At 68.6% G+C, this 57,671-nt stretch carries 44 protein-coding genes and 13 pseudogenes (2 of these 57 running past the window's edge); 36 read left to right on the top strand and 21 right to left on the bottom strand.

The annotated features are described in order from the left end of the window. A pseudogene (locus L6444_RS05190) lies at window positions 1–720 on the bottom strand (NAD(P)-dependent oxidoreductase) (it extends 264 nt beyond the left edge of the window). 45 nt (window positions 721–765) lie between these two features. On the opposite strand from L6444_RS05190, the gene L6444_RS05195 reads away from it, so the two are divergent. Both L6444_RS05195 and L6444_RS05200 read left to right on the top strand, forming a co-directional pair. Further along, window positions 766–2,106 (top strand): xylulokinase, encoded by a 1,341-nt coding sequence (locus L6444_RS05195; protein WP_236983824.1) that lies wholly within the window; start codon window positions 766–768, stop codon window positions 2,104–2,106. Between the two features lie 52 nt (window positions 2,107–2,158). Then, the gene (locus L6444_RS05200; protein WP_236981203.1) at window positions 2,159–2,824 is read left to right on the top strand and encodes a GNAT family N-acetyltransferase; all 666 of its coding nucleotides are present in this window, start codon (window positions 2,159–2,161) and stop codon (window positions 2,822–2,824) included. 20 nt (window positions 2,825–2,844) lie between these two features. On the opposite strand, the gene L6444_RS05205 is transcribed toward L6444_RS05200, so the two are convergent. Together L6444_RS05205 and L6444_RS05210 are read right to left on the bottom strand one after the other, a co-directional pair. Beyond that, complete coding sequence (locus L6444_RS05205) at window positions 2,845–3,753, bottom strand: class I SAM-dependent methyltransferase (protein WP_236981204.1); 909 nt, start codon at window positions 3,751–3,753, stop codon at window positions 2,845–2,847. A 2-nt stretch (window positions 3,754–3,755) separates the two neighbouring features. Next, on the bottom strand, window positions 3,756–4,700 hold the full coding sequence (locus L6444_RS05210) for an SAM-dependent methyltransferase (RefSeq protein ID WP_370653079.1): 945 nt from the start codon (window positions 4,698–4,700) through the stop codon (window positions 3,756–3,758). Window positions 4,701–4,974: 274 nt separating this feature from the next. On the opposite strand from L6444_RS05210, the gene secY reads away from it, so the two are divergent. The 6 genes from secY to L6444_RS05240 are packed head-to-tail and all read left to right on the top strand — an operon-like array spanning window position 4,975 to window position 9,567. Next, window positions 4,975–6,297: a preprotein translocase subunit SecY gene (gene secY / locus L6444_RS05215; RefSeq protein ID WP_236981205.1), complete on the top strand. Its 1,323-nt coding sequence runs from the start codon at window positions 4,975–4,977 to the stop codon at window positions 6,295–6,297. Then, window positions 6,294–6,839 carry an adenylate kinase gene (locus tag L6444_RS05220; RefSeq protein WP_236981206.1) on the top strand — a complete coding sequence of 182 codons (546 nt, stop codon included), beginning with the start codon at window positions 6,294–6,296 and terminating at the stop codon, window positions 6,837–6,839. The genes secY and L6444_RS05220 overlap by 4 nt, the downstream gene beginning before the upstream one ends. A gap of 4 nt (window positions 6,840–6,843) precedes the next feature. Beyond that, window positions 6,844–7,641, top strand: coding sequence for a type I methionyl aminopeptidase (gene map / locus L6444_RS05225; protein WP_236981207.1), 798 nt, complete (start codon window positions 6,844–6,846; stop codon window positions 7,639–7,641). A gap of 44 nt (window positions 7,642–7,685) precedes the next feature. Continuing rightward, window positions 7,686–8,231, top strand: a complete 546-nt coding sequence (locus L6444_RS05230; RefSeq protein WP_255731138.1) for a sigma-70 family RNA polymerase sigma factor — start codon at window positions 7,686–7,688, stop codon at window positions 8,229–8,231. Between the two features lie 48 nt (window positions 8,232–8,279). Continuing rightward, window positions 8,280–9,026: an anti-sigma factor family protein gene (locus tag L6444_RS05235; protein ID WP_370653080.1), complete on the top strand. Its 747-nt coding sequence runs from the start codon at window positions 8,280–8,282 to the stop codon at window positions 9,024–9,026. Window positions 9,027–9,066: 40 nt separating this feature from the next. Continuing rightward, entirely contained in the window at window positions 9,067–9,567 is a 501-nt protein-coding gene (locus L6444_RS05240) for a MarR family winged helix-turn-helix transcriptional regulator (protein ID WP_236981208.1), read from the top strand. A gap of 12 nt (window positions 9,568–9,579) precedes the next feature. Here L6444_RS05240 and mmsB read toward each other — a convergent pair whose 3' ends face one another. The 3 genes from mmsB to L6444_RS05255 are packed head-to-tail and all read right to left on the bottom strand — an operon-like array spanning window position 9,580 to window position 13,187. Continuing rightward, complete coding sequence (mmsB, locus tag L6444_RS05245; RefSeq protein ID WP_236981209.1) at window positions 9,580–10,464, bottom strand: 3-hydroxyisobutyrate dehydrogenase; 885 nt, start codon at window positions 10,462–10,464, stop codon at window positions 9,580–9,582. Window positions 10,465–10,497: 33 nt separating this feature from the next. Further along, window positions 10,498–11,658, bottom strand: coding sequence for an acyl-CoA dehydrogenase family protein (locus tag L6444_RS05250; RefSeq protein ID WP_236981210.1), 1,161 nt, complete (start codon window positions 11,656–11,658; stop codon window positions 10,498–10,500). 8 nt (window positions 11,659–11,666) lie between these two features. Beyond that, the gene (locus L6444_RS05255; RefSeq protein ID WP_236981211.1) at window positions 11,667–13,187 is read right to left on the bottom strand and encodes a CoA-acylating methylmalonate-semialdehyde dehydrogenase; all 1,521 of its coding nucleotides are present in this window, start codon (window positions 13,185–13,187) and stop codon (window positions 11,667–11,669) included. A gap of 123 nt (window positions 13,188–13,310) precedes the next feature. Between L6444_RS05255 and L6444_RS05260 the strand changes: the two are divergent. Continuing rightward, a pseudogene (locus L6444_RS05260) lies at window positions 13,311–14,590 on the top strand (HNH endonuclease). Between the two features lies 1 nt (window position 14,591). Here L6444_RS05260 and L6444_RS05265 read toward each other — a convergent pair. The 5 genes from L6444_RS05265 to L6444_RS05285 form a co-directional block, all read right to left on the bottom strand. Beyond that, window positions 14,592–15,089: a lipoprotein LpqH gene (locus tag L6444_RS05265; protein ID WP_236981212.1), complete on the bottom strand. Its 498-nt coding sequence runs from the start codon at window positions 15,087–15,089 to the stop codon at window positions 14,592–14,594. A gap of 90 nt (window positions 15,090–15,179) precedes the next feature. Next, window positions 15,180–15,791 (bottom strand): dTDP-4-dehydrorhamnose 3,5-epimerase, encoded by a 612-nt coding sequence (gene rfbC, locus L6444_RS05270; protein ID WP_236981213.1) that lies wholly within the window; start codon window positions 15,789–15,791, stop codon window positions 15,180–15,182. A gap of 1 nt (window position 15,792) precedes the next feature. Further along, entirely contained in the window at window positions 15,793–16,788 is a 996-nt protein-coding gene (gene rfbB / locus L6444_RS05275) for a dTDP-glucose 4,6-dehydratase (protein ID WP_236981214.1), read from the bottom strand. Between the two features lie 10 nt (window positions 16,789–16,798). Beyond that, window positions 16,799–17,659: an LLM class F420-dependent oxidoreductase gene (locus L6444_RS05280; protein WP_236981215.1), complete on the bottom strand. Its 861-nt coding sequence runs from the start codon at window positions 17,657–17,659 to the stop codon at window positions 16,799–16,801. Window positions 17,660–17,690: 31 nt separating this feature from the next. Then, window positions 17,691–18,527, bottom strand: coding sequence for an LLM class F420-dependent oxidoreductase (locus L6444_RS05285; RefSeq protein WP_236981216.1), 837 nt, complete (start codon window positions 18,525–18,527; stop codon window positions 17,691–17,693). Window positions 18,528–18,780: 253 nt separating this feature from the next. Between L6444_RS05285 and infA the strand changes: the two genes are divergently transcribed. The 8 genes and pseudogenes from infA to truA all read left to right on the top strand — a co-directional run bounded on the left by infA (window position 18,781) and on the right by truA (window position 23,396). Continuing rightward, window positions 18,781–19,002: a translation initiation factor IF-1 gene (gene infA, locus L6444_RS05290; protein WP_003418601.1), complete on the top strand. Its 222-nt coding sequence runs from the start codon at window positions 18,781–18,783 to the stop codon at window positions 19,000–19,002. Window positions 19,003–19,041: 39 nt separating this feature from the next. Next, window positions 19,042–19,155, top strand: coding sequence for a 50S ribosomal protein L36 (rpmJ, locus tag L6444_RS05295; RefSeq protein ID WP_003886927.1), 114 nt, complete (start codon window positions 19,042–19,044; stop codon window positions 19,153–19,155). Window positions 19,156–19,319: 164 nt separating this feature from the next. After that, on the top strand, window positions 19,320–19,694 hold the full coding sequence (gene rpsM, locus L6444_RS05300; protein ID WP_036352829.1) for a 30S ribosomal protein S13: 375 nt from the start codon (window positions 19,320–19,322) through the stop codon (window positions 19,692–19,694). A 5-nt stretch (window positions 19,695–19,699) separates the two neighbouring features. Continuing rightward, window positions 19,700–20,119 carry a 30S ribosomal protein S11 gene (gene rpsK / locus L6444_RS05305; RefSeq protein ID WP_065143524.1) on the top strand — a complete coding sequence of 140 codons (420 nt, stop codon included), beginning with the start codon at window positions 19,700–19,702 and terminating at the stop codon, window positions 20,117–20,119. Between the two features lie 18 nt (window positions 20,120–20,137). Beyond that, window positions 20,138–20,744: pseudogene (gene rpsD / locus L6444_RS05310) on the top strand (30S ribosomal protein S4). An 83-nt stretch (window positions 20,745–20,827) separates the two neighbouring features. After that, window positions 20,828–21,871 carry a DNA-directed RNA polymerase subunit alpha gene (locus L6444_RS05315; RefSeq protein WP_236981217.1) on the top strand — a complete coding sequence of 348 codons (1,044 nt, stop codon included), beginning with the start codon at window positions 20,828–20,830 and terminating at the stop codon, window positions 21,869–21,871. Window positions 21,872–21,929: 58 nt separating this feature from the next. Continuing rightward, window positions 21,930–22,470: pseudogene (rplQ, locus tag L6444_RS05320) on the top strand (50S ribosomal protein L17); the annotation flags it as partial. A gap of 23 nt (window positions 22,471–22,493) precedes the next feature. Then, on the top strand, window positions 22,494–23,396 hold the full coding sequence (gene truA, locus L6444_RS05325; RefSeq protein ID WP_459561271.1) for a tRNA pseudouridine synthase A: 903 nt from the start codon (window positions 22,494–22,496) through the stop codon (window positions 23,394–23,396). Here the strand turns inward: truA and L6444_RS05330 are convergent. Both L6444_RS05330 and L6444_RS05335 read right to left on the bottom strand, forming a co-directional pair. Then, window positions 23,393–23,922 (bottom strand): annotated as a pseudogene (locus tag L6444_RS05330) (cutinase family protein). The gene truA and the pseudogene L6444_RS05330 overlap by 4 nt on opposite strands. Window positions 23,923–24,041: 119 nt before the next feature. Continuing rightward, window positions 24,042–24,890: a cutinase family protein gene (locus L6444_RS05335; protein WP_370653145.1), complete on the bottom strand. Its 849-nt coding sequence runs from the start codon at window positions 24,888–24,890 to the stop codon at window positions 24,042–24,044. A 136-nt stretch (window positions 24,891–25,026) separates the two neighbouring features. Here L6444_RS05335 and eccB point away from each other — a divergent pair. Beyond that, a pseudogene (eccB, locus tag L6444_RS05340) lies at window positions 25,027–26,425 on the top strand (type VII secretion protein EccB). Here the strand turns inward: eccB and mycP are convergent. Next, a complete protein-coding gene (gene mycP / locus L6444_RS05345; protein WP_236983836.1) occupies window positions 26,387–27,709 on the bottom strand; it encodes a type VII secretion-associated serine protease mycosin in 1,323 nt (440 codons plus the stop codon). The pseudogene eccB and the gene mycP sit on opposite strands and share 39 nt — an antisense overlap. A gap of 32 nt (window positions 27,710–27,741) precedes the next feature. Further along, a complete protein-coding gene (gene eccD, locus L6444_RS05350; RefSeq protein ID WP_236981218.1) occupies window positions 27,742–29,046 on the bottom strand; it encodes a type VII secretion integral membrane protein EccD in 1,305 nt (434 codons plus the stop codon). Window positions 29,047–29,140: 94 nt separating this feature from the next. Between eccD and eccCb the strand changes: the two are divergent. The 9 genes and pseudogenes from eccCb to L6444_RS05395 all read left to right on the top strand — a co-directional run bounded on the left by eccCb (window position 29,141) and on the right by L6444_RS05395 (window position 38,772). Continuing rightward, window positions 29,141–32,635 (top strand): annotated as a pseudogene (gene eccCb, locus L6444_RS05355) (type VII secretion protein EccCb). Then, window positions 32,632–33,815: pseudogene (locus tag L6444_RS05360) on the top strand (type VII secretion-associated protein). Before eccCb ends, L6444_RS05360 begins: the two co-directional pseudogenes overlap by 4 nt. 72 nt (window positions 33,816–33,887) lie before the next feature. Next, window positions 33,888–34,214 carry a WXG100 family type VII secretion target gene (locus tag L6444_RS05365; RefSeq protein ID WP_236981219.1) on the top strand — a complete coding sequence of 109 codons (327 nt, stop codon included), beginning with the start codon at window positions 33,888–33,890 and terminating at the stop codon, window positions 34,212–34,214. Further along, complete coding sequence (locus L6444_RS05370) at window positions 34,211–34,501, top strand: WXG100 family type VII secretion target (protein WP_236981220.1); 291 nt, start codon at window positions 34,211–34,213, stop codon at window positions 34,499–34,501. Before L6444_RS05365 ends, L6444_RS05370 begins: the two co-directional genes overlap by 4 nt. Before the next feature lie 160 nt (window positions 34,502–34,661). Continuing rightward, window positions 34,662–35,105, top strand: coding sequence for a 50S ribosomal protein L13 (gene rplM / locus L6444_RS05375; RefSeq protein ID WP_236981221.1), 444 nt, complete (start codon window positions 34,662–34,664; stop codon window positions 35,103–35,105). Further along, entirely contained in the window at window positions 35,102–35,569 is a 468-nt protein-coding gene (gene rpsI, locus L6444_RS05380; protein WP_236981222.1) for a 30S ribosomal protein S9, read from the top strand. The genes rplM and rpsI overlap by 4 nt, the downstream gene beginning before the upstream one ends. 117 nt (window positions 35,570–35,686) lie before the next feature. Beyond that, window positions 35,687–37,024: a phosphoglucosamine mutase gene (gene glmM / locus L6444_RS05385; protein WP_236981223.1), complete on the top strand. Its 1,338-nt coding sequence runs from the start codon at window positions 35,687–35,689 to the stop codon at window positions 37,022–37,024. Between the two features lie 57 nt (window positions 37,025–37,081). Further along, window positions 37,082–37,396 (top strand): hypothetical protein, encoded by a 315-nt coding sequence (locus tag L6444_RS05390; RefSeq protein ID WP_236981224.1) that lies wholly within the window; start codon window positions 37,082–37,084, stop codon window positions 37,394–37,396. Window positions 37,397–37,398: 2 nt separating this feature from the next. After that, entirely contained in the window at window positions 37,399–38,772 is a 1,374-nt protein-coding gene (locus L6444_RS05395; protein ID WP_236981225.1) for a hypothetical protein, read from the top strand. An 11-nt stretch (window positions 38,773–38,783) separates the two neighbouring features. Here the strand turns inward: L6444_RS05395 and L6444_RS05400 are convergent, their stop codons facing one another. Genes L6444_RS05400 through L6444_RS05410 form a run of 3 tightly spaced genes read right to left on the bottom strand, consistent with a single transcriptional unit; the run spans window position 38,784 to window position 41,121 of the window. Beyond that, the gene (locus L6444_RS05400) at window positions 38,784–39,827 is read right to left on the bottom strand and encodes an LLM class F420-dependent oxidoreductase (protein ID WP_236981226.1); all 1,044 of its coding nucleotides are present in this window, start codon (window positions 39,825–39,827) and stop codon (window positions 38,784–38,786) included. Between the two features lie 28 nt (window positions 39,828–39,855). Next, on the bottom strand, window positions 39,856–40,695 hold the full coding sequence (locus L6444_RS05405) for a dienelactone hydrolase family protein (RefSeq protein WP_236981227.1): 840 nt from the start codon (window positions 40,693–40,695) through the stop codon (window positions 39,856–39,858). A 9-nt stretch (window positions 40,696–40,704) separates the two neighbouring features. Further along, window positions 40,705–41,121 (bottom strand): DUF2510 domain-containing protein, encoded by a 417-nt coding sequence (locus L6444_RS05410; RefSeq protein WP_370653081.1) that lies wholly within the window; start codon window positions 41,119–41,121, stop codon window positions 40,705–40,707. 19 nt (window positions 41,122–41,140) lie between these two features. Between L6444_RS05410 and glmS the strand changes: the two genes are divergently transcribed. The 8 genes and pseudogenes from glmS (at window position 41,141) to tsaE (ending at window position 50,300) form a co-directional block, all read left to right on the top strand. Then, window positions 41,141–43,009 carry a glutamine--fructose-6-phosphate transaminase (isomerizing) gene (gene glmS / locus L6444_RS05415; RefSeq protein ID WP_236981228.1) on the top strand — a complete coding sequence of 623 codons (1,869 nt, stop codon included), beginning with the start codon at window positions 41,141–41,143 and terminating at the stop codon, window positions 43,007–43,009. A 25-nt stretch (window positions 43,010–43,034) separates the two neighbouring features. Continuing rightward, window positions 43,035–43,907: a DUF4436 domain-containing protein gene (locus tag L6444_RS05420; protein ID WP_236981229.1), complete on the top strand. Its 873-nt coding sequence runs from the start codon at window positions 43,035–43,037 to the stop codon at window positions 43,905–43,907. 51 nt (window positions 43,908–43,958) lie between these two features. Next, on the top strand, window positions 43,959–44,627 hold the full coding sequence (locus tag L6444_RS05425) for a rhomboid-like protein (protein ID WP_370653146.1): 669 nt from the start codon (window positions 43,959–43,961) through the stop codon (window positions 44,625–44,627). Window positions 44,628–44,735: 108 nt separating this feature from the next. Next, window positions 44,736–46,150, top strand: a pseudogene (locus tag L6444_RS05430) (NAD(P)H-hydrate dehydratase). Window positions 46,151–46,167: 17 nt separating this feature from the next. After that, window positions 46,168–47,556 (top strand): annotated as a pseudogene (locus L6444_RS05435) (glutamate decarboxylase). A 28-nt stretch (window positions 47,557–47,584) separates the two neighbouring features. Beyond that, on the top strand, window positions 47,585–48,736 hold the full coding sequence (gene alr, locus L6444_RS05440) for an alanine racemase (RefSeq protein WP_370653082.1): 1,152 nt from the start codon (window positions 47,585–47,587) through the stop codon (window positions 48,734–48,736). A gap of 53 nt (window positions 48,737–48,789) precedes the next feature. Further along, window positions 48,790–49,840, top strand: a pseudogene (locus L6444_RS30435) (alpha/beta fold hydrolase). After that, window positions 49,833–50,300: a tRNA (adenosine(37)-N6)-threonylcarbamoyltransferase complex ATPase subunit type 1 TsaE gene (gene tsaE / locus L6444_RS05450; RefSeq protein WP_236981231.1), complete on the top strand. Its 468-nt coding sequence runs from the start codon at window positions 49,833–49,835 to the stop codon at window positions 50,298–50,300. The pseudogene L6444_RS30435 and the gene tsaE overlap by 8 nt, the downstream one beginning before the upstream one ends. Window positions 50,301–50,313: 13 nt before the next feature. On the opposite strand, the gene lipY is transcribed toward tsaE, so the two are convergent. From lipY to L6444_RS05465, 3 genes and pseudogenes are all read right to left on the bottom strand, one after another. Then, window positions 50,314–51,621 carry a triacylglycerol lipase LipY gene (lipY, locus tag L6444_RS05455; RefSeq protein ID WP_236981232.1) on the bottom strand — a complete coding sequence of 436 codons (1,308 nt, stop codon included), beginning with the start codon at window positions 51,619–51,621 and terminating at the stop codon, window positions 50,314–50,316. Window positions 51,622–51,635: 14 nt separating this feature from the next. Continuing rightward, window positions 51,636–54,171, bottom strand: a pseudogene (locus L6444_RS05460) (PE family protein). Window positions 54,172–54,317: 146 nt separating this feature from the next. Further along, window positions 54,318–56,927 (bottom strand): LuxR C-terminal-related transcriptional regulator, encoded by a 2,610-nt coding sequence (locus L6444_RS05465; RefSeq protein ID WP_370653085.1) that lies wholly within the window; start codon window positions 56,925–56,927, stop codon window positions 54,318–54,320. Window positions 56,928–57,181: 254 nt separating this feature from the next. Between L6444_RS05465 and L6444_RS30440 the strand changes: the two are divergent. Continuing rightward, a pseudogene (locus L6444_RS30440) lies at window positions 57,182–57,671 on the top strand (adenylate/guanylate cyclase domain-containing protein) (its annotated part continues 518 nt past the right edge of the window); the annotation flags it as partial.

A 57,671-nucleotide genomic window follows, 5' to 3' on the forward strand; every position in this document is an offset into this window, starting at 1 on the left:
GGCACGCGCAGTGTTGAGGAAGACGACGCCGTCGCGCATGGCGGCGAACTGCGCGGCGCCGATCATCCCGGTGGTGTCGTCGGTGACCGGCGCATGCAGCGAGACGACGTCGGATTCGGCCAGCAACTCCTCGAGGCTGTGGTGGGCCTCGTCGCTGTACGGGTCGTAGGCGACGACCCGCAACCCGAGTCCCCTCCAATCGCCACCGCGTGGCCCGGCCGACCGCACCGAGGCCCACCAGCCCGGCGGTGCGCCCGGCGATCTCCCAGCCCCGAAATCGTTGATAGGGGATAGTGCCGTCGCGAAACATGTTTGCCGCTGCGCACATCCGCGTCCGCGGTCAGCAGGTGGCGGGTGGCGGCCAACAGCAGCGCCACTGTCATCTCGGCGACCGCGTCGGCGTTGCGGGCCGGGGTGTTGAGCACCGGGATGCCGGCGGCGGTGGCGCCCGGGATATCGACGTTGTTGGGGTCGCCGCGCGTCGATGCGATCGCGCGCAGACCCACCTCGAAAACCGGACCTTGCACCGAATCACTTTCCACCACAACGATATCGGCGGATTCAGCGGCGATCCGCTCGGCCAGCTGCTCGGGGCTGTAGATCCGCAGCGGGGTCTGCTCGATCCAGGGGGTCGTACACCACGTCGACCAGCTGGCGGAGTTTGTCGAACCCGGGGCCGCGCAGCGGGGCGGTCACCAGGGCACGTGGTCGAGAGCTCACGTCTGCCTATGCTGGCGTACCGTGGCGCCCGTGTCACGCTTCGATGTGCAGGACGTCACGATCGGCATCGACATCGGCACGACTTCGGCCAAGGCGGTCGCGGTCGACGAGAACGGCCGCGTGCACGCCCGGGCGCGGATTCCGCATCAGCTGCGGGTGCCCTCGCCCGACAAACTGGAGCACGACGCCGACGCGGCGTGGCGACAGGGCCCGGTGGCGGCCCTCGAGCAGCTGAACCGGCCGGACGCCAAGGCAGTTGCCGTCTCGTCGATGGTGCCCTCGATGACCGCCGTCGACGCTGCGGGCCGGCCGATCACACCGGGCCTGCTCTACGGCGACAGCCGCGGACGGGTGCCGGGTGCCGCCGAACAACCCCTGCCGGCGCTGGGCGAAGCCGCGGAGTTTCTGCGCTGGACGGCCGCGCAGGCGCCCGACGCAGCCGGGTACTGGCCCGCGCCCGCGGTCGCCAACCACGCGCTGGCCGGCGAAGCGGTCATCGACTTCGCCACCGCGATCACCAGCCTGCCGCTCTTCGACGGCACCGGCTGGAATGCAGCGGCATGCGCCGACTGCGGCGCCCGCGTCCAGCAGATGCCCAGGGTGGAGACATTCGGCACCGCCGCCGGGCGGGTGCGTGGGGCCTCGCCGGACGCCGGCGTGCTGGCGGTGGGCGCCATCGACGCCCTGTGCGAACAGATGGTGGCCGGCGCCGACCACGACGGCGACGTGCTGGTGTTGTGCGGCACCACCCTGATCGTGTGGACCACCATCGCCGATGCCCGGCAGGTGCCGGGGTTGTGGACCATTCCCCACACCGCCGCCGGCAAGAGCCAGATCGGCGGCGCCAGCAATGCCGGTGGGTTGTTCCTCAACTGGGTGGATCGCGTTGTGGCGCAAGCGGATCCGGAGACAGCCGATCCGCGTCGGGTGCCGGTTTGGTTGCCCTACATCCGTGGCGAGCGCACCCCGTTTCACGACCCGGATCGCCGCGCGATGCTCGACGGCGTGGACCTCACCCACGATGCGGCGGCGCTGCGGCGCGCGGCCTACGAGGCGTCCGGGTTCGCCGTTCGCCAGATCTTGGAGCTCGGTGGTGCGCCGGTGCGCCGCATCCTCGCCACCGGCGGGGGTACCCGGCTGCGGCCCTGGATGCAGGCCATCGCCGAGGCGACCGGGCGGCCGGTCGAAGTGTCGGCGGTGGCCGAGGGGGCGGCACTGGGCGCAGCGTTCCTGGCCAGGATGGCGGTCGGTCGCGAGTCGGTGATCACTGATGCGTCCCGATGGGCCGGCGTCGAACAGGTGGTGGAGCCCCGCCCGGATTGGTTGGAGCCGACCAGGGATCGGTATCGCCGGTTCCTGGAACTCAGCGGATCGAAACTGGTCTGACGGTCGCCCATCGAGTGGCGCGCATCCCGGCGCGTCGTTCTAGTCTTATGCAATGACTGACCACGACCAGACCGCCGCCCGTCGAGAGATCGCAGATGCCCTGCTTGCCGCGTTGGAACGGCGGCACGAGGTCGCCGACGCCATCGTCGAGGCGAAGAACAAGGCCGCTGCGGTCGAGTCGATCGTGACACTGCTCGGCACCTCGCACCTGGCCGCGGAAGCCGTGATGAGCATGTCTTTCGAGCAGCTCACCCAGGATGCGCGGGCGAAGATTCTGGCCGAGCTCGAAGACCTGAACAAGCAGCTCAGTTTCGCGGCCAACGAACGCCCGGCCAGTTCTGGGGAGACCCTGGAATTGCGGGCGTTCTCCGCCACCGAGGACCGCGACATCTTCATCATGCGCACCGACGAGATCAAGGCCGCCGGTGACGGGTCCGGTCTGCCCGCGGGGGCCATCGACGACGAGATCAAGGCGGCCCTGAAGCGGCTGCGCGACGAAGAGGCCGCCTGGTTCGTGGCCGTCGACTCCGGCGAGAAGGTCGGCATGGTGTTCGGTGAGCTGCAGCAGGGTGAGGTCAACGTTCGCATCTGGATCCACCCCGAGCACCGCAAGAAGGGCTACGGCACCGCGGCGCTGCGCAAGTCGCGCTCGGAGATGGCCTGGGCTTTTCCGGCGGTACCCATGGTGGTTCGCGCGCCGGCCGCTAAGCCGGAGTAGCGCAACGCAATTGGTGACCGTCAGCGGGTGGCGGTGACGGTCACGATGTTGCGCAGCTGGGCCAGTTCGGATTCCTCGGGGAAACTACGTCCGTACTCGCCGAACAGCTCGCGTCGGGGACGGGTGTGTACCTGCCAGCCCAGCCCGCTCAGGTAGTCGACGACGTTGTTGCGCTTGCCGTCGTAGAACAATCCGGACAGATCGATGTCGCAACCGAAATCGGCCCACCGCTGACTGAACTGTTGGGCGCGTTCGGACATCGCCACCCCGGAGTCGGGGTGGTACTCGGTGGCCAGTCGGCTACCCGGCCCGCTGAGCGTGGTGATGTTGTCGAAAAGCAGGTCCTGCGCTTCGGGTGGCAGGTACATCAGCAGCCCCTCGGCGATCCACGCCGTCGCCCGCGACGGATCGAATCCGTTATGGCGCAGCGCGGCCGGCCAGTCGTCGCGCAGATCGACGCTGACCGACTTGCGGTGCGCGGAAGGGCTGGCGCCCAACGCGGCCATGGTGGCGTTCTTGAACTCGATGACCTTGGGCTGGTCGATCTCGTAGACCACGGTGCCCCGCGGCCAGGACAACCGGTACCCGCGGGCGTCCAGGCCGGAAGCCAGGATCACCGACTGCCGGATGCCGGCGCGGGCGGCGTCGAGCAGGAACTCGTCGAAGAAGCGGGTGCGGACCGCGATCGAATCGATCTCGAGCTGGAAATCGTGCTCGGCCCGCTCGCCCGGAAGGTTGCCGTCGACCAGGCGGGTGAAGAAATCCAGGCCGACCGCGCGCACCAGCGGCGCCGCGAACCGGTCATCGATGATCGGATTGTCCTGTCTGCTGGCCACGGCGCGGGCGGCAGCGACCATCGTCGCGGTAGCGCCCACGCTCGACGCCAGGTCCCAGCTGTCTCCGGTGGATCGTTGCGATTCGATGGACATGGCTACCGTCGCTCCGCGGTCAGGAAGACCACCTCGCCGAACGGGGCGTCGTCGGCCTCGGCCGGTTGCAGCCCGTGGGCGGCGAACAAGTCGGCGTTGCCCACCCTGGTGGTGTGCCAACCGTGCGCTGCCAGATACGTGCCGGCATCCGTACGGTCGTCGAAATACACCAGCGCGGCCATGTCGAAGTCGAGTCCGTGCCGGCTCCATCGTTCGTTCTGGCGCTTCATCCGGCGGCGGAGTTCGTCCTCGTTGAGCGCATTGATGTCGAGCAGGCCTTCGGTGGCGAATCGGCTGCCGGGCACGCTCAGCGCCGTGATCTGGTCCAGCAGCCGGTCCTGAGCCTCGGCCGGCAGATAACCCAACAAACCCTCGGCGATCCACGCGGTGCGCTGCGCCGGGTCGAAGCCGGCGTCGCGCAGCGCCGCCGGCCAGTCCTCGCGTAGGTCGACGGCCACCGTCCGGCGCTGCGCCGTCGGCTGCGCATCCAGGCCGGCCAATGTGGCGGTCTTGAACGCGATCACGGCCGGCTGGTCGACCTCGAAGACGGTGGTGCCCGCGGGCCAGCGCAGCCGGTAGGCCCGTGAGTCCAGGCCGGCGGCCAGGATCACCGCCTGCCGGATGCCGGCCGCGGTCGCGTCGCCGAAGAAGTCGTCGAAGAACCTGGTGCGCACCGCCATCGCGTTGGCGAAGTGCTCGGTGCCGCGGGCCGTCTCCTCGTCGAGTTCGCCCGCGTCCAGTTCACCGCTGGCCAGCCGGGCGAAGAAGTCGACGCCCACGGCCCGTACCAGTGGCTCCGCGAACTGGTCCGTGGCCACCGCACCGGCGCCGGCAGTGTCCCGGGCGGCGACGGCACGCGCCGCCGCGACCATGGTGGCCGTCAGGCCCACGCTGGATGCCAGGTCCCATGTGTCGCCCTCGAACCGAGCGCTGGGCATCTGGGTCATTCGTACGCTCCCGATAGTCAGATCTGATACTTAGCAAATATAACGAGCTATCCCGACTGTACGCCGCCGTCGCCGCCCGTCGCGGTGGTCCCAGAGAGGCCCTGGCAGGGCCGGCCCACATCAACTGTTAGTCTCGTACACGGTTTGACGCGCCCTGGCCTGCTGGTATCGGGCAGGTGTACGCGGAATAACCCCAGGAACGATCAGAAAAAGGACCCAACCGGCCAATCCCGGTCGACATGCCGTACCAGAGTTCGGCTGCGCAGGAGGAAGAGTGCTTTCGGCTTTCATCTCATCGCTGCGAACAGTCGACCTGAGACGGAAGATTCTCTTCACGCTGGGCATCGTCATCCTGTACCGCGTCGGCGCCACGCTGCCGTCGCCCGGGGTCAACTTCCACAACGTCCAGCAGTGCATCAAAGAGGCCAGCGGTGGACAGGCCGGACAGATCTACTCGCTGATCAACCTGTTCTCCGGCGGGGCGTTGCTGAAGCTGACGGTGTTCGCGGTGGGCGTGATGCCCTACATCACCGCGAGCATCATCGTGCAGCTGCTCACCGTGGTCATCCCGCGCTTCGAAGAGCTGCGCAAAGAAGGTCAGGCCGGCCAGGCCAAGATGACGCAGTACACGCGTTACCTCGCGATCGCGCTGGCCATACTGCAGGCCACCAGCATCGTGGCGCTGGCCGCCAATGGCGGGCTGCTGCAAGGTTGTTCGCTGGACATCCTGGCCAACCAGACCATCTTCTCCGAGATCGTGATCGTGCTGGTGATGACCGCCGGCGCGGCCCTGGTGATGTGGATGGGTGAGCTGATCACCGAACGCGGCATCGGCAACGGTATGTCGCTGCTGATCTTCGTCGGTATCGCCGCCCGGATTCCGGCCGAAGGCAACCAGATCCTGGAGAGCCGCGGCGGGATGATCTTCGCGGCGGTCTGCGGGGCCGCGCTGCTGATCATCGTCGGCGTGGTGTTCGTCGAGCAGGGCCAGCGGCGGATTCCGGTGCAGTACGCCAAGCGCATGGTGGGACGGCGGATGTACGGCGGAACCTCGACCTACCTGCCACTGAAGGTCAACCAGGCCGGCGTCATCCCGGTGATCTTCGCGTCCTCGCTGATCTACATCCCCAACCTGATCACCCAATTGGTGAACAGCGGCGGCGGCGGTGGCCGCGGCTGGTGGAGCAAATTCGTCAGCAAATATCTGTCCGATCCGAGCAACCCGGTTTACATCGGCATCTATTTCGGCCTGATCATCTTCTTCACGTACTTCTACGTTTCGATCACGTTCAATCCCGACGAACGCGCCGACGAAATGAAGAAGTTCGGCGGCTTCATTCCCGGTATCCGCCCCGGCCGACCGACCGCCGATTACCTGCGCTATGTGCTGAGCCGGATCACCCTGCCCGGCTCGATCTACCTCGGTGTGATCTCGGTGCTGCCCAACGTGTTCCTGCAGATGGGTAACAGCGGCGGGATCCAGAATCTACCCTTCGGGGGAACCGCGGTGCTGATCATGATCGGTGTCGGGTTGGATACGGTCAAGCAAATCGAGAGTCAGCTCATGCAGCGCAACTATGAAGGGTTCCTCAAGTGAGAGTCGTACTGCTTGGTCCGCCGGGGGCGGGCAAGGGAACACAAGCGGAGAAGCTGGCCGAAAAGCTCAACATCCCCCACATATCCACCGGGGAACTGTTCCGTTCGAACATCCAGCAGGGCACCAAGCTCGGGCTGGAGGCCAAGCGTTACCTGGATGCCGGCGACCTGGTGCCATCCGAGCTGACCAACGAACTCGTCGACGCCCGGCTGAACGATTCGGACGCGGCCAACGGGTTCATCCTCGACGGGTACCCGCGCTCGGTCGAACAGGCCAAGGCCCTGCACGACATGTTGCAGCGTCGTGGCACCGACATCGACGCGGTGGTGGAGTTCCGGGTGTCCGAAGACGAACTGCTGACCCGGCTGAAGGGCCGTGGTCGTGCCGACGACACCGAGGACGTCATCCTCAACCGGATGAAGGTCTACCAGGACGAGACCGCGCCGCTGTTGGACTACTACCGCGACGAACTGAAGACTGTCGACGCGGTGGGCACCCTCGACGAGGTGTTCGCCCGCGCGCTGCAGGCATTGGGCAAGTAACCCGATGGGTGCCCTGGCACGACTGCGGGGCCGCCGGGTCGTACCGCAACGCACCGCCGGTGAGCTCGACGCCATGGCCGCGGCGGGCGCCGTGGTCGCCGCGGCGTTGCGCGCGGTGCAGTCCGCCGCCTCAGCCGGAGTGTCCACCCTGGCGCTGGACGAGATCGCCGAATCGGTGATCCGCGAGGCCGGCGCCGTCCCGTCGTTCCTGGGCTACCACGGATACCCGGCTTCGATCTGCTCGTCGGTCAATGACCGTGTGGTGCACGGCATTCCGTCGGCCACCGAGGTCCTCGCGCCCGGTGACCTCGTCTCCATCGACTGCGGCGCCATCCTGGACGGCTGGCACGGCGACGCCGCCGTCACCTTCGGGATCGACAGCCTCATTCCGGCCGACGAAGCCCTGTCCCAGGCCACCAAGGAGTCGCTGGAAGCCGGCATCGCGGCGATGGTCATCGGGAACCGGCTGACCGACGTCTCGCACGCCATCGAAACCGGAACCCGTGCCGCCGCGGCCCGCTACGACCGCGCATTCGGCATCGTCGAGGGGTACGGCGGCCACGGCATCGGCCGGCAGATGCACATGGACCCGTTCCTGCCCAACGAAGGTGTCCCCGGCCGGGGGCCGTTACTGGCGGCCGGATCGGTGCTGGCCATCGAACCGATGTTGACGCTGGGCAGCGGAAAGACGAACGTCCTGGACGACAAATGGACGGTCATCACCATCGACGGGTCCCGCGCGGCGCATTGGGAACACACCGTGGCGGTCACCGAGGATGGTCCGCGTATCCTCACCCTCTGAACCAACTCGCCGCTCGGCTCGTGTCGTAGGCGGGAGGTGATCGAGTGGCTCGCGAGGCCGGGACTTGGGGCGGGTCCGAGACCGCCGAAGCCGCTCTGATGAAGGCGTTGTACGACGAGCATGCCGCGGCCTTGTGGCGTTACGCGCTGCGGTTGACCGGCGATGCCAGCCAGGCCGAGGACGTCGTCCAGGAGACGCTGCTGCGGGCCTGGCAGCACCCCGAGGTCGTCGGCGACGCGGCGCGGTCGGCTCGGGCGTGGTTGTTCACCGTAGCCCGCAACATGATCATCGACGACCGCCGCAGCGCCCGGTTCCGCAATGTCGTGGGATCGATCGACGAGGCCGGGGCGCCGGAGCGGGCCACCCCCGACGAGGTCAACGCGGCCCTCGACCGGCTGTTGATCGGCGACGCGATGGCCCAGCTCTCCATTGACCATCGGGCTGTGATCGAGCGGTCCTACTACCGCGGCTGGACCACCACGCAGATAGCTGACGACCTGAAAATCGCCGAGGGAACGGTGAAGTCGCGGCTGCACTACGCCGTGCGGGCGCTGCGGCTGCAACTGCAGGAACTGGGAGTCACCCGATGATCGCCGTCTGGGCGGTCGTCGGCTCCGAATACGTGAGGATGACGGGAGATGGATGACATGAATCGGCCGTCGTGGGGGCCGTCGGAACGGCACGGCCCGCCCACCGACACGCATCACTATGCGACATGGGATGCCGCTTATGTACTGGGGTCGCTGTCCGCGACGGACCGCCGCGAATTCGAAGACCACCTGGCCGGTTGTCCGGCATGTCGCGACGCCGTCGCCGAACTCAGCGGCATCCCGGCCCTGCTCGCCCAATTGAGCCATGCCGACGTGGATGCGATCAGCGAGTCGGGCTACGTACCGCAGATATCGCCGCGCCTACTGCCGTCGTTGCTGGAGACCGTGCGCGCGCGCCGGCGCCGCACCCGCATCACCACCTGGGCGGCCTCGGTTGCCGCGGCCGTGGTGCTGGGTGTCGGCGTATTGGTGGGTGTGAATGGCGCGGCCGACATTTTCGGGAATCACCCGCAGCCCGCCGCCACGTCGGCCCAACCCATGGCGCAGGTCGGAACCAAGCTGTTGACGTCGACGATTTTGTTCAGCAGCCAGAGCTGGGGGACGATGATCAGCCTGCAGTGCTACTGCTTGGCGCCGCCGGACGCTCACCACGACACCCTTGCCATGGTGATAGTCAATCGCGACGGCAGCCAGACCCGGCTGGCCACCTGGGTGGCCGAGCCCGGCCGCACCGCGAACCCGGCGGGCAGCACCTCGACGCAACTCGACCAGATCGCTTCCGTACGAGTGATTTCCGCCGACAGCGGACAGGTACTGCTGGAACGGACCCTCTGAGAGGGCCGCGTCGAGGGCCCCAGTGCGGTAAGAAAGAGGCGTGGCCGACTCCGCGAAGCGTGATCCCATCGCCGCGGCACGGGCCAATTGGGAGCGGGCCGGATGGGCTGACGTCTCGTCGGGCATGGTTGCCGTGACCTCGGTGATGCGGGCGCATCAGATCCTGCTGGCGCGGGTCGAAGCGGCCCTGCGGCCTTACGACCTGAGCTTCTCCCGGTTCGAACTGCTGCGTCTGCTGGCGTTCAGCCGCACCGGCGCGTTGCCGATCACCAAGGCGTCGGACCGGCTGCAGGTGCACGTCACCAGCGTCACGCATGCGATCCGGCGGTTGGAAGCCGACGGGCTGGTGCGCCGGGTGCCGCATCCCACCGACGGGCGGACCACGCTGGTCGAGATCACCGAACTCGGCCGGTCCACCGTCGAGGACGCCACCGTCACCCTCAACGAGCAGGTGTTCGCCGACATCGGGATGGGGGCCGACGAGTCGGAGGCGCTGGTGTCGTCGATCGAGACGTTGCGTCGCCACGCGGGCGACTTCTAGGACCCGCGTTTTTTAAGCCTCGCGCAGGGTTTCGATGATCGCGCTGAAGTCCTTATCGGGGTGCTCGACAGCGAAATCGGCGTAGAGACGGGCGGCGTGGCTACCCAGCGGCGCCGACGCTCCGGTCGATTTCACCGCGTCCATCGCCAAGCCCAGGTCTTTGTTCATCAGCGCGGTCGCAAAACCCGGCTTGAAATCGTTGTTCGCCGGCGATGTCGGAACCGGTCCTGGCACCGGGCAATTGGTATGTACCGCCCAACAGTTACCGGTCGCGCCGGTGATCACGTCGAACAGCGACTGCGCCGGTAGCCCAAGCTTCTCGGCCAGCACGAACGCTTCACCGATCGCGATCTGCTGCACCGCGAGCACCATGTTGTTGCACACCTTGGCGGCCTGTCCGGCGCCCGGGCCGCCACAGTGAACTATCTTGCCCGCCATGGGTTTCAACGCCCAGCGGGCACGCTCCACGGCTTCGGCGTCGCCGCCGACCATGAACGCCAGCGTGCCGGCCGCCGCACCCTTCACACCCCCGGAGACCGGCGCGTCGACCTGCGCCATGCCGTGAGACTCGGCCAGCGCGTGGACTTCTCGCGCGTCATCGACCGAGATGGTGGAGCTGTCGACGAACAGGGCACCGGGCCGTGCGGCGGGCAGAATCTCGGCGTAGCAACGTTTGACCACATCACCGCTGGGCAGCATGGTGATCACCACGTCGGCGTCGGCCACCGCCTGGGCCGGGCTGTCGAAGACCGCCGCGCCCTGGCCGGCAGCGGCGTCCGCAGCGGCGGGGGCGGGGTCGAACCCGCGCACCGCGTGGCCCGCTTTCACCAGGTTCGCCGACATCGGCCCGCCCATGTTTCCCAGACCGAGGAACGCAATCGTCAGGAACTCGGTCATGGTCGCCCTTCTAGCACTGGTTCATCCGGCGGCTTATCCCGCAGCTTTGAAACGGGCGGCCTCGGCGCGGCCGACTACTACCCGCATGATCTCGTTGGTCCCTTCCAGGATCCGATGCACCCGCAGATCGCGAACGATCTTTTCCAGACCATACTCCCGCAGGTAACCGTAACCGCCGTGCAGTTGCAGCGCCTTGTCGGCGACTTCGTAGCACGTGTCGGTGACATAGCGCTTGGCCATCGCGCACAGTTCCACCTTGTCGGCGGTGTCCTCGTCGAGCGCATTCGCCGCCCGCCACAACATCATTCGCGATGTCTCCAACCCGGTGGCCATGTCGGCCAGGGTGAACCGGATGGTGGGCTCGTCAATGAGGGCCTTGCCGAACGCGTGGCGCTCGCGCACGTACGCGCCCGCCTTGTCGAACGCGGACTGGCCGCCGCCCAGTGAGCATGCCGCGATGTTCAGCCGGCCACCGTTGAGGCCGTTCATCGCAATGCCGAAGCCGGTGCCCTCGCCGTCGGCGCCGCCCAGCATCGCGTCGGCAGGTACCCGGACGCCCTCGAGGATGACCTGCGCGGTGGGCTGCGCGTTCCAGCCCATCTTCTGTTCCATCGCACCGAAACTCAGCCCAGGCGTGTCCTTTTCGACGACGAACGCCGAAATGCCGCGGGGACCCTCGGATCCGGTTCGGGCCATCACCACGTACACGTCGGACGCGCCGGCGCCGGAGATGAACTGTTTGACGCCGTCGAGTACGTAATCTGAGCCCTGCTTGGCCGCGCGGGTGCTCAGCGCGCTCGCGTCGGAACCGGCGCCTGGCTCGGTCAGGCAATAACTCGCGATGACATCCATCGAGGCCAGTCGCGGCACCCAGCTCTTGCGTTGCTCCTCGGTGCCGTAGCGGTCGATCATCCACGAGCACATGTTGTGAATGGACAGGAACGCGGCGGTGACCGGATCCGCGATGGCCAACTGTTCGAAGATGCGCACGCCGTCGAGTCGCCGCAAGCCGCTGCCACCGACGTCGTCGCGACAGTAGATCGCCGCCATGCCGAGTTCGGCGGCCTCGCGCAGCACATCGGTCGGAAAATGCTTGCTGGCATCCCATTCCAGGGCGAACGGGGCGATGCGCTTTTCGGCGAACGCCGCCGCTGTCTCGGTGATTACCCGTTCTTCGTCGTCAAGAGTGAACATGGTGACCGCTAATCCATTGTCGGGATGGAGAATTCGGCACCATCCTTGATGCCCGATGGCCAGCGCGACGTGACGGTCTTCACCTTCGTGTAGAACTGAATGGACGCGGGGCCGTGCTGGTTCAGGTCGCCGAATCCCGAGCGCTTCCAGCCGCCGAAGGTGTGGTAGGCCACCGGTACCGGGATCGGCACGTTGACGCCGACCATGCCCACTTCAACCCGTGAGGTGAAGTCGCGCGCGGTGTCGCCATCGCGGGTGAAGATGGCCACGCCGTTGCCGTATTCGTGTTCGCTGGGCAGCCGCAAGGCCTCTTCGTAGTCGTGCGCCCGCACGATGCACAACACCGGGCCGAAGATTTCGTCGGTGTAGATGGACATGTCGGTGGTGACCCGGTCGAACAGAGTGGGGCCGATGAAGAAGCCGCCCTCCAGGTTGGCGTCACCGAAAGTCAAGTCGTCGCTTGCCCGTTCACGGCCGTCGATGACCAGTTCGGCGCCGGCGTCCACACCCTGGCCGATGTAGTCGCGCACGCGATTGAGCGCTGCTTCGGTGACCAGCGGGCCGTAGTCGGCCTTGGGGTCCAGGCTGTGGCCGACCCGCAGATTGTTGATTCGCTCGATCAGCCTGGCGCGCAATCGATCCGCGGTTTGCTCGCCCACCGGGACGGCAACGCTGATGGCCATGCACCGCTCGCCGGCGCTGCCGTAGCCGGCGCCGATCAGCGCGTCGACGGCCTGCTCGAGGTCGGCGTCCGGCATGACGATCATGTGATTCTTGGCCCCGCCGAAGCACTGCGATCGCTTCCCGGTGGCCGCGGCATTGGCGTAGATGTACTGCGCGATGTCGGAACTGCCGACGAACCCGACCGCCTTGATGTCCGGGTGCTGCAGGATGGCGTCGACGGCCTCCTTGTCGCCGTGCACCACTTGGAAGACCCCGGGCGGCAGTCCGGCCTCGGTGAACAGCTCGGCGAGGCGCAGCGGAACCGATGGGTCCCGCTCACTTGGCTTGAGTACGAACGCATTTCCGCACGCGAGGGCGGGGCCGGCCTTCCACAGCGGGATCATGGCCGGGAAGTTGAACGGGGTGATCCCCGCGACCACACCGAGGGGTTGGCGCAGCGAGTACACGTCGATGGCCGGCCCGGCGCCCTCGGTGTACTCGCCCTTGAGCAGGTGGGGGATGCCGAGGCAGAACTCGATGACCTCGATGCCGCGCTGGATGTCGCCCTTGGCGTCGGCCACCGTCTTGCCGTGTTCGAGGGACAGCAGCTCGGCAAGCTCGTCGCTGTTCTGGTTGACCAGCTCGATGAACCGCATCAAGACTCGGGCGCGACGCTGTGGATTCCAAGCGGCCCAACCCTTTTGGGCTTCTTTGGCGGATGCGACGGCGGCGTCTACGTCGGCCTGGCCGGCCATCGGCACGGTGGCCTGGACCTCCCCGGTGCTGGGGTTGAGAACGTCGGCGGTGCGGGTGGACTGGCCGGCGGTGCGCTGGCCGTCGATGAAGTGCGGAACCTGTGTGGTCATGGTTGTCCCAGCGGGGTTAGGAGGAGTATAGGAACGATACTTGCATATCCTAGTAAATTGCGGCGGGCGATCGCAAGGCGGTCCGGTGTGCACCTTGCGCCGGACTGTGCTACGATCGAACACATGTGCGAATCGCTTGACTTAGCGGTGGTGCCGGCCGGCGCCGGTGAGGCCGAGTTGATCGCGCGGATCACCGAGCTCGAGCAGATCAAATGCGCCGCGGCGGCCGGGCAGGCCCGCGCGGCGGCGGCCCTGGATGCCGCGCGGCGCGCTACCGAGGCAGCCACCGGGGTGCCCGCGGGCAAGCGGGGCCGCGGGGTGGCCAGCGAGGTCGCCCTAGCCCGCCACGACTCCCCGAACCGCGGCGGTCGCCACCTCGGGTTCGCCAAAGCCCTGGTCCACGAAATGCCCCACACCCTGGCCGCCCTGGAATCCGGGGCGCTCTCGAATGGCGCGCGACGTTGATCGTGCGCGAATCAGCTTGCCTGGACCTCGAAGATCGACGCAGGCTCGACGCCGAGCTGTGCGCTGACGCGGCGGCGTTGGCCGGCATGGGTGATCGGCGCATCACCGCCGCCGCAAAGACGATTGCTTACCGTCTGGACCCGCACGCGGTCGTCGATCGCGCTGCTAAAGCGGTCGAGGAGCGCACGGTCACCACCCGGCCGGCCCCGGACATGATGACCTGGATCAGCGCACTACTGCCGGTCGCCCAGGGTGTGGGCGTCTACGCGGCGCTCCGCCGCGCCGCCGACACCACCTTCGACGGCCGCTCACGTGGGCAGGTGATGGCCGACACTTTGGTTGAGCGCGTCACCGGCACCCCCGCCAGCGCGGCGGCACCGGTGACGGTCAACGTGGTGATCTCCGATCAGGCGCTGCTCGGCGACGACACCGCGCCGGCCGTCCTCGAGGGCTACGGACCCATCCCCGCCGCAGTGGCCCGCAACATGGTGACCAGCGCGGTGGCCGACCGGAAGTCCAAGGCGACGCTGCGCCGGCTCTATGCCAGTCCTGCCACCGGCGCCCTGGTCGCCCTGGAATCGCGGTCCCGCACCTTCCCGCGCGGCCTGGCCGACTTCATCGGCCTGCGCGACCAAACCTGCCGCACCCCCTACTGCGACGCCCCCATCCGCCACCGCGACCACGCCCAACCCTGCAAACGCCGCGGACCCACCACCGCCACCAACGGCCTGGGACTCTGCGAACACTGCAACTACCTCAAAGAATCACCCGGCTGGACCGTCACCACCCACGACAACAACGGCACCCACACCGCCGCATACGCGACGCCGACCGGTGCGCGGTACCAATCGTCCGCGCCACCGATCTATCCGAAATTCGATATCAGCGAAATCGAAACAGCCATCAGCATCACACTGACCAACCGCCATGCCGCCTAAATCAGGGGCAGGTGGCGTCGACCTCGAAGGTCTTGCTGACCTGTGCGCCCGCGTTGTCGACGCCGGTCGCCGTGCCGGTGATCTGGTAGGTGCTGCCGTTCTTGGTTGCTTTGGCGCTGTTGCCCGGCGCGCCCTCGGTGAAGCTGAGGACCACGCCGTCGACGGTGCCCAGCCCGGCGCTGTGGACCGCGGACCCGTCTTGCTCGAGTCCGACGATGACGCCGATGATCGGATCGCCGATCTGAATGGAGAACTTGCCCTGATACGTCTCGCACACCACTGGGCCGACGGGCTGCGGCTGGCCGCCGATGAGGACCTTGGTCTCCCCGGCCGCTGCGGCGGGCGACGCCGGCACGGTGCCGGAACTGGTGCTGGTCGCGGCCGACGACGAAGCCGAACTCGAAGATGAACTGCCCGAAGACTTCTCGTCCTTCGAGCATCCCGCCATGCCCGCGACCAGCGCCGCGGCGCCAAAGACGATCAACAGCTCTCGCTTCACCAAAGTTCTCCTTCAGTCATTCTGCGGCCCGACGCACGACAGATGCCCAAGCAGTATGGCCGGTGGCGCGGCCTGTTGCACAGACGCCTATTAGCGCCGGCTCGACAAGCCCTTGACGAATGCCTGGGTCTCGTCCCAGGTGGGCAGCAGGCCGGAATCGCGCACTTCGGCGAAGCTGGGGGCCGCGGCGTCGCGGTCCGACAGGCTGGGGGCGGCACCGTCCACCAGCGGCCAGTCGACGGCCAGCGTGGGATCCGTGGCGCGGATGGTGTGTTCGCGCTGGGGATTGTATTCCGCCGAACACAGGTACATCACCGTCGAATCATCTTGCAGCGCAAGGAAACCATGCGCCAACCCCTCGGAGATGTAGATGGTGCGCCGGTCCTTATCGTCCAGCAGGACCGAGTCCCATTCACCGAAAGTCGGCGAACCCAACCGGATATCGACGACGACATCGAATACCGCTCCCCGCACACAGGTGACGTACTTGGCCTGACTCGGCGGCAGCTGGGCGAAGTGCAGGCCACGCAGGACTCCGGCCGACGACACCGAACAGTTGGCCTGCCGCACGTCCAGGCCATGGCCGGCAAAGCCGCGAAAACCCTTGTCGGTCAACCATTCGAAGAACATCCCGCGCGCGTCGCCGTGGATGGTCGGGGTGATCTCCCAGGCCCCCGGGACGCCGAGTTCGCGTACCTTCATCTCACTGACCACGCTGGGCGTAGCGGGCCTCGGCGGCGTCCTTCAGGGGGCGCCACCATGATTCATGGTCCCGGTACCAGTCGATGGTGGCCCGCAAGCCGTCTTCGAAGTCGGTGTGCTTTGGCGCCCAACCCAATTCGTTGTTGAGCAGCGACGGGTCGATGGCGTACCGCAGATCGTGGCCGACGCGGTCGGTGACGTGGTCGAAGTCGTCGGGATCGCGGCCCATCATGCGCAGAATTGTGCGCAGCACGCTCAGATTGTCGCGCTCACCCTCGGAACTGATCAGGTAGGTCTGCCCGATTTTGCCTTTTTCCAGGATCACGCGCACCGCGCTGTTGTGGTCCTCGACGTGGATCCAGTCGCGGACGTTGGCGCCGGCGCCGTAGAGCTTGCACCGCCGGCCGGTCAGCACATTGGTGATCTGACGCGGGATGAACTTCTCGATGTGCTGGTACGGGCCGTAGTTGTTGGAGCAATTGGACAGCGTCGCCCGCACCCCGTAGGACCGCACCCACGCCCGCACCAGCATGTCGCTGCCGGCCTTGGTCGCCGAATAAGGGCTCGACGGGTTGTAGGGCGTTGCCTCGGTGAACCGCTGCGAATCGCCCAGTTCCAGGTCGCCGTAGACCTCGTCGGTGGAGATGTGGTGCAACCGAACCCCGTGGTGCCGAACGGCTTCCAGGATGGTGAACGTTCCCACCACGTTGGTGTGCAGGAACGGCTCCGGGTTGTCCAGAGCATTGTCCACGTGGGATTCGGCGGCGAAATGCACGACGGCGTCGGACTCGGCCACCAACTGCGTCATCAGTTCGGTGTCGCAGATGTCGCCCTCGACGAACCTGATCGAATCCTCGACGTCGGCCAGCGATTCCCGCCGTCCGGCGTAGGTGAGCGCGTCGATCACCGTCACCGAGTCTTCGGGGTGTTCGCGCACCGTGCTGTGCACGAAGTTCGCGCCGATGAAGCCCGCCCCTCCGGTGACCAGCAGTCGCATGGGCACAACCCTAACGGCTGAGGCCCAGTGGTCCTGCCAATTCGCCGAGCACCGGGACCAGCTTCTCGGGGCGTGACGCACCCAGCACCTGGATGGCAACGTGGTCGGCGCCCGCGTCCAGGTGCTCGGTGAGCCGGCGCGCGATGTCCTCGGCAGTGCCGTATGCGACCAGGGCATCGATCAGCCGGTCGCTGCCGGGCTTGCGGACGTCGTCCTCGGTGAACCCCAGCCGCAGCCAGTTGTTCTCGTAGTTGCTCAGGCCCAGGTAGAAGTCGACGAACTTACGGCCGACCGCGCGGGCCTCCTCGGCCTCCGTGGTCAGCACCACCTTGTGCTCGGGTGCCAGGAACACCGAGTTGCCGAGCAGGTGGCGGGCCTTGCCGGTGTGCGTCGGCGTGGTCAGGTACGGGTGAGCTCCCGCACTGCGCTCCGCGGCCAGTTTGAGCACCCGGGGACCCAGCGCGGCCAGCACCCGCCGGCTGGTCGGCACCAGGTCCTTGTCCAGATCGTCGAGATAGGACACCAGCGCGTCGTAGGGCTTCTGGTATTGCTCCGTGTGCTCCGGGTGACCCACCCCGACACCGAGCAGAAACCGCCCCGGGTGCGCGGCTTCGATGCGTTGATACGACGCCGCGACTTCGTCGGCCGGCGCCGACCAGATGTTCACGATCCCGGTGGCCAATTGCAGTGAATCGGTCTGCGCCAGCGCGGGTTCGACCCACGCGAGGTCGGCATCCGGCGATCCGCCGACCCACACCGCGCCGTAACCCAGCGATTCGATGTCGGCCGCCAGCCCCGGGTCCAGCGAGCGGCTGCCCAGCCATACGCCGTACCGGCCCAGGTCAGGTTTGAGGGAAACCGAGTCAGTCATCTGAGCTCCTATACCCGTTTACCGGTACCCGTTATAGCCCGAGCGCGGTGGCCAGTTCGGCCAGCACCGGTACCGGGTCTCGGGCCAGCACCTGGACCGGAACGTGGTCCGCGCCCGCGTCGAGGTGCTCGCGCAGCCGCGCCGCGACGGCGTCGGTGGTTCCGTACGCGACGACGGCGTCGACCAGGCGGTCACTGCCCGGTTTGGCGACGTCATCGTCGGTGAAGCCGAGCCGCTTCCAGTTGTTCAGATAGTTGGCGAGGTTGAGATAGATGCCGAGCGCCTTGCGGCCCACCGCCCGCGCCTGCTCCGGATCGGTGGTCAGCACGACCTTGTGCTCGGGCGCCAGAAAGGCCTGCGGGCCGATCAGCTCGCGCGCCCGGGCGGTGTGCTCGGGGGTGGTCAGATACGGGTGCGCGCCAGCGCTGCGCCGGGCGGACAACTTGAGAACCTGCGGGCCCAGCGCGGCCACCACCCGCCGGTTCTTGGGCACACCGAACTCGTCGAGCTGGTCCAGGTACTCCACCAACGCGTCGTAGGGCTTGCGGTACTCGGTGTGCGCCTCCGGATGACCGACGCCGATCCCCAGCAGGAAACGACCGGGGTAAGCCTTGTCGATCCGGTGGAACGACTCGGCGACCGGCGCTGCGGCTGCCGTCCAGATGTTGACGATCCCGGTGGCCACCTGCAACGTGTTGGTCGCTTCCAGAATCGGCTCCACCCAGTCCAGTTCGGCGGGCGGGGAGCCGCCCACCCAGACCGCGCCGTAGCCGAGGGCTTCGATCTCCCTGGCTTGCTGGGGCGTGACGCCGCGTCCGAACGAGCCGAACCGGCCAAGATCAGGTTTTCCTACAGCAGAATCGGTCATGGTTGCTCCAACCCCCGGGGTGACCTGGCCTATTCCGGGTGTCGGGGCTGCTACGGCGTTTTGCGTCGGGGGCAGCGAAGCGGGTATCGTTGCCCGACGGTGCGGCGTTCGTGCCGGCTCTTGGCGTGCCCAGTCCTGAATTCTGCGGAGTACTTCGCGGAATTTCCATCACCGGCTCACGTTTTGAAGTCAGGACGCCTGCTGCGCCGAACCAGGTGCACGGAAACGAAAAGTAGAGGATCGCCGAAAAGTAATGGCTAAGAAGGACGGCGCCATCGAGGTCGAGGGCCGCGTGGTCGAGCCGCTGCCCAATGCGATGTTTCGCATTGAGCTGGAGAACGGCCATAAAGTACTCGCCCACATCAGCGGCAAGATGCGGCAGCACTACATCCGCATCCTGCCGGAGGACCGGGTGGTAGTGGAGTTGTCTCCCTACGACCTGTCCCGCGGCCGCATTGTGTACCGGTACAAGTAGCAGCGCAAACACCCAGAGAAGAACAGGACCGAGACTGCCGTGAAGGTGAACCCGAGCGTCAAGCCGATCTGTGACAAGTGCAGGGTGATCCGTCGGCACGGACGGGTCATGGTGATCTGCCAGGATCCCCGGCACAAGCAGCGGCAGGGCTGATCAACAGCAGGGCCCGCCTGCCCTACACAACTGAATGCTGACCTCCCAGCACCACTGAGCGGATACGCCGCACAGGACACGCCCGGACGGAGGCCGGGCCCCGCGCACAAGCGGGAACGGACTGGGATAAGACCTCCGCCTAGAAAAAAGAGGAAACGCCACCTATGGCTCGACTAGTAGGCGTCGATCTGCCGCGTGACAAGCGGATGGAGATCGCGCTGACCTATATCTTCGGCATCGGCCGTACCCGCTCGAACGAGATTCTGGCGGCCACCGGCATCGACAAGGACTTGCGCACCAAGGACCTCACCGATGACCAGCTGACTCATCTGCGCGACTACATCGAAGCGAACCTGAAGGTCGAGGGCGACCTGCGCCGCGAGGTGCAGGCCGACATTCGTCGCAAGATCGAGATCGGCTGCTACCAGGGGCTGCGGCACCGCCGCGGCCTGCCGGTACGCGGCCAGCGGACCAAGACCAACGCGCGGACCCGTAAAGGCCCCAAGCGCACCATCGCAGGCAAGAAGAAGGCCAGGTAGTACAGATGCCACCAGCGAAAAAGGGGCAAGCAGGCTCCGCCAAGAAGGGCCAGAAGACCCGCCGCAGGGAAAAGAAGAACGTCCCGCACGGCGCCGCCCACATCAAGAGCACCTTCAACAACACGATCGTGACGATCACCGACCCCCAGGGCAATGTCATCGCCTGGGCGTCTTCGGGTCACGTCGGGTTCAAGGGATCGCGGAAGTCGACGCCGTTCGCCGCCCAGCTGGCCGCGGAGAACGCCGCGCGCAAGGCGCAGGAGCACGGCGTGCGCAAGGTCGACGTGTTCGTCAAGGGCCCGGGCTCCGGCCGGGAGACCGCGATCCGTTCGCTGCAGGCCGCGGGCTTGGAGGTGGGCGCCATCTCCGACGTCACCCCGCAGCCGCACAACGGTGTCCGCCCGCCCAAGCGTCGGCGCGTCTAGGTCTAGGAGGACATACCAATGGCTCGTTACACCGGACCCATCACCCGCAAGTCGCGTCGCCTGGGCACCGACCTCGTCGGCGGCGACCAGTCCTTCGAGAAGCGTCCCTACCCGCCCGGTCAGCACGGCCGCGCCCGGGTCAAGGAGAGCGAATACCGTCAGCAGCTGCAGGAGAAGCAGAAGGCGCGCTTCACCTACGGCGTGATGGAGAAGCAGTTCCGCCGCTACTACGAAGAGGCCGTGCGCCACACCGGCAAGACCGGTGAGGAGCTGCTGAGGATCCTGGAGAGTCGGCTCGACAACGTCGTCTACCGCGCCGGGCTGGCCCGGACCCGGCGGATGGCCCGTCAGCTGGTCACCCACGGTCACTTCACCGTCAACGGGGTCCGCGTCGACGTCCCCAGCTACCGGGTGTCGCAGTACGACATCATCGACGTGCGGGACCAGTCGCTGAACACCGTGCCGTTCCAGATCGCGCGGGAGACCGCGGGCGACCGCCCGATCCCCGAGCTGGCTGCAGGTGGTGGGGGAGCGGCAGCGCATCCTGATCCACCAGCTGCCCGAGCGCGCCCAGATCGACGTCCCGCTCACCGAGCAGCTGATCGTCGAGTACTACTCGAAGTAAGACTTCCGGGCCGGCAAAACCGCCGGAGCGGAATACCTAACGGCATCAAATAGCGGGTGCCGAGAAGGAGAAGAAGAAATACCATGCTGATCTCTCAGCGCCCAACCCTGTCGGAGGAAATCCTCACCGACAACCGGTCCCAGTTCGTCATCGAACCGCTGGAGCCGGGATTCGGCTACACCCTTGGCAATTCGCTGCGTCGCACGCTGCTGTCGTCGATCCCCGGCGCGGCTGTCACCAGCATCCGCATCGACGGCGTCCTGCACGAATTCACCACCGTCCCCGGCGTCAAGGAAGACGTCACCGACATCATCCTGAACCTCAAGAGCCTGGTCGTGTCCTCCGAGGAGGACGAGCCGGTCACCATGTACCTGCGCAAGCAGGGCCCGGGTGAAGTCACCGCGGGCGACATCGTCCCCCCGGCCGGTGTCACGGTGCACAACCCCTCGATGCACATCGCGACGCTGAACGACAAGGGCAAGCTCGAGGTCGAGCTGGTGGTCGAGCGGGGCCGCGGCTACGTGCCGGCCGTGCAGAACCGGGCCTCGGGTGCCGAAATCGGCCGTATCCCAGTCGATTCCATCTACTCGCCGGTGCTCAAGGTGACTTACAAGGTGGACGCCACCCGTGTCGAGCAGCGCACCGACTTCGACAAGCTGATCCTGGACGTCGAGACCAAGAGTTCGATCACGCCGCGCGACGCGCTGGCGTCGGCCGGCAAGACGCTGGTCGAATTGTTCGGCCTGGCACGCGAACTCAACGTCGAGGCCGAGGGCATCGAGATCGGGCCGTCGCCGGCCGAGGCCGACCACATCGCCTCGTTCGCGCTGCCGATCGACGACCTGGACCTGACCGTGCGGTCCTACAACTGCCTCAAGCGCGAGGGCGTGCACACCGTCGGCGAACTGGTCTCGCGCACCGAGTCCGACCTGCTCGACATCCGCAACTTCGGTCAGAAGTCCATCGACGAGGTGAAGGTCAAGCTGCACCAGCTGGGTCTGTCGCTCAAGGACAGCCCGCCCAGCTTCGACCCGTCGGAGGTCGCCGGTTACGACGTCGCCACCGGCACCTGGTCCACCGAGGCCGCCTACGACGACCAGGACTACGCGGAAACCGAACAGCTCTAAGCCATTCCGTCCCGGTCCTACCTGATACGGGGACCGGCCCCACATAGGAGAAGTCGCAATGCCCAAGCCCACCAAGGGTCCTCGCCTCGGCGGGTCGTCGTCGCATCAGAAGGCGATTCTGGCCAACCTGGCCACGTCGTTGTTCGAGCACGGCCGGATCAAAACCACCGAGCCCAAGGCGCGGGCGCTGCGGCCCTACGCGGAGAAGCTGATCACCCACGCCAAGAAGGGCAGCTTGCACAATCGGCGTGAGGTTATGAAGAAGATCCGCGACAAGGACGTCGTGCACACCTTGTTCGCCGAGATCGGACCCTTCTTCTCCGATCGCGAGGGCGGCTACACCCGCATCATCAAGGTCGAGCCGCGCAAGGGTGACAACGCTCCGATGGCGGTGATCGAGCTGGTGCGGGAGAAGACCGTCACTTCGGAGGCCGACCGGGCGCGCCGGGTAGCCGCCCAGCAGGCCAAGACCCAGAAGGACGCACCGCCGGCAGCCACCGAAACGGCGGCCGCGGCGCCGCAGGGCCGCGGTCGAGCCGGAGGCCGTCGAGGAATCGGCCGCCGCTGACGAGGCGGCCACGGAGGCCGCCCCCCGAGACCGCTGCGGCAGCGCCGCAGGCGAGTGTCGAAGAGTCCGACGAGGTCGGAGAGTCCGAAGAGGCCGAAGGGGCCGCCGAGAATTAGCGAGTCCGTCCGTCTGCGGCTCGACATCGCCTACGACGGAACAGATTTCGCGGGCTGGGCGGCACAAGCCGAGCAACGCACGGTCGCCGGCGTCCTCGATGAGGCGCTGGCGACCGTGTTTCGCTGTCCGATCCAGGTTCGCGCGGCAGGACGCACCGACGCCGGCGTGCATGCCACCGGGCAGGTGGCCCACCTCGACGTGCCCGCCGATGCCGTGCCCAACGCCTACTCGCGAAACACGCGCCCGGAGGATCCGGAGTTTCTACCGCTGGTGCGCCGGCTCGCCAGATTCCTGCCCGCAGATGTTCGGGTGCTCCATATCGCCCGTGCGCCAGCGGGTTTCGACGCCCGATTCTCGGCGCTGCGCCGCCATTACGCCTACCGGCTGTCGACCGCGCCCTACGGGGTGGTGCCGCAGCTGGCGCGTTTCGTCACCGCCTGGCCGCGCGAGCTGGACCTCGACGCGATGACCGTCGCAGCACGAAACATGTTGGGACTGCACGACTTCGCAGCGTTCTGCCGTCATCGCGAAGGCGCCACCACCATCCGCGAGCTGCAAAGACTGGACTGGTCGCGAGATGGGGACCTGATCACCGCGCAGGTCAGTGCCGACGCGTTCTGCTGGTCGATGGTGCGCTCGCTGGTGGGCGCGCTGCTGGCCGTCGGTGAGCACCGGCGCACACCGCAATGGTGTGTTGAACTGCTCACCGCGACAACCAGATCCAGTGACTTCGCGGCTGCGCCGCCGCAAGGGCTGACGCTGGTCGCGGTGGACTACCCGCCGGACGACCAGCTCGCGGCCCGCAACCTGATCACCCGCGACATCCGGTCCCGAAGCTAAAGCTTGCCCGCAACAAACCCGGCGGCCTGATCCACCAGGCCGGAATCGATGTACGACGGCTGCAGGTGTGACGGCCAGTTCGTGCCCTTGCCGCAGATAGGGTCGCCCTGCGCGCACTGGTCGATCGTCTTGCCCGCGTAGGCCGGAGCAACTCCGTGGGTGCCGTTGCCGAACAACGCGACCGCCGCGACGTGCTGATCCACCCCCCGGCGGGATGCGGCCCCAGGTGGCCAGGTCGGCCACCTCGGCGCCCAGGGAATACCCGCCGAGCACCTCGCGGGTGTTCGGGCAGCCTTTCGCCATCGATTGGACGTGCTGGCTCATATCGTTGGCGCCACTGTCGACGGAGATGTTGGCCGGATAGTTGACTCCATACACCCCGATGGGCAAGCTTGTCTTGCCCCGCAGCGAACTGACCAGAGCGTCGCCGACGGCACCGACCCCCGGGTGGCTCCTCGCGGCCGCGGGCGAACACCACCTCGACACCCGGGCACGACGCGGCCACCGCGGGTGCCGCGGCGATCATCGGTGTGAACGACAGCAACGGGAAAATCGCAAAACCGGTCAAGCGAGCAAACGGATCGAGCCTCATGATCCGATGTTACGGATTGACGCGAAATCGGCCAGCAGAGTTAGCCGGCGGCCTTATACGACGGGGGCCTGCGGGATCGATCCCGGCGATCCCGGCGACCCCGGCGTCTGGGGCGTCTGGGGCGTCTGGGGCACCGATCCCGGGTACTGGGGGAACTGCGGAACCGCAGGCACCGACCCCGGCAGCTGGGGTGAGTAGCCGGGAATCTGCCCGGGCAGGTGCGGGGTAGCCCCAGCCGTCAGTCTCTGGGCGACGAAGGTGGCCCCCAGGGTGGTGTACGTCGGGACGTAGCCCTCGGTGTGCCCGCTCCACTCGTTGCCGGAGCCGGCGTGGCAGATCGGGTCCATCGGGTTGCAGTAGTCGACAGCCTTGGCGCCCAGCAGCGCGCTCTTGTTCGGCAACGATCCGCCGGCACGGTCGGCGACGTCACCGAAGGTCACCACCGCCACGACATTGTCGACGTACTGCGGCGGCAGCGAGCTACCCCAGCTGATGCCGCCGATCGGAACGCCGGCAACGATGTCCATCACCGACGCGCCCTGCGAGTATCCGCCCAACACGATCTTGGTGTTCGGGCACGACGACACCGTCGCCTTGACATGGGAAATCACGTCGTTTGCCCCGTCGCCGCCATGCAACTGCAGCTTGCTGGCGGCGTAGTTGACCCCATAAGTCCCGATGTTCAACCCGCTGGTCTGCGCGCGGAGCGAGTCGACGAAGGCGTCGCCCACCCGGCCCATACCCGTGGGCTCGTTGGTGCCGCGGGCGAAAACCACCTCGGCGTCCGGGCAGTCGGCGGCTGAGGCCACCGGCAGGGCAGCACCCGGGATGAGCGCGACAGCGCCCGCCACTGCGGCGGCCAGAGCTAGGGTGCCGGTGCCGGCCCGACCGGCCGTCCGGATGAATTGCAGAAGCACGTCGAGATTTTACCCGCGGCCGGGCCGGGCAAAACCTTTCGCAGCTGTGGATGAACGGTGAATCCGGGCTGGGCGCAGGCCCTACCGTTGCGGGTGATTCGGGCAAGTCTGGGGAGATTCAGTGCCGCGCCAAGCGTCCACCTGGCTGCATACCAGCGGCCACCGGTTCCTGCTGCGGCGCATCGAGAGCGCATTGCTGGGCGAGGATCCGGGGTCGATCAGCGAGCCCCCGCGCGCACCCGCGGCGGCGCTGGCACTCGGATGCGTCCTGGCGGTCGCTGCGCTGCTGGGATGCGCGTGCCTGGCGTTGCTGCGGCCACAGCCCGGGCTCGGCGACGTGCGACTGGTGATGGGCCGGCAATCCGGAGCCTTGTATGTGCGGCTCGCCGACACGTGGCATCCGGTGCTGAACCTGGCGTCGGCTCGGTTGATCCTGGCGGCCGCGGCCGACCCGGTACCGGTGCGCGAGTCCGAGCTCGAGCACACCAAACGTGGCGCGCTGCTGGGGATTCCGGGTGCACCGCAGTTCATCCCCGCGCCGTTGCCGGAGCGCGGGTCGACCTGGACGATCTGCGACAGTGACCCCGGACCGGAGACCACGGTGATCATCGGAACCGCGACCGATGCATCCGTGCGTCGTCTGGACCCCGGACACGCCGCCGTGGTCAGCACCGGCCCGGGCTCGCCGACTTTTCTGCTCTACCGGGGCCTGCGCGCGGCGGTAGATCTGGCCGATCCGGCCGTCCGGCAGGTGCTGGGACTGGCGGAGCCGGCACCGCAACGCGCTTCGCAGTCGTTGCTGAACGCGATCCCCGAGGCCCCACCCATCGCCGCGCCGCGCATCCCCGGCGCAGGTGCGCCGGCGGGACCCTGGCTGCCCGACCTGAAAATCGGCAGTGTGCTGCGAATCACACGTGCATCGGGTGACGAATATTACGTCGTGCTTGCCGACGGGGTGCAGCGCATCGGCCGCGTCGCCGCCGACCTGCTGCGCATCATCGACTCGCACCGCAGCACGCAGCCCGTCGCCGTGGCGCCCGACGTGATCCGGGGGGTTCCAGTGGTGCACACGCTGCCGGTCGCCGGCATTGCCGAACAGGCGCCCAGCGGCTACTCCACCGACGCCACAGTGTGTGCGGCATGGACGCCCGGACCGTCCGGTGCCGCGGACGTCGGGCTGCTGACCGGCGCCGGCCCGCCGGTCGGCCAGGCTTTCAAGCTGGCGCAGGCCGACGGCCGCGGCCCTGCCGTCGACGCCGTCCATCTCCCGCCGGGCCGAAGTGTCTACGTGGCGGCGCAGAGCCTCACCGGAACCGGCGCCCGGGTCGCGACCCGCTATCTCGTGACCGACACCGGGGTGCGGTTCGCGATCCACGACGACGACGCCGCTCGCGCCCTCGGGCTGCCGGCCACGACCGCCGCCGCGCCGTGGCCGATCCTTGCCGCTGCCGTGCGGGCCGGAATTGGGTCGGGAAAAGGCCTTAGTCGCCCACGACGCGATTGTCGCCGGAGCGCGCTGACCGCGTACCTCTCAGCGCGGTGGAGCAGACCGCCGCCAGCAACACCAGCAGGCAGATCCCGGCGCCACCGAACGCGGTGCCGCGTGAGCGGTCGACCGACGGGTCGCGACGGCCGGCGGGCGGCGCCGGCACCTCGACCGACGGCGGCTTCGACTCGTGGGAGGCCGGGCCGGCCGCCCCGGTGGTGTCCGTGCCGATAGCGGCGAGCGCGTCGACCGTGCCGTGGCCCACCACCGGATCCCAGCCGCCGGGCGGATGGTGAGCGGTCGACTCGATGCGCTGCATCACCTGACGCGCGGTGAGCGCCGGGAACCGGGCCCGAATCAGCGCGGCCAGCCCGCTGACAACCGGTGCGGCGTAGCTGGTTCCCGACAGGGGCGCCGATTCGTTGTCCGCGTTGACCGTCTCGTCGGTGACCGGGCTCAGCGAGGTGACCTCCTCGCCGGTCGCCGCGACGTCCACCCACGGCCCGGGCAGGGTGAACGCTGAAGGGGCGCCGCGGGAATCGACCGATCCGACCGTCAGCACGTAGTCGTCGTACCACGCCGGGCTCACCACCACCGAGACGGTCTCACGGGTGACACCGGGCGCCTGGGGCGGGCATTGGCCGGGCCCGCCGGTGTTGCCGGCCGCGGCCACCACGACGATGTTCTTGACGTCGACCGCGTACGCCAGGGCAGCCCCGAGGGCGCGGTCGTCGAGATTGTCGGTGACCGCGACGCACGCGACCGGCGAGATGTTGATGACGGTGGCGCCCAGATCGGCGGCGGTACGCACCGCCCTGGCCAGGGTTTGGACGTCCCCGACACCGGTACCCGAGCCGACCGGACCGAATTTGGCGCTCGATTGCCGGATGCTGATCAGCGTGACGTCGGGCGCCACGCCGCCGACCTTGTCGACGCCGGGAGCGGTGGTGGCAGCGATGATTCCGGCCACCAGCGTGCCGTGGGCGTCGCAGTCCTGGGTGCCGTCGCCGGTGGACACATAGTCGCCGCCGCCCACCAGGTTCTGCAGCCGCGGGTGCCGGCGGACGCCGGTGTCGACGACCGCCACCCGTTGCCCGGCGCCGCGGGTGAACTGCCAGATCCGCGGCAGATCGAGGTCGGCGAGTTGGCTGGGCGGCCCGGTCCTGGCCGGGTCGTCGATGGCTGCGGCGCACACCTCGCGCTGCACGGTGCGCTGCGGGGGCGCCGGGGAAGTTGCTGCGGGCAGCAGCTTTTCGTCGACCGGAGGCGGTGTCACCGCGGATGCCGGCGCGGCACAATTGGCAGCCGCAAACGCCATCGCCACGGAGATGCACGCCGCCCGGTACGGCCTCACGGCTGCAGGCTCAGGGCGCGGACCGCGCTGAACGCACCACACGTCCAGCACGCCAGCGGTACCGCGGCGGCCAGTGCGATACAGCCCAACACGTCGACGCCACGACGCGTGATGGGTGAGGGTGCGAATGTGGGAGCGAGGAAGCCCACATACAGTGCGGCCGCGGTCAGGGTCACCGTCAGTGCCACCAGCCATGGGCCGCACCGGGGCGCACCGGCCACGGCGAGGGCCAATGTTGTTGTGCTGGTGGCAATTGCGGCCACCAGGAAGACGAGCGATCTGCGCCGGTCGGTTCGCGCATGCAGCAGCAGCGCAGCGCCGGTGAGTGCGGCCAGCGGGATGGCGCGATGAGCGGTGCATGCGGCCGTCGTGGCGCCCAGCGCCGCGACCGCTGCGAAGCCGGCGCGCAGGCTGGTCAACCAATTCTCGGCCCGTCGCGTTCGGTCGGCCAGCTCTGCTGCGCTGCGGGCCGGGCCGGGCGACAGGCCGGCCAACATCATGGACATCCGCGGCGCCATCTCGATCAGTCCCAGGCAGGCGACGGCGGTCACCGACGCGGTCACGTCAAGCCGAGTCCCGGTGAGAACCGCCGCCAGTGCGGCCAGCGCCACGACGATGGCCGCACCCGCCAGGGCGGTCAAAGTGACTACACCGCAGCGCGCTAGGCGCAGCGCCAGCACAGCGGTGACTGCCGTGGCCATCGCCGCCAGCAACACGGCGGGAGCACCCGGGACGCCGGGCACCGCCAGCAGACCGGCTACGGCGGCGAACGTCGTGGCGAGAATCGCCAATGTCAGTTCTGCGATCGGATCATGAAACACATTGCGAAACAGAGCAATAGCGAACAGGGCGGCCAGAGCGGCGGTGGCTGCGGCAAGTACGGTGCCGTTGGACTCCGTCGCGACGGTGAACGCATTGCGGACCATGACCAGCGCGCCGGTAACGGTGAATGCGACGGCGGTTAGGGCGCCACCGACCCGGTTCACCGGCAGGCCAGTTGTGGTCTTGAGGCCGGCTGCCACCGCCTCGGCGTCGTCGTCGTGACGAGGTGCCGGCGGCGGAGTGCTCTGTTCGGCGAGGACCAGGACAGCGCCGTCGCGGATATCGTTCTGCGCCAGCGTCGTCGAACCCGGTAACGGAGCGCAGCCGACGCGGGAGAGCCGGTGGCGGCCCAGGGTGGGGCCGCCCAGGACGTCGAGGATCGACGGAATGAGCTCGGCGACGGGCATGGTGGCGGGCAGCGTCAGGTCAGTGCTGGTACCCCCGCAGTGAACGGTGACACGACATGGTGATGCGCTCATCGCTGACATGCTAACCAGGCTGCGGTGAAACGGCTTTCGGTCGTCCACAGGTGACTTGCGGCGGATCCGCGTGGTTGCCTAGCGTCGTCGAACTGTGCGTGCGGTCGTCGAAATCGCCCCGCCACCGGAGCTTCCGCGTTCGGAGCCCGCGGGCCTGTTGGCGTTGTTGTTGCCGATGGTCATGTCGGCCACCATGCTGGGCGTCACCGCCGCGGCGTTCTGGAGCGGTGCGCCGGTGGCGCGCAACCCTACCTTTCTCGCGTTTCCGACGATGATGTCGGTGTCGATGGTGGTGACGGCGCTGACCGGCCGCGGCCGTCGGCGGGGTACGGCGGTCAACGCCGACCGGCGACGATACTTCGATTACCTCAGCGCAGTGCGTCGTGAGGTCACTGAAATCGCTTCGGCGCAATATGATTCGGTGATTCGTTCGCACCCCGATCCCGACGAGTTGTGGACCCTGGCCGGCGGCGGTCGCATGTGGGAGCGGCGACCGGACGACCCGCTCTTCTGCGTGGTGCGTATCGGTGTCGGAACCGTTCCACTCGCCACCCCCGTGGTGGCTGCCCAGGGTCCGGCCGAGCAGCGGTGCGACCCGGTCAGCGTCGAGGCACTGCGCCGGTTTCTCGATGTCCATTCCTCGCTAGAAGCTCCCGTCGTGATCCGGTTGGATGCCACGGTGACGATCGACGGCGCGGCGCCGCGAGTGCGCGGGCTGCTGCGGGCGATCGTGTGCGAGCTGGCGGTGCTGCATTCGCCGGATCATCTGGCGATCGGCAGCGTGGTCAGCGAGTCGCGCGCACACCATTGGCAATGGCTGAAATGGCTGCCACACCGCCAGCATCCGAACGCAGGCACGGCCGCACCGCGCCGCACGGTGCTGATCGTCGACACCCCCGAGCCCGACGTGCCCGTGCCGGACGGCGGCACGGTGCTGCGGGTCGGCGCAGACGGCCCCGTGCTGCGCGTGCACCATCCCGGCGGGGTCGATGTGTTGACTGCCCCGGATCGGCTGGACGAGGCCGAGGCGGTGGCCTGCGCACGCCGGCTGGCGGCCCACTCCGGAACGTCGATACAGCCGGGTGACACTGCGTGGGTGAGCCTGGTCGGCATCGACGATATCGGCGGGTTCAACCCGAACTCGCTGTGGCACAACGGGATATCGCCGCTACGCGTCCCGATCGGCAGCACCGTCGACGGTCGGCCGGTGACACTCGACATCCGAGAGGCCGCCGAGCAGGGGATGGGACCGCACGGACTGTGTGTCGGCGCCACCGGCTCGGGCAAGTCGGAGCTGTTGCGCACCATCGCCCTGGGCATGATGGCGCGCAATTCGCCCGAAGTCCTCAACCTGCTACTGATCGACTTCAAAGGCGGCGCAACGTTCCTCGACTTCGCCGACTCGGCGCACGTGGCCGCCGTGGTCACCAACCTGGCCGACGAAGCGCCACTGGTCGCCCGGATGCGTGATGCCCTGGCCGGTGAGATGAACCGGCGGCAGCAACTACTGCGTAAGTCGGGTAGTGCCAGTGTTGCGGCCCACACCAAATCGCCTGCCGCCAAACCTCTTCCCGCCCTGTTCGTAATCGTCGACGAGTTCTCCGAGCTGCTCAGCCAGCATCCGGACTTCGCCGACACCTTCGTCGCGCTGGGACGACTGGGCCGCTCGCTGGGGATACACCTGCTGCTGGCCAGTCAGCGGCTCGACGAAGGCCGGCTGCGGGGACTCGAGTCACACCTGTCCTACCGAATCTGTCTGAAAACGCTGTCGGCCAGCGAATCGCGAACCGTTCTGGGTACTCTCGACGCCTACGAGCTGCCGGCGGCGCCGGGCGCGGGCTATCTGCGGGTCGCCAACGGCGAGCCGATCCGCTTTCAGGCCGCATGCGTTTCGGGCCCACCACCACCTGAGCGGCCCGGCGTTGCCCAGCCGATCGAGGTACGGCGATTCACCGCGGCGTCCGACGAGGCGGTGACATGCGAGCGCCCGAGTACGTCCGTGTTGGGAATGATGTTGAGTCGGCTGTCGGGTCACGGGCCGCCGGCGCACCCGGTGTGGTTACCGCCGCTGCACGCGGCACCCTCCCTTGGTTCGCTGTTGAGGGGTTGCACGTCAAACCGATTGGCGGTTCCGATCGGTCTCGTCGACCTGCCATACGACCAGTCGCGGGTCCCGCTGATGGTCGAATTGTCCGGTGCCGCAGGCAACGTCGCCGTAGTCGGCGCACCGCAGTCGGGCAAGTCGACCGCACTGTGCACTCTCGTCACCGCCTTGGCAGCCACGCGGGACGCCGGACAGGCGCAGTTCTATTGCCTGGACTTCGGTGGCGGGATGCTTTCGTCGCTGCTCGACCTGCCGCACGTGGGTGCGGTCGCCGACCGCGGCCACCCAGAACTGGTCTGGCGGATGATCGCCGAACTGGAGTCGCAGCTGCACGCCCGCGCGGCCACCTTCCGGGATCACCCGACGGCGCGGCAATCCGTCGCCGATGTGTTCCTGGTCGTGGACGGTTGGGCGGCCCTGCGGCAGGAATTCGAGGAGATTGAGGAAACCGTCACGGCGATTGCGGGTCAAGGTCTTTCGTACGGTGTGCACGTAGTGCTGACGGCTTCGCGCTGGGCCGAACTGCGGCCCGCGTTGAAGGATCAGCTCGGCACCCGGATCGAGCTGCGACTGGGCGATCCGGCCGATTCCGAGTTCGACCGCAGCCAGGCCCGAAATGTGCCCGCCCACCGGCCGGGACGTGGACTGACCCACGACGGTGCGCACGTGATCGTCGCGCTGCCCGGGCTGGACGGGTTCGAGTTGCGCCGGGGTACCACGGTAGCGCCCCCGATACCGCTGCTGCCCAACATATTCGGCTACGACGCGATGGCTGCCGGGGATACGCGGGGGGATCCTGCTCGGGCTCGAAGAGCGTTCATTACAACCTCTCGCGGTCGATTTCGAGCGAAACCGGCACCTGCTGATCCTGGGCGACAACGGCTGCGGAAAGACCTCCGCGCTGCGGACTCTGTGCCGGGAAATACTGCGTACCAACACCGCAGCGCAGGCGCAGCTGTTCTTGGTGGACTTCCGGCGTACGTTGCTCGGGGTGGTGGACACCGAACACCTCGGTAGCCATGCCATGTCGCCGGCGTCGCTGGGAACGATGTTGCCGGTCCTGGTCGACGCACTGCGCGCCCGGATGCCCGGAGCGGATGTCACGCAGGCACACAGCTGCGGAGTCGATCGTGGTGGACCGGACCGGCAATCTACCTCGTGGTCGACGACTACGACCTGGCGGCCGGTGCCGCGTCGGGAAACCAGTTGAGCGAGCTACTCGAATACCTGCCGTATGCAACCGATCTCGGCCTGCATGTGATCGCCGCACGGCGCAGCGGCGGCGCGGCACGCGCCTTGTTCGAACCGCTGCTCGCGACGCTGCGCGACCTGGGCTGCATGACGCTGATGATGAGCGGTCGCCCCGATGACGGGCCGCTGCTCGGGCCGAAACCGCCGGTGCCGCTGCCGCCGGGCCGCGGCATCCTGACCACCCGTCCCGGCGTAGCGCAGCGGGTGCAGGTGGCCTGGAGCCCGCCCGGATGACCGCTCACCGTGCCGTCATCGCCGCCGGCCCTGCGGCGGTCCACCGATTATGTTGCGACGCAGACGAAATCAGCGCGGTCGCGGTGGCGGCGCTGCAGGCGATCGACGACCCGGTCGGGCTGCTGGACGAAGTGCCGGTGGCCGTCGACGCGCTGTGGTCGGCGGCGTTACGCTCCTTGGCCGAGGGGCACCTCGACGAGGTGGTCGTCGTGTATCCGTCGTGGTGGTCGGCGTCGCGAATCGGTGTGATCGACACGGCTGCAGGCACTTTGGGCGGCGTTGTATCGATTCGTCCCCGATCGTGGTTGTTCGCGACGGCGACGCGGGGCGAGACCGAACCCATGGTGACGGTGGAGATCGCCGAACGGCTGGTGGCGGTCACCGGCTCTGAAGTCGTCGCGGTGCCGCGCGCAGACGACCGGGTGGTCGAACAGGTGGCGGCCGCCGTCGCCACCGAGTCGGGACGGGTGCTGATCGATGCGCCAAGGCTGGTCGCCGGGGCGGCGCAGCTGGCAACCTCGATCGCAGCAGCGATCGGCCCCGGGACGGTCGTCCACCTCGACGACGTGCGGCTGGCCCGGCTGGTCGCGACAGCCGCCCACCGTCGTCGCCCGCCCCGGTGGGCTCCGGACGGCGGCGCCGCACCGGGACCCGGCTGATCGGCGCCGCGCTCGTCGCAACCGGGCTGGCGCTGGCGGTCCCCACGGCGGTCGGTGAGGGACCGCGCCGGGTGCCGGTCGCCGCGCCGGTCCCGACCACGGTTCTGGTCGAGGGCAGGGTGGCGCTGACCGTTCCCGCCGGCTGGGTTGCCCGTCGAGTGCTCTCGGGATCGGGGTCGGCGCGAGTACAGCTCACCTCACCGACGGATCCCGAAGTGGCATTGCACGTCACCCAGTCACCGACACCCGGCGAAACGCTGAGCGGAACCGCCGAGCGGTTGCGGCGAGCAATCGACGGCGAGGCGGCCGGGGTGTTCGTCGACTTCGATGCCGCGGCCGTCAGCGCCGGCCGGCCCGCGGTGACCTATCGCGAAGTCCGAGCCGCCCACGACGTGCGCTGGACTGTCTTCGTCGACGGGTCGCTACGGATCAGCATCGGCTGCCAGAGCCCCACCGATGCCCCGGCCGCGGTGCGCGACGCCTGCGAGCAGGCCGTGCGGTCCGCGCACGCAGTCAGCTGAGAAATCCGCGATTTCGGATGGAACCATAGCGGCCCTGCGGCAGTCGAACTCAGTGAGCGAAAGGAGACACATGTGAGCTCACCAACGGGTACCGATTCGCTGAGTACCGACTTCGACCTGATGCGCTCGGTCGCAGCCACCACCGACGCCCGCAACGACGAGATCCGGTCGATGCTGCATGCCTTCATCGGCCGGGTGGGCAGCGTGCCCCCGTCGGTCTGGGGCGGAGCCGCCGCCGCGCGGTTCAAAGAAGTGGTGGATCGCTGGAAAGCCGAGTCGACGCGGCTGTACCACGTGCTGCACGAGATCGCCGAGACCATCCGCTATAACGAGACGGCGCTGCGCGAGGCCGGCCAGCAGCACGCGCACCGCATCGCCACGGCCGGCGGTGAGCTGTGATCTCGTACGATTTCGCCGCCATCGAGCACTCCGTTCGCCAGGACATCCACGCCACCTCGGCGCGTCTGAACACCGCCATCGAGGAGCTCAGGTCGCAGATTGCGCCGCTGCAGCAGCTGTGGACCCGCGAAGCGGCCGCCGCCTACCAGGCCGAACAGCTCAGATGGCAGCAGGCGGTTACCGCGCTCAACCAGATCCTGGTGGAGCTGGGCAATGCGGTCCGAGACGGCGCCGCCGAGGTGGCCGCCACGGACCGCCGGGCGGCCGGCAGCTCGGGGCGCTTTTGACCTGCGGGGATACCGATCGGTAAGCTGCTCGGTTGGCGTGCGGTGCCTACGGGCATGGGGCTCGGGTCAACGTCGGTCGCCGAGACCAACCCAATCGCACATGCCTTGACCGGCCCCCGGTTCACACCGGGATCCACCCTGAGAGAAGAAGGTAAGCGCTGTGCCCACATACGCGCCCAAGGCGGGTGACACCACCAGGTCGTGGTACGTCATCGACGCCACGGACGTCGTGCTTGGCCGCCTTGCCGTCGCAGCTGCCACCCTGCTGCGCGGCAAGCACAAGCCCACGTTCGCGCCCAACGTCGATGGCGGTGACTTCGTCATCGTCATCAACGCCGACAAGGTCGCCATCAGCGGCGACAAACTGCAGAGCAAGATGGCTTACAGCCACTCGGGGTATCCCGGCGGTCTGCGCAAGCGCAGCATCGGCGAGCTCATGCAAAAGCACCCCGACCGCGTGGTGGAGAAGGCGATCGTCGGCATGCTGCCCAAGAACAAGCTGAGTCGTCAGATCCAGAAGAAGCTGCGGGTCTATGCCGGCCCGGAGCATCCCCACACCGCTCAGCAGCCGGTTCCGTTCGAGATCAAGCAGGTGGCGCAATGACCGAGACCAGTGTGGAGGCCACCGAAGTGGTGGAAGCCGCGATCGAGGCCGCGCCCGTCGGCGAATCGTTCGTCTTCGAACGTCCCATCCAGACCGTGGGCCGCCGCAAGGAGGCCGTGGTGCGGGTTCGCCTGGTGCCCGGCACCGGCAAGTTCGACCTCAACGGCCGCAGCCTCGAGGACTACTTCCCGAACAAGGTGCACCAGCAGCTCATCAAGGCCCCGCTGGTCACCGTCGAGCGGGTGGACAACTACGACATCTACGCGCTGCTGCACGGCGGCGGGCCGTCCGGCCAGGCCGGTGCGCTGCGGCTGGGCATTGCCCGGGCGTTGATCGTGGCCAATCCGGAGGACCGGCCGGCGCTGAAGAAGGCCGGCTTCCTGACCCGTGACCCGCGCGCCACCGAGCGCAAGAAGTACGGACTCAAGAAGGCCCGCAAGGCACCTCAGTACAGCAAGCGCTGATCAGCCGTCACTGTTGAGCTGCGAGCGGGTCTCGCCCGGCGTGTCTGCCGACTGGCGTACTCGCTCGCAGCTCACAGTGGGTATGTGCAACACCGCCAACTGTGAGAGGTTTGACCTATGGGTCGACTATTCGGCACCGACGGCGTCCGTGGCGTCGCCAATCGCGAGCTGACCGCCGAACTGGCGCTCGCTCTGGGCGCCGCGGCGGCCCGGCACTTGGCGAGTTCCACCGGACCCGGCCGCCGCGTGGCCGTGATCGGGCGCGATCCGCGGGCCAGCGGCGAAATGCTGGAAGCCGCGGTCATCGCCGGGCTGACCAGCCAGGGCGTCGACGCGCTGCGGGTCGGTGTGCTCCCGACGCCCGCGGTCGCCTACCTGACCGGCGCATATGATGCCGATTTCGGTGTGATGATCTCCGCCTCGCACAACCCGATGCCCGACAACGGCATCAAGATCTTCGGCCCCGGCGGCCACAAACTCGACGACGATACCGAGGACCAGATCGAGAACCTGGTCGCGGGCGGGCCGGGCCTGCGCCCGGTCGGCGCGGGGATCGGCCGGGTCGTCGACGCGCAGGACGCGGCCGACCGCTACCTGCGCCACGTCGGCAAGGCAAGCACCAGCCGCCTCGACGGCCTGACCGTCGTCGTCGACTGCGCCCACGGCGCCGCGTCCACGGCGGCCCCCAGTGCCTACCGTGCGGCCGGGGCGCGTGTCATCGCGATCAACGCCGACCCCAACGGGCTCAACATCAACGACGGCTGCGGGTCCACGCACCTCGAATCGCTGCGCGCCGCGGTCACCGCGCACCGCGCCGACCTCGGCCTGGCGCACGACGGCGACGCCGACCGTTGTCTGGCCGTCGACGCCGACGGCGTACTCGTCGACGGCGACACCATCATGGTGGTCCTGGCGCTGGCCATGAAAGAAGCCGGCGAGCTGGCCTCCGACACATTGGTGGCGACGGTGATGAGCAACCTCGGGCTGCATCTGGCCATGCGCGCAGCAGGCGTGACGGTGCGCACCACCGGCGTCGGCGACCGCTACGTCCTGGAAGAACTGCGGGCCGGCGACTTCAGCCTGGGCGGTGAGCAGTCCGGCCACATCGTGATGCCGGCACTGGGCTCCACCGGCGACGGCATCGTCACCGGGCTGCGGTTGATGACCCGGATGGTGCAGACCGGCTCGTCGCTGGCAACCCTCGCCTCGGCGATGCGGACGTTGCCGCAGGTGCTGATCAACGTCGAGGTCGCGGACAAGGCCGCCGCTGCGGCCGCGCCCGCGGTTCAGTCGGCGGTGGCGCGGGCCGAGGCCGAGCTGGGTGACACCGGACGAATCCTGTTGCGGCCGTCCGGAACCGAGCCGCTGATCAGGGTGATGGTCGAAGCGGCCGACGAAGAGATCGCCCAGCGGCTGGCTGCGAGCGTGGCCGACGCGGTCAGCTCCGCCGGCTGAACAAATTTTTCTGAAATCGGTTGGAACCGCGCAGCCGTCCGTGCCGTCGAAACAGGTATGGGACATGAAAGTTCGTTCGGCGGCGCTGCGGTGGATGTGGCGGCGGTACGCGGTGTGGCCGACCGGATCGCCGAGGCCGCCGAGATGGTTGACCGCGCGGTGGCAAACCATCTGTCGCGGTTGACATTCGGTGCTTCGCGGGCGGGCCGGAACCATACGGTACGCGGCGACGCGCTGCGGGCCCGGCTGGACGGGCTGACAGCGGAGCTGTCGCAGTGGTCGCGGGCGGCGGCCGAGACGGCGGCAGCGCTGCGGGCAGGCGCTGACCGGTACACCGATGCCGACCTGTATGCCGCGGCGCGGATCGCCTGATCGTGGCCGAACGTTACGACGTCGCCGGACGGCTCGCTGAAGGGGTATCGGCGGTCGAGCACACCCAGAGCTATGTGCGCGCCAGTCAACTGGTCGGCTACGAGCACCCCGACCTGACCGCTCATCTCGGGCAGCTCCGCGATTGGTACGACAGCGAAGACGGGCTCGACCTGCGCGCCCTGGATGCCGACTGCGCGCAACTGCGGGCTGCGGGCACCGTCGCCATCGAGGCGTTGCGGCTGCAACGCGCCCAGTTGGCTGGGTTGGCGACGGCGTGGGCTGGGCCGGGGGCAGACGCCGCGGTCGCGTTCCTGCAGCGGCACTGCGACGTTGCCACGGTGCTGGTCGACGAAGTGCGTGCGGCTGCGCAGCGGTGCGAGTCGCTGCGCGACAACCTGTGGCGGTTGGTCGACGAGAAGGTGACGACCGTGACACGGATCGACGACAGCACGCTGGCGCAGCGACCGGTGTGGCTGGCCGCCGCGGCCGCGGTGACGGCCGGCGCCGGGAACCTCGAAGCGGCGCGGCAGGTGGTGGTCGAACAGGTAAAGCCGTACGTGGACAACGTCGTTCGTGGCGAATGGGTCGTGGCTATGCGGTCCGCGCGATCCGGTGTCGACGCGTGTTACGACATGGTCGTCGATCGAATGGCCGCCGCCGTGCCGGTTTATTTCGAGCTTCCGGGCGATCTGGGGCCGACGAGCTCCGCGCGGCGACCGGATGCGCCGCGTCCTGCGTCGGCGGCGCCCGCGATCTCCACGATGGGTCCTGTGCCCGCGACGGCTGCATCCGCGCCGGCTGCGGTGCCGCCGGCGCCGAATCCGGCTGTTGCGCAGCCGGATTCGGGCACCACCCCCGGCGGGGGCGGCGAGCCGAGCGGCCTCGGTGAGCTCGGCGGGATGGGCGGCCCCGCCGGCCTCGGTGAGCTCGGCGGGATGAGCGGCCCCGCCGGCCTCGGTGAGCTCGGCGGGATGAGCGGCCTGGGCGGGATCGGCGCGGTGGTCAGCGGCATCATCGAGGAGCTGGGCGGCCTGCTGAGTTCGGGCCTCGGCGAACTCGACGAGGCATCGGCGCCCATCGACCCGGCTGACAGCGCGGATACACCCGAAGAAGACGCTGAACTCCAGCACGAATCGGAGCCGCGGCACGAAGTTCAGGAACCGGCCGCGGTGCAGGCGCTCGCATCGCCGGGTGCTGCCGCCACAGCGGCTGAGCCGCAGGGGAGTTCGCCGCCGACGCCGGCTGGACAACCGACGGCCGCGCAGCCTGCCGCCACCCCGCCGCCGGCGAGCGCACCGCAGACGACCGAGCCCCCGCCACGCGGATCGACACCCTGCGAAATCGCCGCAGACGAACTCCCACAGGCCGGGCAGTAGCCGTGGCCGTCTCAGCCGGGCAGCAGTTGCAGCAGCTCCTCGACATAACGCACCGCCTCGCCGGATTCCTTCGTAAGAGGCCTGACCAGCAGCGTGGTGACTCCCGCGGCGGCGAAGACGGCCAGCCGCTCGGCGATGAAACCCCGCGGGCCCACCAGCGACATCCCACGGACCAATTCGTCGGGAACCGCTTCGACAGCCTCACGCTTGCGGCCGCTGAGGTAAAGCTCCTGGATCCGGTCCGCGACCTCGCCGAACCCGTAGCGGGTCGCCACATTATGGTAGAAATTGCGACCCTTGGCGCCCATCCCGCCGATATAGAGAGCCAATTGTGGCTTCGCCCAAGACAATCGGTCATCGACATCGTCGCCGATCGCCAGCGACGTACCGACCATCACGTCCAGCGGACCCAAGGCGGGATCGCGTTTTGCGGTGCCGGCCGCCAGCGCCTCACCCCACACCTGCGCGGCCTTCTCCGGGTAATAGAACACCGGCTGCCAGCCGTCGGCGATCTCCGCCGTGAGTTCGACGTTCTTAGGTCCGAGCGCCGCAATCGATATCGGAATACGTTCGCGCACTGGGTGATTGATAAGTTTCAGCGCCTTGCCCAGCCCGGTTCCACGATCGGCCGGCAGCGGGATCTGATAGTGCTTGCCGACATACTCCACCCGTTCCCGGCGCCACACCTGGCGGCAGATCTCCACGATCTCCCGGGTGCGGCCCAATGGAGAGTCGAACTCCACGCCGTGGAAGCCCTCCATCACCTGCGGTCCGGAGGTCCCTATCCCGAGCTGGAAGCGGCCGTCGGAGACGTAATCCAGGCCGGCGGCCGTCATCGCCAGCAGCGTGGGAGTGCGGATGAAGATCGGCAACACCCCGGACGCCAGTTCGACGGTGCTGGTCTTGGCCGCCAGGTAGCCCAACTGGCTGATGGCGTCGAAGGCATACGCTTCAGCCACCACGACGACGTCGATACCCGCCTTCTCCAGTTCGACCACGCGGTCGACGGCCTCGTGAAACCCGCCCGAGTAGTCCAGGGCAATCCCGATTCGCATCAACGACACTTACCACGCGGGGCGCAGCTCACTTCAGCAGCGCGACAATCTTCTCCTCCGGAGTTACCGGCGGCGCCTCGGGGTCCACCGGAGCGGTCTTAGGCAACGCCACGTCGGGGTCGGCGAAATCGCGGTAGGTCTTGTCGCGGCCCAGGGTGCTGAGCAGATACCCGGTCAGCAGCGCTCGAACCGCCCGCTGCGTCTTGCGGTCCGAGCCGGCCAGCCCGACCGCCTTGGCCAACCGTCGGCCCTCCACCAGGCCGCCGCCTTCCGCCTTCTTGACGATGCGCAACGTAGCCGCGTCCCACGCCTGCGACAACGCCAGGGCGTTGGAGTTCAATGTCTTGGGGTCGTCCGGCGCGGTCAGGATCAGACCCGGTACGCGCAACGTCGCGGCGGGCTGCTCGGCCGGGGGAGAGGTCACGGTCGGAAAGAGCGCCACCACGGCCGCCGGCTTGTGCGGCATACCGGCCGCGGCAAACACCGCGGCCGAGCCCCCGAAACCGTGACCGACCAGACCGAGCTTGGTGGGGTGCACGCTGATCTTTCCCGGCCCCAACCGCACCCCGGCGACGATGTCGAGGGCCACACCGAGGTCGAACGCGAAGTTCATCACCGACGGCGCCAAGCCGCGCTGGGTGTCCGGCGCGCCGACCACGATCCCCCACGACGCCAAGTGCTCCAGCAGCCCCGCGTATTGCGCGCTGCCGGTGAGCCAGTCGTGGCCGAACGCGATGGCAGGCAGGTTCAGCCCGGATGCCGGGGTGTACACCACCCCCGGGAGTCCGGCAAAGGCCAGGTCGCCGCGCAAAACGCGGTGCGGACCAGGGCGGCTGAGGGCGGCGAAGAGCTTGCGGGTGCGGGCCACCCGTCGACGTTAGCGGTGGGCCGACGGATGGGTCCAGTGGGTCCAGGTCGCGCCGTCCCAGTAGCGCTGCGTGGCCTGTCCGGTCGGGTCCGGGTGCCACCCGGGCGGGCAGCCGGCCGGCGCGACGTGGGCAATCTCACGACTGGACTGCGCCCGCACCCGCTTGATGGCGCTCAAGTTCGAGAACGGCGCAATCCAGTTGAACAGCAGAATCGACGCGGGGCTCCACCAGCCGGCGCACAGGTTCTGGGTCTGGGTGCGCCGGTACGCGGCCTCGCACTGTTCCAGCGTCCCCGTGACGGTGGTAGTGCGCTGTTGCCAGAAGATCAGCGCGCCGATGTGCTCGATCAGGCGCAGCTGAAACAGGCGCCCCGGATGCGGATATCCGCCCAGGTCGGTTCCGCGCGGGCGGTCGTGCGGGGACACCTGCACTACCCTGGTCAGAATGTGCGGAATCGTCGGCTACGTCGGGCAGCGGCCTGCCTGCGATGTCGTCATGAATGCGCTGCGCCGGATGGAATACCGCGGCTACGACTCGTCGGGCATCGCGCTGGTCGACGGAAAAGGCCGGCTCACCGTCCGCCGCCGGGCCGGTCAGCTGGCCAATCTGGAAGCCGCGATCACCGAGATGTCAGCCTCGGAGCTGGCCGGCACCGCCGGGTTGGGCCACACCCGCTGGGCCACCCACGGCCGCCCCACCGACCGCAACGCGCACCCGCATCGCGACGCCGCCGGACGCATCGCCGTCGTGCACAACGGCATCATCGAGAACTTCGCCGCCCTGCGCCAGGAGCTGGAGGCCACCGGTGTGGAGTTCGCCAGCGACACCGACACCGAGGTCGCGGTGCACCTGGTGGCACAGGCCTTCCATCAAGGCCCGACCGCCGGCGACTTCGTGGCCTCGGTGCTGTGCGTGCTGCGCCGGCTCGAAGGACACTTCACCCTGGTCTTCGCCAACGCCGACGATCCCGGCACCATCGTGGCCGCCCGCCGGTCGACCCCGCTGGTGGTGGGGATCGGCGACGGCGAAATGTTCGTCGGGTCCGACGTGGCCGCCTTCATCGAACACACCCGTCAGGCCGTCGAACTGGGCCAGGACCAGGCCGTGGTGATCACCGCCGACGGCTACCGGATCACCGACTTCCACGGCAACGACGACGCAGCCAACGCCCGCGAGTTCCATATCGATTGGGACCTGGCCGCCGCCGAGAAGGGCGGCTACGAGTACTTCATGCTCAAAGAGATCGCCGAGCAACCGACCGCGGTGGCCGACACGCTGCTCGGCCACTTCGTGGACAACCGGATCGTGCTCGACGAACAGCGATTGTCCGATCAGGAACTGCGCGAGATCGACAAGGTGTTCGTGGTCGCCTGCGGTACCGCCTACCACTCCGGGCTGCTCGCCAAGTACGCGATCGAGCACTGGACGCGGCTGCCCGTCGAAGTGGAGCTGGCCAGCGAATTCCGCTACCGCGATCCGGTTCTGGACCGCAGCACGCTGGTGGTGGCGATCTCCCAGTCCGGGGAGACCGCCGACACGCTGGAAGCGGTGCGCCACGCCAAGGAGCAGAAGGCCAAGGTGCTCGCGGTCTGCAACACCAATGGCTCGCAGATCCCGCGGGAATGCGATGCGGTGCTCTACACCCGCGCCGGCCCCGAGATCGGCGTCGCGTCGACCAAGACGTTCCTGGCGCAGGTCGCGGCCAACTACCTGGTCGGCCTGGCGCTGGCGCAGGCACGCGGCACCAAGTACCCCGACGAGGTGGAGCGGGAGTACCGCGAGCTGGAAGCGATGCCGGACCTGGTGGCCCGGGTGATCGCAGCGACCGACCCGGTGGCCGAACTGGCCTACCGCTTCGCCAAGTCCTCGACGGTGCTGTTCCTGGGCCGCCACGTCGGCTACCCGGTGGCGTTGGAAGGCGCACTCAAGCTCAAGGAACTGGCCTACATGCACGCCGAGGGGTTCGCGGCCGGTGAGCTCAAGCACGGACCCATCGCGCTGATCGAAGACGACCTGCCCGTCATCGTCGTGATGCCCTCACCAAAGGGCTCGGCCACGTTGCATGCCAAGTTGCTGTCCAACATCCGCGAGATCCAGGCGCGCGGCGCGGTGACCATCGTGATCGCCGAGGAGGGCGACGACACGGTCCGCCCGTACGCCGATCACTTGATCGAAATACCTTCGGTGTCAACGCTTTTGCAGCCGCTGCTGTCGACGATCCCGCTGCAGGTGTTTGCCGCGTCGGTGGCTCAGGCCCGCGGCTACGATGTCGACAAGCCGCGAAATCTGGCAAAGTCCGTCACCGTCGAATAGGCGCGAACAGCCGTCGGGGAGGCACATGAGGCGGGGCATCATCGGTGTTGCGATCTTTGTCGCGGCATACGTAGGTCTGATCACGTTGTACGCCGTCACCGGCATGGGCCCGCCGCACCCGGTCAGCCAAGCGGGACCGGCCGCCGACGGCACCACGGTGACCGTGGACGTCGAAGGGATCCAGCCGTATAAGAGCGTGCTGGTGGCCAACCTGACCGTCGCGCCGGGGCCGGCGCTGCTGGATCCGCAGACCGGCGCCCTCAAGGACGACCTCACTGTCTCGGTCACCTCCGCGACGACGCCGACCACCCGCTCCTGGCCGAAGGGCACCCAGCCGGGCGTCTTCCCGGTATCGCTGAACATCAACGGTGACGTGTCGGACTGGCCGCTGGACAGCTATCGTTCCGGGCCCGTCTCGGTGGACCTGTTCCGCGGCGCCGGACGGCCGCCTGAACGCCAGTCGGTGACATTCGTCGACCGGTTGCCGGGCTGGAAGGTCGAAGTGTCCGACGGCGAGGCGCAGGCGCCCTACCGGGTGCAGGTGGAGCGCTCGCCGAGCACGATAGCGCTCGCCGTCGTCCTGCTCGCGGTGTTGCTCACCCTCGCTGCGGTGGCGCTGTACGTCTCCGTTCAGACGGTGCGCGGCCTGCGTAAATTCCAGCCGCCGATGACGACCTGGTTCGCGGCCATGCTGTTCGCGGTGATGCCGCTGCGCAACGCGCTACCCGACTCCCCGCCGTTCGGGGCCTGGATCGACGTCACGATCGTGGTGTGGGTGATCGTGGCGCTGGTGACCGCGATGACGCTCTATGTCTCCTGTTGGTGGCGGCATCTGGCCCCCGGCTACGACGAGCCGGCGAAATCCGTCGTGGAGCGGCCGCCGGCGGAACGCGAATAAGCTGAACCCGTGGTGAACAAAGCTGCGTCGGCACGGCTGCGCGTCCTGGTGATGGCCGTCTGGCGCTATGTCACCAGCGCCCCGCTGACCTACGGCTGGCTACTTGTGTTGGCGGTCACCACGATCGTGCAGCACGTGCTCACCCACCGCCAACTGCACTCGGTGCTCCTGCACCGGTTCACCAACATCCACGCCCTGGCCACTGATCCGCTGCAGGTGCTGTTCTCCAGCCTGTTCTGGATCGACGGCAAGAGCCTGGAACCCTATCTGCTGCTGTTCACCCTGTTCCTCGCCCCGGCCGAACGCTGGTTGGGCCAGTTGCGTTGGCTCACAGTGGGATTGAGCGCACATATCCTGGCCACCTACATCAGCGAAGGACTGCTCTACATCGCGATCGAACTGCACAACGCCTCCGAGCGGTCGGTGCGCGCACACGACATCGGGGTCAGCTACTTCCTGGTCGGGGTGATGGGGGTGCTGACTTATCACATCGCGCGGCCCTGGCGGTGGGGCTATCTCGCGGTGCTGCTGCTCATCTTCGGCTTCCCGGTGCTCATCATGGACCGCATCGAGCTCAGTTTCACCGCGATCGGCCACTTCGCGTCGCTGCTGATCGGCCTGGCCTTCTACCCGATGACCAAGGAGCGCAAGCGCGCGCAGCTGAGCCCGGACAAAATCAGGGACAGGTATCGGCGTCTGCGCGCCACGGCGTCCAAGTGACCCGTCCACCGCGCCTACCGTTCCGAAGCCGCGGCGCGGCTGTGCGGGTCGGCCGCGACACGTAATGTTGGGGAGCGCGGGGCAGGGAACGACGGGAGCGAACGGCTGATGCGGCATTACTACTCGGCAGACGCGATCCGCGAGGCCGAAGCGCCGCTGCTGGCCAGCCTTCCCGACGGCGCCCTGATGCGCCGAGCCGCTTTCGGTCTGGCCACCGAGATCCTGCGCGAGCTGACCGCCCGCACGGGCGGGGTCGCCGGCCGGCGGGTCTGTGCGGTCGTCGGTTCGGGTGACAACGGCGGGGACGCGCTGTGGGCGGCGACCTTCGTGCGCCGCCGCGGGGCGGCCGCCGACGCCGTGTTGCTCAACCGGACCACACCCATCGCAACGGGCTGGCGGCGTTCCGCAAAGCCGGCGGCCGGGTCGTCGAAAAGGTCGATGCGGCAACCGATCTCGTCATCGACGGGGTGGTGGGCATCTCCGGGTCCGGTCCGCTGCGGCCGGCGGCGGCCGAGGTGTTCGAGCAGGCTGCCGGAATACCGGTGCTGGCCGTCGACATCCCCAGCGGCATCGACGTCGCGACCGGCGCGATCACCGGACCCGCTGTGCACGCCGCGGCAACGGTCACCTTCGGCGGACTCAAGCCCGTGCATGCGCTGGCCGACTGCGGCCGCGTCGCACTCATCGACATCGGTCTGGACCTGCCACCCACCGACCTGCTGGGATTCGAGGCCGCCGATGTCCTGGCGCGCTGGCCGGTGCCGGGCACTCGCGACGACAAGTACACCCAGGGCGTCACCGGCGTGCTGGCGGGCTCCTCGACCTATCCGGGGGCTGCGGTGCTGTGCACGGGCGCGGCAGTGGCCACCCACTCGGGCATGGTCCGCTACGCCGGCACCGCCAAAGACCAGGTGCTGGCGCACTGGCCGGAGGTGATCGCATCGCCCACCCCGGCGGCCGCCGGTCGAGTGCAGGCCTGGGTGGTGGGGCCGGGTCTGGGCACCGACGACAACGCTGCCGCCGCGTTGTGGTTCGCCCTCGAAAGCGACCTGCCGGTGCTGGTGGACGCCGACGGTCTCACCATGCTGGCCGCCCATCCCGATCTGCTCGAAAACCGCAGCGCGCCGACCGTCCTGACGCCGCATGCCGGCGAGTTCGCCCGGCTCGCGGGGGCGCCGCCGGGCGACGACCGGGTCACCGCGGTGCGCAGACTCGCGGACGCGTTCGGGGCCACCGTGCTGCTCAAGGGCAACGTCACCGTCATCGCCGACCCGGGCGGTTCAGCGTATCTGAACCCGGCCGGCCAGTCCTGGGCGGCGACCGCCGGCTCGGGGGACGTGCTGTCCGGCATGATCGGTGCGCTGCTGGCCTCGGGTCTGCCGCCCGCCGAGGCCGCCGCGGCCGCCGCGTTCGTGCACGCCCGGGCGGCCGGGCTGGCGGCGGCCAACCCCGGACCCGGCGAGGCGCCCACGTCGGCGTCGCGCATCCTGCATCACATCCGGGCCGCAGTGGCCTCCCTCTAGCCCCGAAAGGACCCACCGTGTCCCACAGCCATCCGACAGCGGACACCCATTCCCTGGCGCCCGCCTACACCAGCCGGTTGTTCACTGCGCCGGTGCCGGCGCTGCGGCTGCCCGAGGAGTCGATGGACCCCGAAGCGGCCTACCGGTTCATCCACGACGAGTTGATGCTGGACGGTAGCTCGCGGTTGAACCTGGCCACCTTCGTCACCACCTGGATGGACCCCGAGGCCGGCAAGCTGATGGCCGAGACCTTCGACAAGAACATGATCGACAAGGACGAATACCCGGCGACCGCGGCGATCGAGCAGCGCTGCGTGTGCATGGTGGCCGACCTGTTCCACGCCGAGAACCTCAGCGACTCCGACCCCGCCAGTGCCTGCGGCGTGTCGACGATCGGCTCCAGTGAGGCGGTGATGCTGGGCGGCCTGGCCATGAAATGGCGGTGGCGTCAGCGGGTCGGCAAAGACTGGCGGGGCCGCACGCCCAACCTGGTGATGGGCTCCAACGTGCAGGTGGTGTGGGAGAAGTTCTGCCGCTACTTCGATGTCGAGCCGATCTACCTGCCGATGGAGGAAGGGCGTTATGTCATCACCCCCGAGCAGGTGGTCGACGCCGTCAACGAGGACACCATCGGGGTGGTGGCGATCCTGGGCACCACCTACACCGGCGAACTCGAACCCGTCGCGGAGATCTGCGCGGCGCTGGACAGCCTCGCAGCAAGCGGCGGGGTGGACATTCCGGTGCACGTGGACGCCGCCAGCGGGGGGATTCGTGGTGCCGTTCCTGCACCCCGAGCTCAAATGGGACTTCCGGCTGCCGCGGGTGGTGTCGATCAACGTCAGCGGCCACAAGTACGGCCTGACCTATCCCGGTATCGGTTTCGTGGTGTGGCGCAGCTCCGAATACCTGCCCGAGGATCTGATCTTCCGGGTCAACTATCTCGGCGGCGACATGCCGACCTTCACGCTGAACTTCTCCCGGCCCGGCAACCAGGTGGTCGGTCAGTATTACAACTTCCTGCGGCTGGGCCGCGAGGGCTATACCCAGGTGATGCAGTCGCTGTCGGCGACGGCGCGCTGGCTCGGCGAGCAGCTGTGCGCACCGGCGAGCACTGCGAGCTCATCTCCGACGGCTCGGCGATCCCGGTGGTCAGCTTCCGGCTGGCCAAGGACCGCGGCTACACCGAGTTCGACGTCTCCCACGAGCTGCGCGGCTACGGATGGCAGGTGCCCGCCTACACCATGCCGGAGAACGCCACGAACGTCTCCGTGTTGCGCATCGTGGTGCGCGAGGGCCTGTCCGCCGACCTGGCCCGCGCACTGCACGACGACGCGCGCAAGGCGCTGGCGTCGCTGGACAAGCTCAAGCCGGGCGGGCACTACGACGCGGAGCACTTCGCGCACTGAGCGATCCGGCGCACCGGGGTCTGGGACAATGGCTGGCGTGTCTGTTACCCCGGGCGTCCTGGCCGAAGCCGTCATCGACCTGGGCGCCATCGAACACAACGTACGGCTGCTGTGTGAGCACGCCGGCAGCGCGCAGGTCATGGCCGTGGTCAAGGCCGACGGCTACGGCCACGGCGCCACCCAGGTCGCCTACGCGGCGCTGGCCGCCGGCGCCACCGAGTTCGGGGTGGCCACCGTCGACGAGGCGCTCGCGCTGAGGGCCGACAACATCGTCGACCCGATCTTGGCCTGGCTGCATCCGCCCGGCTTCGACTTCGCACCGGCGTTGCACGGCGATGTCGAGATCGCGGTCTCTTCCGCGCGTCAACTCGACGAACTGCTCGACGCGGTGCACCGGACCGGCATCAGGGCGACCGTGACGGTCAAGGTCGACACCGGGCTGAACCGCAACGGTGTGTCCGCGGCGGAATACCCGGCGCTGCTGACCGCCCTGCAGAAGGCTGCTGCCGAGCACGCGGTCCGGCTGCGCGGCCTGATGTCACACATGGTGTTCGCCGACGCCCCCGACGAAGCCATCAACGACCTGCAGGCCCGACGGTTCCGCGACATGCTGGCCTACGCCCGCGACCAGGGCGTGCAGTTCGAGGTGGCGCACCTGTCGAACTCCTCGGCCACCATGGTCCGTCCGGATCTGGCGTTCGACCTGGTGCGTCCGGGTATCGCGGTGTACGGGCTGAGCCCGGTGCCCGACCGGGGCGACATGGGCCTGGTGCCGGCGATGACGCTGAAATGCCCGGTGGCACTGGTGAAGTCGGTCAAAGCGGGGGACGGCGTGTCGTACGGGCACACCTGGACCGCCGAACGCGACACCAGCGTGGCACTGCTACCCATCGGCTACGCCGACGGCGTGATCCGGGCATTGGGCAATCGGCTCGAGGTGTCGATCAACGGCCGGCGCCGGCCCGGGGTGGGCCGGATCTGCATGGACCAGTTCGTCGTCGACCTCGGTCCCGGGCGGCCCGACGTGGCCGAGGGCGACGAGGCGATCCTGTTCGGGCCCGGCACGCACGGCGAGCCCACCGCGCAGGATTGGGCCGACCTGGTCGGCACCATCCACTACGAGGTCGTCACCGGCATCCGCGGTCGCATCGCCAGGACCTACCGCGAGGCGCGAGGTTGAGTGCTGAGGAAACCCAGAAGCGGCAGAAGGCTTGGCTGGCGGGTGGCGCCGGGCTGACGGCCGTCGCCACTCTGGTCGGAGCCTCGGCGCGGCGGTCGATGGCCGATCGCGCCCGCGGCGCCGAAGACCCCTACGCCGGCGAGGACTTCGACCGGCTGGACTGCGACCGCAGCCTGGTGGTGACCACCGCCGACGGGGTACCGCTGGCGGTGCGCGAGTCCGGGCCCGAAGATGCGCCGCTGACGCTGGTGTTCGCGCACGGGTTCTGTCTTCGCATGGGCGCGTTCCACTTTCAGCGAATGCGGCTGGGCGAGCAATGGGGTCCCCGGGTGCGGATGGTGTTCTACGACCAACGCGGCCACGGCCAATCCGGTGAAGCCGCACCGGAGACCTACAACTTGACCCAACTCGGCCAGGATCTGGAAGCCGTGCTGCGGGCGAGGGTGCCACGCGGGCCGATCGTGCTGGTCGGGCATTCCATGGGCGGCATGACGGTGCTCTCGCACGCCCGGCAGTTTCCCGACCAGTACGGCCGCCGGATCGTGGGTGTGGCGCTGATCTCCACCGCCGCCGAGGGTGACCCGCTCGCCGTTGGGCGAGGTGCTGACCAATCCGGCGATGAAGGCGGTGCGTTTCGCCGCGCGGTCGGCCCCCCGGCTGTTGCATCGCGGGCGCAGGGCATCTCGGGCGCTGATCGGCCCGATCCTGCGGGCCGCGTCCTACAGCGACCTGGAGGTCAGTCGCACCCTGGACGCGTTCTCCCAGCGCATGATGAACAGCACTCCGATCGCGACGATGGTCGGTTTCCTGCGGGCCCTCGAGGTACACGACGAGACGGCCGGGCTGTGGACGTTGCTGAAGGTGCCGGTTCTGGTGGCCTGCGGTGACCATGATCTGCTCACCCCGGATGAATATTCGCGCAAGATCGCGGCCTCGTTGCCGCGCTCGGAACTGGTGATCGTCGAGGGTGCAAGTCATCTGGCCTTACTGGACAAGCCCGACGCCATCAACGACGGGCTGGCCCGGCTGGTCGAGCGGGCGTTGCCGGGCAAGCTGACGCTGCGGTACCGGCGGTTGCGGGAACGGATGCGACGACGTGGCTGAATTATCAAGTGGCACAGCCACCTTGGAGCGTCCCGAGGACACCGTCGCGCTGGGAGTCCGGCTGGGCCGGGAGCTGCGCGCCGGGGACGTGGTGGTGCTGTCCGGCCCACTCGGCGCGGGAAAGACCGTGTTGGCCAAGGGAATTGCCGAGGCGATGGAGGTCGAGGGCCCGATCACGTCGCCGACCTACGTGCTGGCCCGGGTGCACCCGGCGCGTGCGGCCGGCCGGCCGGCGATGATCCACGTCGACGTCTACCGGCTGTTGGACGTGGGGGGAGTCGACCTGATGGGCGAGATCGACTCCTTGGACCTGGACACCGATCTGCAGGACGCGGTTGTGGTGGTCGAGTGGGGTGAGGGACTGGTGGAACGCCTCGCCGAGCGGCACCTGGACATCCGGCTGGAACGGGTCAGCCACTCCGACGTGCGGATCGCCACCTGGCAGTGGACCGGCCCCTGAGCGGGCCTGCTGGTCAGATGCCGAGTTCCTGCTCGAGTTGCGGCCAATAGCGGGACCCGTCCGGGCTCAGGAACATCCAGTCGTGGATTTCGCTGTTGACCAGAGCGAAGTTGACCGCAGCGCCTTGGGTCACCGCCTCGTGCTGCAGGACGAGCGCGTCCGGTGAAACCTCGTCCAGCGAGCCCGAGTACACGTAGGTCGGTGGCAGGCCCTTGAGCGACCCGTACAGCGGACTCACCTCGTAGTTGTTCTCGGGCAGGGTGCCCGCCCACACTTTGCCGATGTTCTGCGCCGCGCTGCCGAGCGGAGGGAGATACGGATCATTGACGTACGCGATGTTCGGGTTGGCGTTCGACAGGTCCAGCCAGGGCGACAGCAGCACCATCGACGCCGGAACGGGTTGGTTGTTGGCAACGAGGTACTCCACCGACGCGAGTGCCAGGGTGCCGCCCGCGGAATCCCCCAGCGCACTGACTTTCGCAGCCCCGTGCGCGGCGATTTCCGACGAGATCAGCCCGGCCATCGCCGGCACCACTACTCCGGCGGTGCCACCCTGCTGCATCAGCGGGTAAATCGGCACTTCGATCGCCGCGCCGGTCTGGTAGGCCATCAGCGAGTAGTCGATCCAGTGAAAGATCGTGGGCGGCAGGATGAATGCGCCGCCGTGAATGGCGACCACGTAGTCTCCGTCGGGATGCGCGGGCGCGATCTGCACGACGCTGATCCCGTCGTAGGTGGTCTGCTGGACTGTCTCACCCAGCAGCAGCGACAGGATCTTCGGCGGACTGTTGCCCAGGATCAGCGACAGGCCCGGGGCGTTGCTGGCGAGCACCGCCAGCAGCGGCGATTGCGGGTTGCCCCATTGGTCGTAGACGCCGGTGCCGGTCAGCAGAGCTTTGACCGGATACAACGCGGCGGTTTCGATCCTCGATGCCAGCGACGGCGTGCCGGTGAACGCCGGGTTGAGCGAGGCCGGGACGGGTGTGACCGGTGGCGATCCGAAGATGTCGGTGGCCAGCGTATCCGCTAACGCCGTCAAATTGACGGCCTCGGCGCCGGCGTAAGAGCCCGCACTGGCCCGCAACGTCTGCACGAACAGGTCGTGAAACGCGGCCGCCTGCGCGCTGAGCGTCTGAAAGCCTTGACCGTGCGCGGAGAACACCGCCGCGATCGCCGCCGATACCTCGTCCTCGGCGGCGGCGAGCCCCGAGCTGATCGAGGCGGCGACCGCCGCCCTGACCTCGCCGAGCCACGAGCCGAGATCCGCCAGATCCGTTGCCGCCGTTGCCACTAACTCCGGTGCCGCGATGACGTACGACATGGGCTGATCGGTCCCTATGTCATCCCGTTGTTCCCGGAGATGCCGAGCAGCAGGCCGCCGGTGCCGCCCGCGCCGGGTGTGCCGGGGTTGCCGCCGGGAGCGGTGCCCAGACCGGCGTTGCCGCCGTTGCCGCCGGCCCCCAACAGCACATCGTTGCCGCCGTTGCCGCCGTTGCCCCTGTTCGACAGGCCGTTGCCGCCGGCACCTCCGGCCCCGCCGGTGCCCAGGAACAGAACGCCGGACTGGCCGCCCGTCCCGCCGTTCCCTTGATACTCGCCGTTGCCACCATCGCCGCCGGACCCGCCGGGCCCCAACAGCACGCCGGCATTGCCGGCCCCGCCCGCCCCCCGCCCCCCCCCGCTGGCCCCGCCGGCGCCGCCCGCGCCGCCGCCGTTGGCGATCAGGACCGCACTGCCACCGGCCCCGCCGTGGCCGCCAGTGGTCGCGCCGAACCCGCCGGCCCCGCCGGCCCCGCCGGCACCTTGCAGCAGGCCCGCATTGCCGCCGGCTCCGCCGGCTCCGCCGTAACCCGTCGCGGCGACGCTGAGCGCGCCGTCCCCCGGCGCCGCCATTACCGGAGAGCAGACCAGCATTGCCGCCGGCGCCACCGGCACCCCCGCTGATTCCGCCGAATCCGCCGGCCCCGCCGTGCCGCCGCCGGCGCCGATCAGGCCTCCGGTGCCGCCGGCGCCGCCCATACCCCCGTCCCGCCGGCAAGAGCAACGCCGCCGCCCCGCCGGCGCCGCCGGCACCAAACAACCCGCCGGTTCCCCCGGGCCCGCCGGCGCCGGCGATCCCGCCGGCACTCTCAGTGAATCCACCTGCGCCGCCGGCCCCGCCGTTGCCGGACAGCAACCCGCCGGCCCCCGGCCCCGCCGGCCGCGCCGTTGCCGGGAAATGCGCTACCACCGGCCCCGCCCGCACCGCCGGCGCCCAGCAGTCCGGCTGCCCCGCCGGCGCCGCCCGCCTGGTTCGACACACCGGAGCCGCCGGCACCGCCGTCGCCCATCAGCCATCCGCCCGCCGCGCCCTCGAGTCCGGTGCCCGGGAGTGCGTTGCTGCCGTTACCGATCAACGGACGCCCGGTGAGGGCGTCGACGGGGACATTCACGATGTCGAACACCGGCTGCAGCGGTGACGCGGTGCCGTTGTGGCCGGTGTCCCCGATGCCGGCGCCGAACCCGCCGTTGCCTCCGTTGCCGGCGGTGCCGATCAAAGCGGCAGCGCCGCCGCTGCCGCCGGTAGCACCGGTTGCAAACCGGCTCTCACCTCCGGCGCCGCCGGCGCCGCCGTCGCCTAGCAAGAGTCCCGCGTGGCCACCGGCCCCGCCGGCCCCGCCGGCCTCGACGCCTAATCCGCCTGCTCCGCCGGCGCCGCCATAGCCGAACAGGACGGCGTTGCCGCCGATCCCGCCGGACCCGCCGCCTGCGGGGCCGTTGCTGCGAGCTGCCGCCGGCCCGCCCGCTCCGCCGCTGCCGAACAGGCCGGCGTTGCCGCCGGCTCCGCCGCTGCCGCCGCTAGCTGTCGTGCTCGCACCGAATCCACCCGCACCGCCGGCCCCGCCGGTGCCCGCGAGCAGGCCCGCATTGCCACCAGCTCCGCCGGCGCCTCCCGCTGTCTCGCCGAATCCGCCGGTGCCGCCGTCCCCGCCCGGTCCGATCAACAGCCCGGCATTGCCCCCGCCCCGCCGGCACCCCCGATACCGCCACCGCCGAATCCGCCGGCTCCGCCGTTTCCGCCGCCCGCACCGAACAACCCGCTGAGCAATCCGCCGGTCCCGCCTGTCCCACCAGCCCCGCCGTTGCCCTGTAACGAGTACCCGCCGGCACCGCCGGCCCCCGGCGCTGAACAGCAGGCCTCCGTTGCCGCCGTGTCCGCCGACTCCGCCGGTGCCCATCCCGGAGCTGCCGCCGGCCCCACCGGCCCCGCCGTAACCCAACAATGGGTCGCCGGAATTGCCGCCGGCCCCGCCCGCCCCGCCGTTGCCAGTCAACGAACTGCCGCCGGTGCCACCGGGCCGCCGTAGCCGAGCAACCCGGACGCGCCGCCGTTGCCGCCGGCCTGGCCCGTGCCTGGCGCGCCGGAGCCGCCGGCGCCGCCGTTGCCCAGCAGCCAGCCGCCCGGGGCGCCATTTTGTCCCGTCCCCGGGGCCCCGTTGGCGCCGTTTCCGATCAGCGGGCGTCCGGTGAGTGCCAAGAAAGGCGCATTGATCAGTCCCAACAAGTCTGCTTCGACGCTCTGCGCCGGAGCCGCCGCCAACGCCGTCAAATTGGTTGCCTCGGCGCTGGCGTAGGAACTTGCGCTTGCTTGCAACGTCTGCACGAACAGGTCGTGAAATGTGGTTGCCTGTGCGCTGAGCGCCTGAAAGCCCTGACCGTGCGCGGAGAACAGCGCCGCGATCGCCGCCGACACCTCGTCCTCGGCGGCCGCCAGTACCGAGGTGGTCGAACCCGCCGCCGCCGCTCTGGCCTCGCTCAGCACGGAACTGATAGCCGCCAGATCGGTTGCCGCTGTTGAGACCAACTCGGGAGTCGCTATGAGATATGACATGGCGATCCACCCCTCATCCATCAGGCTCGGATGCCTGGTCGCGCTGAAGACCATGCGTGAGTGCGTAATTCAGCCTCACATTGATTGAAGCGGCGGTCAGCAGTAGAGGTATACGTAAAATGGGGGCGAGCAGCGCAACTGGATACTTAACGTGGTCGGGGCAGCAGGGCGGCCAGTTCGTCGCGGCTGGTGGTTCCGGTCTTCGACATCGCCCGGTAGATGTGGCTCTCGACGGTCCGTACCGAAAGACCCAGGCGCCCGGCAATTTCCCGGCTGGACAATCCCTTACCGATCAGCATCACGATCTGGCATTCGCGCTCGGTCAACGCCAGCGGTTCGACGGCCTGTCGAAGCGCCGCGGTGTTGGCGCCGCATCGCTGGGCCAGTGCCGCGGCGCGTGTCGAGCAACTCAGCACCGATCCTCGAAGGCCTTGCCGGCGGTAGGCCACGACGGCATGAGCGGCCGCGTCGAGAGCCGCGACCAGATCACCGAGCAGCTCGAATTCTTCAGACGCCGAAGCTAATTGGGCCGCATCGCCGGCGCACAGAGCTTCGGCGAACTGCGCGGCGACGCCGACCCGGGGCCCCTCGACGATTTGCTCCAGTTCCCGCAGCCGAGCAGCGCCGGAATGGTCACCCAACTGGGTGGCGGTTTGCCGGCACAGCACTTCGGCGGCGAATTGCCCTTGGGCGCAGGCTCTTTGGGCCGCGTCCAAGGCTATGCCAATTGCCGTGCCGATTGCGCCCTCGCCCGCGGCCAGGCAGGCTCGGGCCAGGCTGTGTTCGTAGTCCAGCGACCGAAAGGCACGGTGCACCTTGTCGAGTGCGGCAAGTACGGCGGCGGCCTCATCGGTACGCCCGCGCAGCGCCAGTGCGGTCGCGTGTGGGATGTGGTAGCGATACCCCCAGCCCGAAGCGTGGGTGCCGGACATTCCCTCCGCCGCCCGTTCCAGGAAATCACTTGCGGAACAAAGATCGCCTGCGGCCAGCGCGGCCCGGCCCGCCACGGCCGCGCCCAGCAGTTGAGCCACTCCCGGCAGGTCTGCCGCCTGCCGCTGCACACGTTCGGCCAGCGCGGTGGCATCGCCGACCCGCCCCGCCAACACCAGCGCGCTGAGGTGCGAATCGGCGATGTTGAATCGCATCTGCGGAGCGTCGAAAGAGCGTGTCGCAGTGCGGTATCCCGCTTCCGCGGTGTCCACCGCCGTGGCGACGCGTCCGGCGTCCGCGGCGATAGTCGACAGAGCCCACGCAATTTCCGCGCCGACGACGGCGGGCAGGTCGTCGAGCACAAGCTTCTTCGAGGCCCGCAACGCCGTCCGGGGGTGGTCGGTGGCGAACCAGTAAACCGTGCGGAAGGCGTCGATGTAGCTGTGGGATCGCGGTGGTGTGGTGCGCGAGGCATCGTCGATGATTTTCTTGGCGCGGGCGGGATCGCATAGCGCCCACAGCGCGTTGCTCGCGCGAAGGAACGCCAATCTCGCGCGGTCACCGTCGCTCAGCTGGCCGACGTCGATCTCAGTGAGCACCGCGTCTGCCTCCTCGCCTCGGCCGAGCCACGAAAGAGCATGCGCGCGAACAAAATTCGTTTCGGGCCCGGCTCCGAGGTGCAGGGCCGCCGTCGCGAGCCGATCGGCCAGGGGCAGATCTGCCAGCCAAACGGCGCCGTGGGCCGCCTTGACGAGCAGGTTCTCGTCGGGAGGGAGGTCGGAGTCCAGAGTCAGCGTCGCGCGCCGCACGACGACCTGGATGTCGTCACGCTGGTCGGATTCGGCGAGCGCGGCGGCGACCAGCCCGCGCAGCCGGCGCAACAGGGTGGGTGGCGCGCTGCTGCGGCGGACCTCCCCATAGAGCGGATGGGCCACCCGGACCTGCACACCGGCAGCGCCCGGCTCGAGCGTGATCAGACCGCGGGTGTCGGCTTCCTCGACCGCAGCCGGGTCGGTGAAGCTGCGCAGCGCCGCCAACTCGACAGGTTCGCCGACGGCAAGCGCGTCGATCACGTCGCCGACCGCGCCAGGAAGGTCTCCGATGCGGGATCCGATCAGCTCCACCAGGCCGGGCGGCAGCACCGGGTCGCCGACCCACTGCCAGTGGCCGTGTTGATCCACCAGCCGGCCGTCAGCGACCTCCTGCTCGACGATGTTCTGCAGATACAGGACGTTGCCGCGGGTGAGCCGCCACAGCCGCCCCGCGGCATCCGGGTCCACCGATCCGCCTAATGTCGCGGCCAGCAGTGTGGTCGTGGCACGCTGCGACAGCGGCTGCAGGTCAAGCCGCTCGAAGTGGCCGCCCTGCCAAATCTCCTGCACCGCTGCGGGAATGGGTTCGCCGTCGCGAACGGTGAGCAACGCTTTGGCCGTGCCGCGCTGGACGATCTGGTGCACCACGAAGATCGACAGATCATCGAGCAGATGGACGTCGTCGACGCACAGCACCACCGTTGCGGTATCGCTGGCCGCGGTGGTCAGCGAGTCGATCACCCCGCGGATCAATTGCATGGTGTCGGTGACACCGGACGGGGCCCACGTGGTGAAAGCGCCCAGCGGAATCGCCCGAGCCGAAGAGGTGCCGACCGTCCATCGGCCTTGGCATCCACGCGCTTCGGCAACGGCCAAGGCGTCGCGGGCAAGCCGGCTCTTACCCACACCCGCCGCCGCGTGCACGACGATCCCGGACGCATCCGGACCCGAGAGGGCGGCCTGGATGGCTGCCATCTCCTCCGAGCGGCCAACCAACGGCCACCGCAATCGCACCTGAAAAGCCTACGTCCGATCAGCGGAGGCGCCGACGCTCATCTGGCGTCGGCCAACGGTGACACGATAGAGCCGTGAACGACAGCAGTCTGCCGCGGGACATGACGCAAGCCGCCGTGACGTGCGCGTCGTGCGGATCAGACCTGCCGCCGCGCTCGAAGTACTGCAACAGGTGTGGGGTGGCGGTCGCGATCGCCTCGCCCCCGGCCGAGTACAAGCAGGTGACCGTGCTGTTCGCCGACGTCGTGCGCTGGATGGATATCGCGGGCGTCGTCGGACCGGAGCGGCTACGCGAAATCATGGCCGAACTCGCCGACCGTTGTGCGGCGGTGGTGCAGCGATACGGCAGCACTGTGGCCCAGTGGACCGGCGACGGGATCATGGCGGTGTTCGGGGCGCCGGTGGCTTTGGAAGACCACGCCATTCGAGCCTGTCGGGCCGCCCTGGACATCCAGCGGGAGGTCGAGCGGCTCGCCGTCAGCGTGCACGAGCGGGACGGAGTGAAATTGCAGCTGCGGGTGGGTGTGAACTCCGGTGAGGTGGTCGCCGGTGGGATCGGCGCAGGGCGGTTCGGCTATGCCGCCGTCGGTGAGCAGGTAGGTGTTGCGCAGCGGATGGAGTCGGTGGCCCCGCCGGGTGCGGTGATGCTGAGCGCGTCGACGGCGCGACTGGTGGCGGGCACGGCCTGGGTGGGCGAACTCGAACACGTTCGGATCAAGCGCGCCAGGCAGCCGGTGCCCGCCC

The organism is Mycobacterium kiyosense (assembly GCA_021654635.1).
Classification (GTDB): Bacteria; Actinomycetota; Actinomycetes; order Mycobacteriales; family Mycobacteriaceae; genus Mycobacterium; species Mycobacterium kiyosense.

Coding starts and splice junctions, on each gene's coding strand:
- L6444_RS05200 (WP_236981203.1), top strand. CDS start 2,159: ATGACTGACCACGACCAGACCGCCGCCCGTCGAGAGATCGCAGATGCC.
- L6444_RS05205 (WP_236981204.1), bottom strand. CDS start 3,753: ATGTCCATCGAATCGCAACGATCCACCGGAGACAGCTGGGACCTGGCG.
- L6444_RS05210 (WP_370653079.1), bottom strand. CDS start 4,700: ATGACCCAGATGCCCAGCGCTCGGTTCGAGGGCGACACATGGGACCTG.
- map (WP_236981207.1), top strand. CDS start 6,844: ATGGGTGCCCTGGCACGACTGCGGGGCCGCCGGGTCGTACCGCAACGC.
- L6444_RS05235 (WP_370653080.1), top strand. CDS start 8,280: ATGGATGACATGAATCGGCCGTCGTGGGGGCCGTCGGAACGGCACGGC.
- mmsB (WP_236981209.1), bottom strand. CDS start 10,464: ATGACCGAGTTCCTGACGATTGCGTTCCTCGGTCTGGGAAACATGGGC.
- L6444_RS05250 (WP_236981210.1), bottom strand. CDS start 11,658: ATGTTCACTCTTGACGACGAAGAACGGGTAATCACCGAGACAGCGGCG.
- L6444_RS05255 (WP_236981211.1), bottom strand. CDS start 13,187: ATGACCACACAGGTTCCGCACTTCATCGACGGCCAGCGCACCGCCGGC.
- rfbC (WP_236981213.1), bottom strand. CDS start 15,791: ATGAAGGTACGCGAACTCGGCGTCCCGGGGGCCTGGGAGATCACCCCG.
- rfbB (WP_236981214.1), bottom strand. CDS start 16,788: ATGCGACTGCTGGTCACCGGAGGGGCGGGCTTCATCGGCGCGAACTTC.
- L6444_RS05280 (WP_236981215.1), bottom strand. CDS start 17,659: ATGACTGACTCGGTTTCCCTCAAACCTGACCTGGGCCGGTACGGCGTA.
- L6444_RS05285 (WP_236981216.1), bottom strand. CDS start 18,527: ATGACCGATTCTGCTGTAGGAAAACCTGATCTTGGCCGGTTCGGCTCG.
- infA (WP_003418601.1), top strand. CDS start 18,781: ATGGCTAAGAAGGACGGCGCCATCGAGGTCGAGGGCCGCGTGGTCGAG.
- rpsM (WP_036352829.1), top strand. CDS start 19,320: ATGGCTCGACTAGTAGGCGTCGATCTGCCGCGTGACAAGCGGATGGAG.
- rpsK (WP_065143524.1), top strand. CDS start 19,700: ATGCCACCAGCGAAAAAGGGGCAAGCAGGCTCCGCCAAGAAGGGCCAG.
- L6444_RS05315 (WP_236981217.1), top strand. CDS start 20,828: ATGCTGATCTCTCAGCGCCCAACCCTGTCGGAGGAAATCCTCACCGAC.
- mycP (WP_236983836.1), bottom strand. CDS start 27,709: ATGGCGTTTGCGGCTGCCAATTGTGCCGCGCCGGCATCCGCGGTGACA.
- eccD (WP_236981218.1), bottom strand. CDS start 29,046: ATGAGCGCATCACCATGTCGTGTCACCGTTCACTGCGGGGGTACCAGC.
- rpsI (WP_236981222.1), top strand. CDS start 35,102: ATGACCGAGACCAGTGTGGAGGCCACCGAAGTGGTGGAAGCCGCGATC.
- glmM (WP_236981223.1), top strand. CDS start 35,687: ATGGGTCGACTATTCGGCACCGACGGCGTCCGTGGCGTCGCCAATCGC.
- L6444_RS05390 (WP_236981224.1), top strand. CDS start 37,082: ATGGGACATGAAAGTTCGTTCGGCGGCGCTGCGGTGGATGTGGCGGCG.
- L6444_RS05400 (WP_236981226.1), bottom strand. CDS start 39,827: ATGCGAATCGGGATTGCCCTGGACTACTCGGGCGGGTTTCACGAGGCC.
- glmS (WP_236981228.1), top strand. CDS start 41,141: ATGTGCGGAATCGTCGGCTACGTCGGGCAGCGGCCTGCCTGCGATGTC.
- L6444_RS05420 (WP_236981229.1), top strand. CDS start 43,035: ATGAGGCGGGGCATCATCGGTGTTGCGATCTTTGTCGCGGCATACGTA.
- L6444_RS05425 (WP_370653146.1), top strand. CDS start 43,959: ATGGCCGTCTGGCGCTATGTCACCAGCGCCCCGCTGACCTACGGCTGG.
- alr (WP_370653082.1), top strand. CDS start 47,585: ATGGCTGGCGTGTCTGTTACCCCGGGCGTCCTGGCCGAAGCCGTCATC.
- lipY (WP_236981232.1), bottom strand. CDS start 51,621: ATGTCGTACGTCATCGCGGCACCGGAGTTAGTGGCAACGGCGGCAACG.